Below are 57,671 nucleotides of genomic sequence, written 5' to 3' on the forward strand. Positions count from 1 at the left end.
CACGGCGGCGGCCAGGAGCGGCACGTCCGCTCCGGCACCCTCGACGTCCCCGCCGTCGCCGCCTTCGCCGTCGCCGCCCGGCTCGCCGCCGAACGGCGCGAGGAGTTCGCCCGCGAGGTCGGCGCCCTGCGCGACGAACTCGTCACCGCCGTCCGGCAGGCCGTCCCCGACGCGATCCTCGGCGGCGACCCGGTCGACCGGCTCCCCGCCAACGCCCACTTCACCTTCCCCGGCTGCGAGGGCGACTCGCTGCTCCTGCTGCTCGACGCGGCCGGCATCGCCTGCTCCACCGGCTCCGCCTGCACCGCCGGCATCGCCCAGCCCAGCCACGTCCTGCTCGCCACCGGCACCGACCCCGACCTCGCCCGGGGCACCCTGCGCTTCTCCCTCGGCCACACCTCCACCAAGGAGGACGTGACGGCGGTCGCCGAGGCGATCGGCCCGGCCGTGGAGCGCGCCCGCACGGCCGGCCTCACCTGAGGCCCGGCATCCCGCCTACGCCGGCTTCTTCGAAGCCTCCCGCACCAGCCGCAGATACCGGTCCCAGTCCCAGTGCGGACCGGGATCGGTGTGGTCGGTGCCCTCCACCTCGACGTGCCCGATGATGTGCTCCCGGTCCACGGGTATCCCGTACCGGGCGCAGATGCCGGCCGCGAGCCGCGCCGACCCCTCGTACATCGCCGCCGTGAAGTCCTTCGGCCGGTCCACGAAGCCCTCGTGCTCGATGCCGATGCTCCGCTCGTTCATGTCCCGGTTCCCGGCGTGGAAGCCCACGTCGAGCTCCCGGATCATCTGCGCCACGTGCCCGTCCTTGCGGACCACGTAGTGCGCGGCGGCCCCGTGTCCCGGGTTCTTGAAGACCCGCAGGGCGGTCGCGTAGCTGCCCTGCACGACGTGGATCACGATCCGGTCGATCGTGTAGTCGTCCGGCCGGTCCGCCCGCCGCCAGTTCGCCCGCGACGCCGACGTCCACTCGGCGCCCGCGTGGTCCAGCTCCCCCTCCACCCGCTTCCTCCGCGTCCCCGGCAGCCGCCACCAGGCGCGCGCCAGCTCCTCCCGGGCGAGCACGGCCGTGCCCACCACCGCGGCACCGCCGCCGAGCAGGACGGCACGCCGCCCCACCGCCTTCTTCCCCTTGCTCCCCATGCCATCGAGAACGCTCACCACCACGACGGTGGTTCCCGGCGCCCCGTACCCTGGTGGGGCTATGACTCAGACCCCGCCCCAGCGCCCCCACGCCCGTCCCCTCCGGGTCCTCGCCGCCATGTCGGGCGGAGTGGACTCCGCCGTCGCCGCCGCCCGTGCCGCCGAGGCGGGCCACGACGTCACCGGCGTCCACCTCGCCCTCTCCGCGAACCCGCAGTCGTTCCGCACCGGAGCGCGTGGCTGCTGCACGATCGAGGACTCCCGCGACGCGCGCCGGGCCGCCGACGTCATCGGCATCCCCTTCTACGTGTGGGACCTGGCCGAGCGGTTCCGCGAGGACGTCGTGGACGACTTCGTCGCGGAGTACGAGGCCGGCCGCACCCCCAACCCCTGCCTGCGCTGCAACGAGAAGATCAAGTTCGCGGCGCTCCTCGACAAGGCGCTCGCCCTCGGCTTCGACGCGGTCTGCACCGGCCACTACGCCACCGTCGTGCTGGGCGAGGACGGCACCCGCGAGCTGCACCGCGCCTCCGACACGGCCAAGGACCAGTCGTACGTCCTCGGCGTGCTCGACGAGAAGCAGCTCGCGCACGCGATGTTCCCGCTGGGCGACACCCTCACCACCAAGGACGAGATCCGGGCGGAGGCCGAGCGGCGCGGGCTCGCGGTCGCGAAGAAGCCCGACAGCCACGACATCTGCTTCATCGCCGACGGCGACACCCAGGGCTTCCTCGCCACCCGCCTCGGCAAGGCGGAGGGCGACATCGTGGACGAGGCGGGCACGAAGGTCGGCACCCACGAGGGCGCGTACGGCTTCACCATCGGCCAGCGCAAGGGCCTGCGGATCGGCCACCCGGCCCCGGACGGCAAGCCCCGCTACGTCCTCGACATCTCGCCCGTGAACAACACCGTCACGGTCGGCCCCGTCGAGGCCCTGGACGTCACCGCCCTCACCGCGATCAAGCCCCGCTGGTGCGGCACCGCCCCCGAGGGCCCCGGCCGCTACACCGCCCAGCTCCGCGCCCACGGCGGCGAGACGCCGGTGAGCGCGGTGCTGGAGGACGGCGAGCTGCGGGTCGCCTTCGACGAGCCGGTCCGGGGCGTCGCCCCCGGCCAGGCGATCGTCCTGTACGACGGCACGCGCGTGGTGGGCTCGGCGACGATCGCGACGACGGCACGCCGGACCACGGAGCCGGCCGACGCCTAGGGGCGTCCGCCGGATCGGGACCGGACGGCCCCTAGGACCACCCGGTCCCGGCCGCCCGGTCCTCCCGTAACTCCTCCGCCAGGAACTCCGCCAGGACCGGCGCCAGCACGTGCGGGGCGACCTCGTGGGTCTGGCCCGTCAGGGTGCGGTGCCGGGCGCGGGGGAGGGCCGCCGCCAGTTCGCGGGCCGCGCGCCGGGTCTCCGCCGGGCTGAAGCCCCCGTCGACCACGAGCACGCGCGCGGAGACCCGGTCCAGGGGCGCGTCGGTGCGCGGCGGCTCGTACACCGACACCGGGCCCACCGGCAGCCCGGCCGCCGCCGCGGCGAGCGCGAGGGCGCCGCCCGTCCCCGTGCCGTGCACGGCCGCCCCCGGACCCGCCGCCGCCAGGACGGCCGCCAGGTCCTCGACCTCCCGCTCGGCGCCCCCGTGCGCCCGGCGGCCGTACGCCACGACCGGGAAGCGCCGGGCGAGCAGCCCGGCCAGGGCCCGCCCGTCCGCCGTCCCCGGGGCCCCGCCCACCAGGACGAGCGGCGGCCCGTCCCCGTCCCCGTCCCGCTCGTACGCGACCGTCGTCCCGTCCCGCGACGTGACGCGCCCGCCGAACCCGCTCAGCTCGTTCATGGCAGGGCAGACCGGGGCCGCCCCCGGAACTCATCGCCGCCCGCCGGACTTCTTCCACGACCGCCTACGGTGGGGTCCATGAACATCTGCGTCTTCCTCTCCGCCGCCCGGCTGGACGAGCGGTACACGACCCCGGCCCGCGAGTTCGCGACCCTGCTCGGCAAGGCGGGGCACACCCTCGTCTGGGGCGGCTCCGACACCGGCCTGATGAAGGTCGTCGCGGACGGCGTGCAGGAGGCGGGCGGCCGGCTCGTCGGCGTCTCCGTCGACTTCCTCGCCCACAAGGCCCGCCCGGACGCCGACGAGATGGTCGTCGCCGAGGACCTCGCGCAGCGCAAGGCCCTGCTCCTCGCCAAGTCCGACGCGATCGTCGTCATGGTCGGCGGCACCGGCACCCTCGACGAGGCCACCGAGATCCTGGAACTGAAGAAGCACGGCAAGCACCGCAAGCCGGTCGTCCTCCTCAACACGGCGGGCTTCTACGACGGCCTGAAGGACCAGTTCCGGCGCATGGAGGAGGAAGGTTTCCTCCCGGTTCCCCTCCCCGACCTCGTCTTCTTCGCGGACGACGGGGCGGCGGCCCTCGCGCACCTGGAGGCGGAGATCGCCGCCTCCTCGGCCCCCCGCTGATGCGAGCATGGGAGCCATGGCTACTCATGTGATCACCGGAGCCGGCTCCGGCATCGGCGCGGCCGTCGCGCGCCGCCTCCACGCGCGCGGGGACGAGCTCGTGCTCCACGCGCGCGACGCGGGGCGGGCCAAGGAACTCGCCGCCGAGTTCCCCGGCGCCCGGACCCTCGTCGGGGACCTCGCCGACCCGGACCGGCTCTCCTGGGCGTTCTCGCACCAGAGCCTGCCCGAGCGGGTCGACGGCCTGCTGCACGTCGCGGGCGTCGTGGACCTCGGGCCGGTCGGCGAGCTGACCCCCAAGACCTGGCACCACCAGCTGAACGTCAACCTGGTCGCCCCCGCCGAGCTCACCCGGCACTTCCTGCCCCAACTGCGCGTCTCGCAGGGCCACGTCGTCTTCGTGAACTCCGGCGCCGGGCTCAACGCGCACGCCGAGTGGGGCGCGTACGCCGCCTCCAAGCACGGCCTGAAGGCCCTCGCGGACTCCCTGCGCCACGAGGAGCACGGCAACGGCGTCCGGGTCACCTCGGTCTACCCGGGCCGCACCGCCAGCCCCATGCAGGCGAAGGTGCACCAGCAGGAGGGCAAGGAGTACGACCCGTCGAGGTGGATCGACCCCGAGTCGGTCGCGACGGCGGTCCTCACCGCGCTCGACCTGCCGCGCGACGCCGAGATCAACGACCTCACCGTCCGCCCGGGACGCTGACGGAGAGGGCCGGGGCGGCCCGGGACACGGTCACCGGCGCCGCCCGGCGCTCGGCGCGGTCCCGCCGCGTACGCTTCCCGGGTGAGCGACACGACCGAGAAGAACGACTTCCCCCGGGGCCCCGCGACCGGCGTCGGGTCCCTGCCCGGCGGCGACGCCCGCGAGGCCGCCAAGACCGTCACCGGCTCCTTCGAGGACTTCCCGTTCCTCGCGGAGCTGCCCGCCCGCGGGCCCGGCGCCGACATGATCGGCCGGACGATCGGGATGCTCGTCGACCTGTACGCGCACGTGGAGCCGAGCGGCTGGCGGATCAGCGACCGGCCCGGCCGCGACACCCGGCGGGCCCGCTCCTGGCTCGGCGAGGACCTCGACGCCCTGGAGGAGTTCACCCAGGGGTACGAGGGCGCGCTCAAGGTGCAGGCGGTGGGCCCCTGGACGCTCGCCGCCGCCCTGGAGCTGCGCGGCGGCGAGGCCGCCCTCGGCGACGCGGGCGCCTGCCGGGACCTGGCCGGGTCGCTCGCCGAAGGACTCCACCAGCACCTGGCAGAGGTACGCAGGCGCGTGCCCGGCGCCCGGGTGGTCCTCCAGCTCGACGAGCCCTCGCTCACCGCCGTACTGCGCGGGCAGATCCGCACCGCCAGCGGCTACCGCACCCACCGGGCCGTGGACCGGCAGGTCGTGGAGAGCGCCCTGCGGGACGTGGCCGCGGCCCACGACGGGCCGGTGGTCGTCCACTCCTGCGCCCCCGACGTCCCCTTCGCGCTGCTGCGGCGGGCCGGAGTCGCCGGGATCTCCTTCGACTTCGGGCTGCTCACCGAGCGTGACGAGGAGGCGATCGGGGAGGCCGTGGAGGGCGGCACGAAGCTCTTCGCCGGTGTGGTGCCGTCCACCGACGGCCCGTTGTCGGACCCGGGCGGTAGCGTCATGGGTGTCAGGACGCTGTGGCGCAGGCTGGGGCTGAATCCGGGGACCCTCGCGGAGTCCGTGGTGATCACCCCCACGTGCGGGCTCGCGGGCGCGTCGCCCGCCCACGCCCGCGCGGCCCTCGCCCACTGCGTCCGGGCTGCGAAGTCGCTCGCGGACAACCCGGAGTGACCGGGGACCGAGGTACGGGAGGACCGACGAAGGTGGCAGTCGACGAGGGGGCCCTGCCCGCCGAGGCACGGGAGAAGCACGCCGATCTGGCCGAGCGGATCGAGGAGCACCGCTTCCGGTACTACGTGAAGGACCAGCCGGTCATCAGCGACGGCGAGTTCGACAGGCTCCTGCGCTCCCTGGAGGCGCTGGAGGAGGAGTACCCGGAGCTGCGGACCCCCGACTCGCCCACCCAGAAGGTCGCCGGGCAGTACGAGACCGACTTCACGGCCGTCGAGCACCGCGAGCGCATGCTCTCCCTCGACAACGCCTTCGACGACGAGGAACTGGCCGCCTGGGCCGAGCGGGTCGCCCGGGACGTCGGCACGCCCGACCACCACTTCCTGTGCGAGCTGAAGGTCGACGGCCTGGCCGTGAACCTGACGTACGAGCACGGACGCCTCACCCGGGCCGCGACCCGCGGCGACGGGCGCACCGGCGAGGACATCACGCCCAACGTGCGCACGATCGCCGACGTCCCCGAGCGGCTGAGCGGCGACCGGATCCCGGACCTCGTGGAGGTCCGCGGCGAGGTCTACTTCCCGATGGAGGCCTTCCTCGGGCTCAACGCCCGCCTGGTCGAGGCCGGCGAGAAGCCCTTCGCCAACCCGAGGAACGCCGCCGCCGGTTCGCTCCGCCAGAAGGACCCGAAGGTCACCGCCACCCGCCCGCTCCACCTGGTGGTGCACGGCATCGGCGCCCGCGAGGGCTTCGACACCGCCCGCCTCTCGGAGGCGTACGAGCTGCTCCACGAGTGGGGCCTGCCCACCGCCCGGCACAACAAGGTGGTGGACACCCTCGACGAGGTGCGGGAGTTCATCGCGTACTTCGGGGAGAACCGGCACTCCGTCGAGCACGAGATCGACGGCGTCGTCGTCAAGCTGGACGAGATCCCCCTCCAGGGCCGGCTGGGCTCCACGGCCCGCGCCCCGCGCTGGGCCATCGCCTGGAAGTACGCGCCGGAGGAGGTCAACACCAAGCTGGTCGACATCAAGGTCGGCGTCGGCCGCACCGGACGCGTCACCCCGTACGCGCAGGTGGAGCCGGTGACCGTGGCCGGCTCCGAGGTCGAGTTCGCCACCCTCCACAACCAGGAGGTGGTCAAGGCCAAGGGCGTCCTGATCGGCGACACCGTCGTGCTGCGCAAGGCCGGCGACGTCATTCCGGAGATCCTCGGGCCGGTCGCGGACCTGCGGGACGGCAGCGAGCGGGAGTTCGTGATGCCGGCCGAGTGCCCCGAGTGCGGGACGCCGCTGAAGCCGATGAAGGAGGGCGACATCGACCTCCGCTGCCCGAACGCCCGGACCTGCCCGGCCCAGCTGCGCGAGCGCGTCGAGTTCCTCGCCGGCCGCGAGTGCCTGGACATCGAGAAGTTCGGCGCCGTGGCCGCCGCCGCCCTCACCCAGCCCCTGGAGCCCGCCGAGCCGCCGCTCCGGGACGAGGGCGACCTCTTCGACCTCACCATCGAGCAGCTCCTGCCGATCCGGGCGTACGTCCTCGACCCGGACAGCGGACTGCCCAAGCGGGACCCGAAGACCGGCGAGGAGAAGATCGCCACCGTCTTCGCCAACCAGAAGGGCGAGCCGAAGAAGAACGCCCTCGCCATGCTGGAGCACATCGCGGCGGCGAAGACGCGCCCGCTGGCCCGCTTCATCAACGGACTCTCGATCCGGCACGTGGGCCCGGTCGCGGCCGCGGCCCTCGCCCGCGAGTTCCGCTCCCTGGAGCGGATCGAGCAGGCCACCGAGGAGGAGCTGGCGGCCGTCGACGGGGTCGGCGGAATCATCGCGGCGGCGGTGAAGCAGTGGTTCGCCGAGGAGTGGCACCGCGAGATCGTGCGCAAGTGGCGGGCCGCCGGGGTCGCCCTGGAGGACGAGGGCGCCGGCGAGGACGAGGGGCCGCGCCCCCTGGAGGGGCTCACGGTCGTGGTGACCGGCACCCTGGAGAAGTTCACCAGGGATGGCGCAAAAGAGTCGCTCCAGGGGCTCGGAGCCAAGGTGACCGGTTCCGTTTCGAAGAAGACCTCCTTCGTCGTGGTGGGGGAAAACCCTGGTTCGAAGTACGACAAGGCGATGCAGCTGAAGGTTCCGGTTCTGGACGAGCAGGGCTTTTCGATCCTGCTCGAACAGGGGCCCGACGCCGCCCGGGAGGCCGCGGTGCCCATCCCCGAGAGTGCCGAGTAGTCCCTTTCCGTCCCGGGAGGCGTCACCCGTTCGGTGCATACCAGACGGTGAGGGATGGGCGGGTCTCATTCGGGCAAGACACGGAGAGCGCTGCCCGTCGGAGCCCTCGGCGGCCTAGTGTGGTGACCGTGCGTCTCGTCCTGCACGGCCGCGCGAGGGCTCTGCCGGTCGTGGCGTCAGGACAACGGCCCCGTGCACGAGGAGCGGCCGCCCGCCGACGGGCCCCGCACCGGACGGCGGCGGCCGGACGACGGACGGCCGCCTGCCCGCGGCCCATCGCACACCGACGGCACCGCCGCCTGTGAGAGGGACGGAAATGGAACCGACCGAGAGCGCCGCCCCGGTCCCCCGGCCGCACGGCCGCGCGGTCCCCGGGAGCACCCCCTCCCGGCTGCCCGCAGCCGTGGTGGGCATCGCCGCCGTCGTGCTCGCCACCGGGCTCCAGCAAGCCCTGACCACCGGGCACGGACTCTTCCCCGGCGGAGTCACCGGCTGGTCCCTGGCCCTCCTCACCGGCCTCATCGTCGGCCACCTGGTCGCCCTCGGCCGCGACCGCTGGTGGGGCGGCACCGGCTCCGGCGCCGCCCTCACCCTCGCCGTCCTCCTGCTGTACGGCTGGGTGCCCGCCGGACTCGTCTCCCTGACCGTCGTCACCCTCGTCGGCGCCGCCCGCCACCACCGCTGGCGACAGGGCCTGCTGCACGGCGCCGCCGACGTCCTCGGCGTCGGCGCCGCCGCCCTCGTCCTCGCCCTCTTCGGCGACGTCCCGACCGTCGAGCAGCCCTGGCAGCCCCTCGACTGGACGATCGGGGACCTCCCGGAAATCGCGCTCGCCGCGACCACCTACCTCGTGGTGACCCGGCTCCTCCTGTGGTACACGCTCGCCCCCCAGGGCCGCGGACTGCCCACCGTCGCCCGTACCGCCCTCCTCCGGCAGGGACTCGTCGCCGTCGCCCTCCTCGGCATCGCCCCCCTCATCTGCGCCGTCGCCGTCAGCCGCCCGGTCCTCCTGCCGCTCTTCGCCGTCCCCCTCATCGCCCTCGACTCCACCCTCTGGATCGCCCGCGCCCGCGCCGAGGAGCAGCTCCGCGACCCGCTCACCGGCCTCCCCAACCGCCAGTGGCTCCTGGAACGGGCCTGGACCGCCCTGGAGGACGCCGAGGGCCAGGGGGCCCGCGCCGCCCTCGTCCTCATCGACCTCGACCGCTTCCGTTCGGTCAACGACACCCTCGGGCACCTCGCCGGCGACCGGCTCCTCCTCCAGATCGCCGACCGGCTCCGCCTCGCCCTGCCCCGCGGCGCCGAGGCCGCCCGGCTCGGCGGCGACGAGTTCGCCGTCCTGCTGCCCACCGCCGACTCCACCACCAGCGCCCAGCGCGTCGCCCGCCACCTCGTCGCCGAGCTGTCCTCCCCGCTCGACCTCGACGGCCTCACCCTCGTCCTGGAGGCCAGCGCCGGCGTCGCCGTCTTCCCCGACCACGCCCTCGACGCCGAGGGCCTGCTGCGCCGCGCCGACGTCGCCATGTACCAGGCCAAGCGCGACCGCACCGGCGTCGAGGTCTACGAGTCCAAGCGCGACTCCAACACCCCCGACCGGCTCGGCCTCCTCGGTGACCTGCGCCGCGCCCTCGACGCCCACGAGGTCGAACTCCACTACCAGCCCAAGGTCCGCTTCGACGGCCAGGTCGCCGGCCTGGAGGCCCTCGTCCGCTGGGTCCACCCCGAGCGCGGAAAGGTTCCACCGGACGAGTTCATCGCCATCGCCGAGTCCTCCGGCCTGATGCCCCACCTCACCGAGTACGTCCTGGAGACCGCCCTCGCCCAGGTCGCCCACTGGCGCGCCCAGGGCCTCGACGTCCCGGTCGCCGTCAACGTCTCCCCGCGCGACGTCCACACCCCCGGCTTCGCGGGCGCCGTCGCCGCCCGGCTCGCCCGCCACGGCGTCCCGGCCGGCTCCCTCCAGCTGGAGATAACGGAACACGTGCTCCTGGAGGACCCCCAGCGGGCCGCCGACACGCTCAACGGGCTCACCGGCCACGGCGTCAAGATGTCCCTCGACGACTTCGGCACCGGCTACTCCTCCCTCGTCCACCTGCGCCGGCTCCCGGTCAGCGAACTGAAGATCGACCGCTCCTTCGTCGCCCGGCTCGCCGTCGACACCGAGGACGCCGAGATCGTCCGCTGCACCGTCGACCTCGCCCACTCCCTCGGCCTCCTCGTCGTCGCCGAGGGCGTCGAGGACGACGAGACCTGGGAGCGGCTGCGCGACCTGGGCTGCGACGCCGTCCAGGGCTGGCTGGTCGCCGCCGCCATGCCGCCCGACGAGGCGACCGCCTGGCTCCTGGCCCGCGGCGAGCACGGCTGGCGCCGCCCCGCCGACCTCGCACCCCCGACCGACCTGGACCACCCGTCGGGGCAGGTCGTCCCCCGGGGGTGACCCGGCCCGGGCGGCGGGAGGTTACTGCACGGGCAGCGGTGCGGGCCCCATAGGATGGACCCACACCATCAAGCTCACCCCGTGAGGAACCGCATGCCTGGCATCACGCGCGAGGAGGTCGCCCACCTCGCCCGGCTGGCGCGTCTGGAGCTGAAGGGCGAAGAACTCGATCACTTCGCCGGCCAGCTCGACGACATCATCGGCGCGGTCGCCCGCGTCTCCGAGGTCGCCGACCAAGACGTACCCCCGACCTCCCACCCGCTGCCGCTGACCAATGTCATGCGCGCGGACGAGGTCCGTCCGTCGCTCACCCCCGAGCAGGCGCTCTCCGGCGCCCCGGCCCAGGAGCAGCAGCGTTTCAAGGTGCCGCAGATCCTGGGGGAGGACTAAGAAGTCATGACGGACAACATCATCAAGCTCACCGCGGCCGAGATCGCCGGGAAGATCGCCGCCGGCGAGCTGACCGCCGTCGAGGTCACCGAGGCCCACCTCGCCCGCATCGAGGCCGTCGACGAGAAGGTCCACGCCTTCCTGCACGTCGACCGCGACGGCGCCCTCGCCCAGGCCCGCGCCGTGGACGAGAAGCGCGCCCGGGGCGAGAAGCTCGGCCCGCTCGCCGGTGTGCCGCTCGCCCTCAAGGACATCTTCACCACCGTCGGCATCCCGACGACCGTGGGCTCGAAGATGCTGGAGGGCTGGATCCCGCCGTACGACGCGACCCTGGTCAAGAACCTGAAGGCCGCCGACGTCGTCATCCTCGGCAAGACCAACATGGACGAGTTCGCGATGGGCTCCTCCACCGAGAACAGCGCCTACGGCCCGACCGGCAACCCCTGGGACCTCACCCGGATCCCCGGCGGCTCCGGCGGCGGCTCGTCGGCCGCCCTCGCCGCGTACGAGGCCCCCCTCGCCATCGGCACGGACACCGGCGGCTCCATCCGCCAGCCCGCCGCCGTCACCGGCACCGTCGGCGTCAAGCCGACCTACGGCGCGGTCTCCCGCTACGGCATGGTGGCCTTCTCCTCCTCCCTCGACCAGGGCGGCCCCTGCGCCCGCACGGTCCTGGACGCGGCCCTGCTGCACGAGGCGATCGCCGGGCACGACCCGCTCGACTCCACCTCCATCGACGCCCCGGTCCCGCCGGTCGTCGAGGCCGCCCGCAACGGCTCCGTCGCCGGCATGCGCGTCGGCGTCGTCAAGCAGTTCCGCGGCGAGGGCTACCAGGCCGGCGTCGTGCAGCGCTTCGACGAGTCCGTCGAGCTGCTGAAGTCGCTGGGCGCCGAGATCGTGGAACTGGACTGCCCCAGCTTCGACCTGGCCCTCTCGGCGTACTACCTGATCGCGCCGTCCGAGTGCTCCTCGAACCTGGCCCGCTTCGACGCCATGCGCTACGGCCTGCGCGTCGGCGACGACGGCACCCGCTCCGCCGAGGACGTCACCGCCCTCACCCGCGAGGCCGGCTTCGGCGACGAGGTCAAGCGCCGCATCATCCTCGGCACGTACGCGCTCAGCTCCGGCTACTACGACGCGTACTACGGCTCGGCCCAGAAGGTCCGCACCCTCATCACCCGCGAGTTCGAGAAGGCCTTCGAGGAGGTGGACGTGATCGTCTCCCCGACGACCCCCACCACCGCCTTCCCGATCGGCGAGCGCGCCGACGACCCGATGGCCATGTACCTCGCGGACCTGTGCACCATCCCGACCAACCTGGCCGGCAACGCCGCCATGTCGCTGCCCTGCGGCCTCGCGCCCGAGGACGGCCTGCCGGTCGGTCTGCAGATCATCGCCCCCGCCCTGAAGGACGACCGGCTCTACAGGGTCGGAGCCGCCGTCGAGGCCGCCTTCGTGGAAAAGTGGGGACACCCGCTGCTCGAGGAGGCTCCGTCGCTGTGAGTGCCATGGCAAAGAAGGCCAAGAACTTCAAGAAGTCGAAGACCGGTCTGTACGTCTCGCTGGCCACCACCGCCTTCGGCGCGGTCAGCGTCGCCAAGCAGGCGAAGCTGGCCCGCAACGACAACGACGTCCTGCGGCTGATCGACGCCGCGGTGTCCGCCGCCGCGATCGCGACCGGCCTGGCGATCCTCTACCGGGAGCTGAAGCGCCTGGGCGACGACGACGTCCTGCTGGGCTGAGAGGGAAAGTCTCACCGTGACTGTCACTGAACTGCTGTCGTACGAAGCGGCGCTCGCCGAGTACGACCCCGTCATGGGCCTGGAGGTCCATGTCGAGCTCGGCACCCGGACCAAGATGTTCTGCGGCTGCTCCACCGAGCTGGGCGCGGACGCCAACTCGCAGACCTGTCCGACCTGCCTCGGCCTGCCCGGCTCGCTCCCGGTCGTCAACGCGATCGGCGTCGAGTCCGCCATCAAGATCGGCCTCGCGCTGAACTGCGAGATCGCCGAGTGGTGCCGCTTCGCCCGGAAGAACTACTTCTATCCGGACATGCCGAAGAACTTCCAGACCTCCCAGTACGACGAGCCGATCGCCTTCGACGGCTACCTGGACGTCCAGCTGGAGGACGGCGAGGTCTTCCGCGTGGAGATCGAGCGCGCCCACATGGAGGAGGACACCGGCAAGTCCACCCACATCGGCGGCGCGACCGGCCGCATCCACGGCGCCTCGCACTCGCTGCTCGACTACAACCGGGCCGGCATCCCGCTCATCGAGATCGTCACCAAGCCGATCGAGGGCGCGGGCGACCGGGCCCCCGAGGTCGCCAAGGCGTACGTCGCCGAGCTGCGCGAGCTGATCCGCGCCCTGGGCGTCTCCGAGGCGCGCATGGACAAGGGCCAGATGCGCTGCGACGTGAACCTGTCGCTGCGCCCGCACGGCACCGAGACCTTCGGCACCCGCTCGGAGACGAAGAACGTCAACTCGCTCCGTTCGGTGGAGCGCGCGGCGCGCTTCGAGATCCAGCGGCACGCGGCCGTCCTGTCCTCCGGCGGGACGATCGTGCAGGAGACCCGTCACTTCCACGAGGACGACGGCACCACCACCTCCGGCCGCATCAAGGACAACGCCGAGGACTACCGCTACTTCCCCGAGCCGGACCTGGTGCCGGTGGCCCCCTCCCGCGAGTGGGTCGAGGAGCTGCGGAAGGGCCTGCCCGAGCTGCCGCGCGTGCGCCGCAACCGGCTGCGCGAGGAGTGGGGCGTGTCCGAGCTGGACATGCAGTCCATCCTCAACGCGGGCGCGGTCGACCCGATCGTCGCCACGATCGAGGCGGGCGCGGACGCGGCCTCGGCCCGCAAGTGGTGGCTGGGCGAGCTCGCCCGCAACGCCAACGAGCAGGGCGTCTCCCTGGAGGAGCTGCCGATCACCCCGGCGGACGTGGCCCGGGTCTCGGCCCTGGTCGCCTCCGGCGACCTCAACGACAAGCTGGCCCGCCAGGTCATCGAGGGCGTCCTCGCCGGCGAGGGCACCCCGGACGAGGTGGTCGAGAAGCGCGGCCTGAAGGTCGTCTCCGACGACGGCGCGCTCGGCGCGGCGGTCGACGAGGCCATCGCGGGCAACGCGGCGATCGCGGACAAGATCCGCGGCGGCAAGGTCGCGGCGGTCGGCGCCCTGGTCGGCGCGGTCATGAAGGCCACCCGCGGCCAGGCGGACGCGGCGAAGGTCAAGGACCTGATCCTGGAGCGGCTGGGCGTCTCCGAGGGCTGATCCCCGCCTCGTACGCGTATCCGTACGGGAAAGCGAGCGGCCCCGCACCGGAACTCCGGTGCGGGGCCGCTTCCGTGTGGTTCCGTCACCGCTTGAGGAGCGGGGCGGCGATGACCACGTGCGCCTTCTGCGAGAAGGTGCAGGTGTCCTCCACCCGGATCCGCAGCCGCAGCGCGCCCTTGACCGAGAGGCTCGCCGCGACGGGCTTGCCGAGCTTCACGGCTTCGGAGAAGAGGGCGGGCTGGTCGTCCACGGAGATGCTGATGCGGGCCTGCTCGGTCGGGGAGTCGTCGGCGATGCCGGCGGTGAACTGCAGGGTCTCCCACTTCCGGCTCAGGTTGAACTCGATGGTCGACTCGGACGAGCAGCCGGTCACGAAGGCCGAGCCGTAGTCCCGGGCGTTGAGCGTCGCGGACTCCACGGTGAACCTGTCGAGGCCGTCGATGGGGGAGAAGCCGGTCAGGTCCACCTCGTCGCTGCCGTCCACGGCGCCCGGGTCGCCGTTCGTCGGGCTCCCCGACGGGGCCGGATCGGCGGAGGCCGTGTCGGTCGGATCCGCCGACGCGGGCTCCGCCGTGGGCTCCTCGGACGTGACGTCGGGGGTGGGCTCGGTCGTCTCCGGAGCCGGGGTCGTGGTGGTCACCGGGGCCGGACCGGCCTTGTCGTTCCCGCCGTCGTCCTTCTTGTCGCCGAGGAGCTGGATCCCGGCCACCGCGAGGACGGCCACCAGGACGACACCGGCGACGGCGCCGATCAGCGGGCCCTTGCGACGGCGGCGCGGTGCGGGGGCCGGGGTGGGCGCGGTGGCCGGGCCCGGTGCCGGGAAGGGTGTCGGCGGACCGAAGCCGGGTGCCCCGAAGCCCGGGGCCCCGAATCCGGGCCTTTCGGCGCCGGGCGTGGCGACGGTGGGCGGCTCGGCGGACGGCTGGTGCGCGGCGTGCTGCGGACCGGCGACGGGCGAGGGGCCGGCGAAGGGGGACGGAGCGACGACCGGGGGCGGCGACACGACGGGACCCGGGGGTGCCGTGGGCGGCCGGTCCTCCGGCACGGCCGCGCCGGCCGCGGTGTCGGCCGGTGGCGGGGACGCGGGCCGCGGCGGCGCGGCGGTGGGCAGGACGGTCGGGACCGGCGGGGCGGCGGGGGCCGGCGGGACCGCGTCCGCGACCGTCGCCGGGCGCGAGGTCGTCGTGGTGGACACCACCCCGTGCCGTACGTCCTTCACCCAGGACGACAGGGAGATCGGGCGCCGCCCGGCGTCGGCCGAGGCGATGCTCAGGACCCGGTCGCGCTGCTCCTCCGGCAGTCCGGCGATCTGCGGCAGCTCGCGGAACGCGGAGACCAGCTGCTCGGGCGCGGTCGGCGGGGACTGCCCGCTGAGCAGGAAGTACGCGATGGCGCCGAAGGCGTACCGGTCGGTGGCCGGGGTGCGCTTGCCCTCGAAGACCTCGGGGGCCGCGTAGCCGGGGGTGAACCACACCTCGGCGGTCTGGTGGTCGGCGGTCAGCTTGCTGAGGCCGAAGTCGACGAGGGTCGCCTGCCCGTACTCGTCCACCATCACGTTGCCGGGCGAGAGGTCGCCGTGGACGACCGTGCGCCCGGACGGGGTGGCCTTTCCGGAGTGCAGCCAGTCGAGGACGTCCGCGAGCTGTTCCAGGGTCCGCATCACCTCGCGCCGCTCGGCGGGGGACGTGAGGGTGCGCTCGGCCCGCCAGTCGCGCAGGTCGAGGCCGTCGACGTGGTTCATGACGAGCACCAGGGCACGGCCGGTGATGGTCCCGGACTCGCCGGGCCGGTGGATCGGCGGCCCCTGGAAGTGCTCCCGCACGCCGACGACGCCGGGACGGTGCACGAAGCGGAGCAGTTCGGCCTGCTCGTTCCACTTCTGGCTGATCCGCTCGAAGATCTCGGGCGTGATCGTCGTCTTCGAGTCGAGGACCTTGACGACGACCGGCTCCACGCCTCCCGCCAGCTCGATCTCGGCGAGGTAGAGCACGGCCTCGCCGCCCCGCCCGATGGACCGGAGGAGCCGGTACCGGTCGGGTGCGGAGTCGGGGCCGATGTGGTGTGCCGTCTTGCTCAAGTTTCCCCCAGGGCACAGTGATTGGCAGGCGCTCAGCTTGCCGCTCCGGCGGCCCCGTGGTCAACCGGAGAAGCCCTGCCCGAGAGGGGTGAAAACCGCGCCCGCGATGACGCCCCCGACTGTTCGCAGATGCGTGGCCGAAACGCTTCCCGGACTGTCCCGGCCGCCCGGCAGGACGGGCACGGGGCCCGCCTGGAAGGGGTGCGAGCGATGCGGTCGTGGCCGAAACCGGGCGGTGGGCGGCAGGGGGTTGGCCGTCGCTTCTGTAAACCGCCCGACGTGCGCCGAATAGGATGTCGACCCGGCCGAAAGAGGGGGAGCCATGTCCTGGGGCGAATGGGAAAAGCTCAAGAGCGACGCCGTGGAGCGGCACTCGTCGCAGATGCGGCTGAACGGACTTGACGGAAACGGCGGCACGGGCACGGGTTCCGGCGACCTCGTCGTGAACCGGGACGACCTCGGCGCGATCGGCCACGAGGCGTACCTCCTGTACAGCCGGCTCTCCCGGGACGGCGACCACGCCCGGCCGTCGACCTTCGACGCGTCGCTCGCCCTCACGAACGGCAACTTCACCAGCGGGTCGGAGCTGCTGAAGGTGCACGACCGCTGGAACAGCCAGCTGCGGACGCTCCTGAACGCCTGCGCCCGGATCTCCAACCACCTCGACTACAGCAAGTCCACCCACGCCAAGGACGACGCGGACATCGAGGGCCGGCTGCTCTCCACGTCCAAGATCGACGAGTACTTCAAGTAGAGGATCCGGGGGGAAAGAAGCACCGTGCTGACATTCGAGGACGTCGTCAACGCGCCCGTCGTCAAGCTGAAGCAGGCCGCGGACGACTGGTCGGAGATGGCCGCGAAGCTGAAGAAGCTCGCCACCGAAGCCCGCGACGGCATGAAGGCCAAGACCGACAAGGCACAGTGGCAGGGCGTCAACTCCGACGTCACCCGGCCCTTCATCGCCAAGACGGCCAAGGAGTTCGAGGACGCCGAGGCACAGGCGAAGGGCATCCACCTGCTGCTCGCCGACGCGCACACCTCGTTCACGGCGGCCCGGGACTCGCTCGTCAGGATCAGGGACGAGGAGGGCCCGGCGGCCGGCGTGCACGTCGACGCGAACGGCAGGGTCAGGCCCAAGCACGACCTGACGAAGGACGTGGCGGCGCGCCGCGACCCGGACTACCCGGACTACGCCGCCGACGTGCGGAAGCAGCAGGAGGCCGTGGCCTCCTGGCAGGCGAGGATCGACCGGATCGTCGAGGACTGCGCCGACGCCGACGACTCGCTGAGGCGCGCGCTCGCGGCGAACGTGAAGGACGCCCACGACTTCACCGCGCCCACCTACAAGAGCCTCGACGAGGAGCAGGTCGCCCGGGCCGCGGAGCTGCTGAAGAAGGTCACCGGCGAAGGCGGCACGGCGCGGAACGTCGCCGAGCTGAAGGAGCTCGAAGAACTCCTGGACGACAACAGGAACGATCCCGAGTTCGCGACCGGCTTCTACCGCTGGGTGGGCCCCGCGGCCACGCTCGACGCCTTCGCGGAGATGTCGCTGAACTCCACGTCCCTCGGCCCGGCCGGCCAGGACCGCGTCGACATGGTCCGCAACATCCAGTCCGACATGGGCGCCATGCTCGGCCTCGCCACCCAGCGGTCGACCCCGAACCACCTCGACGCCGTGTGGACCGACGGGCTCCTGAGGGCCGGCCGCAAGCCGCTCGACGTCCAGGGCGTCGGCTTCTCGGAGATCTACGGCTACCAGGCCCTGAGCGGCCTCCTCCGGGAGGGCGCGTACGACAAGGACTTCCTGGTCTCCGTCGGCCGGGACATGGTCGCCATGGACCGGGAGGACCCGGGCCGCTGGTCCCACGCCCTGCCCATGAACATGGACCAGCGCATCAACCTCGACGAGACCGGCGGCAAGGGCTTCAACCCCCTCACCGGTCTCATGGAGGCGATGGCCAACAACCCGGCGGCCTCGACGGCCTTCTTCGACGAGAACCTCCGCTCGGACACGAACAAGGACGGCATCGTCACCCTCGCCGACGAGGAGCTCACGGGCAAGGACGCGAAGAGCGTCGTCGACCACGTGCTCGACAAGAAGCCCACGGACGACTACTACGACACGGTCGTCGGCGGCGAGCCAACCCCCGGTCAGTCGGCCATGGGCAACGCCCTGGAGGCGGCGGTCACCGGCCGCGTCCCGGGCGGCGACGACGCGAAGCCCGTGGAGCACACCAAGGCCATGGCGAGCGTCATGGAGAAGGTGGTCGAGAAGATCGGCACGTCACCGGGGCTCGCCGTCGACGACGGCCCACTCGTCGGCCTCGCTCCGAACCTCGGCAACATGGCGGCGGAGTACATGCCCGATCTCCAGGCCGCCGCGGAGAACGGCGCGGACCAGGCCATGCCCTTCGGTGAGATGGCGAACTTCAAGAAGAACGACATGGCTTTCTTCCTGGGTGCGGTCGGCCAGGACCCCGACGCCTACGGTGCGATCACCAACGCCCAGCAGGCGTACACGACCATGCTGGTGGCCGATGTCTTCCAGCATCCCGAGAGGCACGGCGACCCCAGTGACGCACTGGAGAACGCCGTCCATCCCGGAGGCGAGATCGCGGGCATCATGACGGAGGCGAGGGCCCAGGCCGTCCACGAGGCCAAGGCCCACGAGGCGGAGGAATACAACAAGAGCACGGAAGAGAACGCGAAATGGACCAACCGCATCATCGACATGGTCGGCGGTAAATACATCGATATGGTTCCCGTGGGAGGTGACATCTTCAACTGGATCAAGGAGGACGTCACCGAATCCGCGGTGGAAAGCGCCAAGCAGGACAAGTCCGAAGAGGCGCGCCATGAGACGGCTCGGGACTACACGTTCTCCGAGGAGGCGGCGAAGAACTCGGCCATTTCCGCAGTCAAGGCGGCCGCACGGGGAACCAGCCTCACGCCCGAGCAGATCGAGGAATACCAGGGTGTTGCGTCGGTCAGTGCCGGGACGGCTCATTCCGTCGGGCGTGACCTGATTTCCAGTACGAAGGGGTGAGGGCGATGCGCGCGCTTCGACTCAGGAATGCGGCCCGGGCCGCGGTGCTCGGTGCGGTGGCGCCGGTACTTCTGGCAGGTTGTGCGGAGGGCGAACCGAAGGCGGTTCCGGAACTGCCCGCACGCGTCTGCTGGGGTGCCTTCTCCGGCAGTGAGGTGGCTCCCTTTCTGCCTGCCGGGGAAAAGGTTACCGTCAGTGACGGGGATTTCGAGCTGAATGAAGGCATGGACTCGGAGACCTGCAGCGTCGATGTTGACGGGGTCACCCGGTTCATGGTGAACGCCAGGTTCCGGGAATTCGAGCGCTCGATCGAGTGGTCCTCCTGGGACCAGCTTGATCCCCGCCCTCTCGATGTGGGCAAGAAGGGCATCATCTGGGATGTCGGCGCCGCCACGTACTTCGCCTGCGAGCCGTCCAAGTCCCCGTCCGACCCGGGGAAGTACATAACCCTGTACATCGCAGCCCTGGGGAAGGTCGACTCGGAGGAGACGAAGAACGCGGTGCCGGGGCTCCTGAAGAAGTTCATGGCCTATGCCCAGCGCGAGCTGAAGTGCCCCGAAGGGTGACGCGCGTGTCCTGTACTAGGAGCGAGGCGGCCGCCGGGCCGGACCGGGCGGTGGTGAGCAGGAGGGCGGGGCTGGACGAGGAACTGCTCCTGGTCGACCCCGCGACCGGGGCGTTCACGCCGCTGCTCGCGAACTCGGCGACCGTGACCTGCCACGACGGCAGGAAGGCGACCGTGGTATGCGCGCCCCGGGAGGGCGGTGCCGGATCCGGCCGGAGGTGACGACGGCGTGGCACGGTCGCGTCTACGGGCGCATGCCGGAGGGGTCGGTGGTCCTGGACGCCCGCACCGGTGAGGACGTCTAGGTCGAACCCGGCATCGCGCCGGTACTCGTCAACGAGTACGCGTGGCTGGCGATGCGGGACGGAGGTCTCTCCAAGAACAGCGGGCGGACTCCTGCAGTGCCCCGGCGTATGTCCCTGCACCACGCGGTCGGCTGAGGGGGCCCTTCGTGCTCGGCCGGCGGGGCCCGTGAGCGGTTACAAAGCCCATGGACGGCCGGCAGGATCCGCGGTCGCGGTCGACGGTGCGGTGCCGCAGCCCGTGGTCACCGGTGACTGCCGGTCGTGGTGGTCGGCCGCCTCTCCCCGGGACCGACCGCCTTTCACCAGGGCCCGTACGGGACCGGCCCGTGAGCGTCCCGGTACCCAGGGCGCCCCCGTACCCCCGGCCCACACGCCCACCAACCAACGCGCCGCAGGACCGCCCCCGACTTGGACTCCCGTGGCCGGGTGTTGGACGTTCACCACCCGGTCCGCCCCGGGACTTCCGCCCGTCACCCCGTCTCACTACCGTCCCCGACGAACCATCCAATGGCTCGAAGGAGAACCATTGGCCGTCGACTGGAGGTCGGTCTTGTCGTCCGAGATGTCCCGCAGAAGGCTCCTCGCCCTGGGCGGAGGCGCCCTCGGCGCCGCCGCGGCCGGATCGCTGCTGCCGCCGTCGCTGCAGGCCGCGATGGCCGCGGAGCCCCATTCCGGAGGTCTTTCGGCGGTCCGGCACGTGGTGATCCTGATGCAGGAGAACCGTTCCTTCGACCACTACTTCGGCACCCTCCGCGGCGTCCGCGGATTCGGCGACCGCAATGCCGTCGAGCTGCCCTCCGGCCGCCCCGTCTTCGAACAGCCCGCCGGCGCCGACCGGACCGTCCTCCCCTTCCCGATCCGGGACGCCGCCGAGGCGCAGCGGAAGGACCTCCAGTACATCGGCGACCTCGACCACTCCTGGGGCGGCGGCGCCAAGGCCTGGCGCGGCGGCTGGATGGACGGCTGGGTCTCCGCGAAGACCGCCGCCACCATGGCGTACTACGACCGGCGCGACATCCCCCTGCACTACGAGCTGGCCGACACCTTCACCGTCTGCGACGCCTACCACTCGTCGATCCACACCTCGACGAGCCCCAACCGCAACCACCTCTGGTCCGGCTGGACCGGCCACGAGGCCGACGGCGGCCGGGCCGTCACCAACGCCGCGTACGCCGAGGCCACCCACCCCGGCTACGGCTGGTCCACCTACGCCGAGCGGCTCGAAGCCGCCGGGCGGAGCTGGAAGACGTACACCGAGTGGGAGAACTTCACCGACAACAACATCGAGTTCTTCACCACCTTCAAGAAGATCGCCCGCAAGGCGCTCGCCCGCACCGGCGGCCACACCTTCATGGAGTCCTTCTACGCCGCCGTGCGCGGCACGAAGGACCCCGCCGAGCGGACCCGGCTCCTCGGCCTCCTCGAAGAGGGCGTCGCGGACCTCACGACGGCCGAGCGCTCCCTCTTCGAGCGCGGGCTGCGCCGCGTCGAGAGCGGCACCCTCGCCGACGCCTTCCGCGCCGACGTCGCCGCCGGGACCCTCCCCGAGGTCTCGTACCTCGTGCCCTCCGCGATCGACTCCGAGCACCCCGGCTCCTCCTCCCCGATCGCCTCCGCCACCCTCGTCTACAAGGTGCTCGACGCCCTCGGCTCCCACCCGGACGTCTGGCGCCACACCGTCGTCCTGATCAACTACGACGAGAACGACGGCTTCTTCGACCACGTCCCGCCGCCCGTCCCGCCCGCCGGGAACACGGACGAGCGCTGGCAGGGGCAGCCCACCGGCCTCGGCATCCGCGTCCCGCTGCTCGTCGTCTCCCCCTGGTCGGTCGGCGGCTACGTCTGCTCCGAGACCTTCGACCACACCTCCGTGATCCGCTTCCTGGAGAAGCTCACCGGCGTCCGCGAGCCCAACATCACCCCCTGGCGCCGCACCGTCACCGGCGACCTCACCTCCGCCTTCGACTTCCACCGGGGCCGCCGGCAGCCCGAGGTCGAGCGGCCGGGGCCGGTCCCGCCGTTCACCGGCCGCTGGCGCCCCCAGCCCCCGGCCGTGCAGCGGATGCCCGTCCAGGAGCCCGGCGTCCGCCCCGCCCGCCCCCTGCCGTACCAGCCGGACGCCGCCGCCACCGTCCGCGCCGGTGCCGTCACGGTCGCGCTGAGCAACCGGGGGAAGGCGAGCGCGCACTTCGCCCTCTACCCGTACGCGGGCGAGTTCGACGTCCCGCAGCACCGGGACGTCAGGGGTACGGGGGAGTGGACCGTCCCCGTCCCGGGCGACCGCTACCGCTTCACGATCACCGGCCCCAACGGCTTCCGGCGCGAGTTCGAGGGCCCCGCGACGGGCGGCGCCGAGCTGGCCACCCGGATCGACCACCACGACCGCGACCTGCACCTCACCGTACGGAACACCGGCCGCGCCCCCGTCTCCTTCACCGTCCGGCCGCTGGGCTACGTGGACGAGGACGACCTCGGGGACTGGACCCGCACCGTCACCGTGAAGCCGGGGAGGACCCGTACCGTCGTCCACTCCGCCGCCGACGCGCACGGCTGGTACGACGTCGAGGTGACCGCCCCCGGAGGCTTCCGCCGCCGGCTCATGGGACACATCGAGAACGGGCGCGCCAGCGTCTCCGGCTGAGCGCGGAGGGTGAGCCGGGGCGCGGGGGCCGACCCCCTCGCGCCCCGGCGAACCACACCCATGTGACCATCGACACGAAACGGGCAAACGATCACGTTTGGCTGCGAGAGTGGGCGCACGTAGGTCATGCGTTCTTTATCGGGCCGTTCCCGGGAAAGATCCACGAACCACCCAGGGAGCACGTCCTTTGGCAGCCATCGCCCGGTGGTGCATCAGGCACCGCCTCGTCGCCGTCCTCCTCTGGCTCCTCGCCCTCGGCGGGGTCGGCACCGGGGCGGTCCTCGCGGGGAACGCGTACTCCAACGACTACGAGGTCCCCGGCACCGAGTCCGGCCGCGCCACCGCCCTCCTCGAACGGGGCTTCCACGGCCTCGGCGGCGACGGCGACACCATCGTCTGGCACACCGAGCGGGGCAGCGTCCGCGCCGACGCCGTCCAGGAGCGCATGAGCGGCGTCCTCCGCGAGGTCGCCGAACTGCCCGGCGTCGCCGCCGTGACCTCCCCCTACGGGGACACGGCGGGCCGGATCAGCGAGGACGGACGCACCGCCTACGCCACCGTCACCTTCGCCGAACAGGCCGACGACGTCCCCGAGGGGCAGGCGAAGGCCGTCGTCGACACCGCCAGGGCCGCCGCGACCGACGACCTCCGGGTCGAGCTGGGCGGCACCGTCGTCGCCCTCACCGAGGCCCCCGGCGGGCACGTCGCCGAGGCCGTCGGCGTGGCCGTCGCCGCCGTCGTCCTCTTCCTCGCCTTCGGCTCCCTCGCCGCCTCCGCGCTCCCCATCGCCACCGCCCTCGTCAGCGTCGGCATCGCCTACTCCGGGATCGTGCTCCTCGGGCACGTGATGACGGTCGCGGACTTCGCCCCCATGCTCGGCATGCTCGTGGGCCTCGGCGTCGGCATCGACTACGCGCTCTTCATCGTGACCCGGCACCGCAGGGGCCTCAAACGCGGCCTGTCCGTCGCCGAGGCCGCCGAGACGGCCGTCGCCACCACCGGCCGCGCCGTCGTCTTCGCCGGGGCCACCGTCTGCATCGCCCTGCTCGGCATGCTGATCCTGCGGCTGAGCTTCCTCAACGGCGTCGCCGTCGCCGCCTCCCTCACCGTCGTCCTCACGGTCGCCGCCTCCGTCACCCTCCTGCCCGCGCTGCTCTCCCTGATCGGCATGCGCGCCCTGTCCCGGCGCGAGCGCCGCACCCTCGCCGAGCACGGGCCGCAGCCCGAGCTGCCCACCGGCTTCGCCGCCCGCTGGTCCGCCTTCGTCGAGCGCCACCCCAAGCTCCTCGGGGCCGTCGCCGCCGTCGTCATGACGGTCCTCGCGCTGCCCACCCTCTCGCTCCACCTCGGCACCTCCGACCAGGGCAACGGCCCGGCCGCCGCGACCACGCGCAAGGCCTACGACCTGCTCGCCGACGGCTTCGGGCCCGGCGTCAACGGCCCCCTCACCCTCGTCGCCGGACTCGACGGCGCCGACGACCGGGTCGCCCTCGACCAGCTCCCGGCCGCGCTCTCCGCGACCAAGGGCGTCGCCGCCGTCTCCCCGGTCACGTACAACGGCTCCGGCGACACCGCCGTCCTCACCGTCGTCCCCGACTCCTCGCCGCAGTCGAAGGCCACCAGCGAACTGGTCGACCGCCTGCGCCAGGACGTGCTGCCGAGGGCCGAGGCGGGCACCTCCCTCGACGTGAACGTGGGCGGCGTCACCGCCTCGTACGACGACTTCGCCGAGATCATCGTCGGCAAGCTGCCGCTCTTCGTCGGCGTCGTCATCGCCCTCGGCTGCCTGCTGCTCCTGGTCGCCTTCCGCTCGATCGGCATCCCGCTCAAGGCCGCCGCCATGAACGTCATGGCCGTCGCCGGCGCCTTCGGCGTCGTCGTGGCGGTCTTCCAGTGGGGCTGGGGCAGCGAACTCCTCGGCCTCGGCAGCGCCGGGCCGATCGAACCCTTCCTCCCCGTGATCATGGTCTCCGTCCTCTTCGGACTCTCCATGGACTACCAGGTCTTCCTGGTCAGCCGGATGTACGAGGAGTGGCTGGAGACCGGCGACAACCGGCGGGCGGTCCGGGTCGGCCTCGCCGAGACCAGCCGCGTGATCAACTCGGCCGCCGTCATCATGATCTCCGTCTTCCTGGCGTTCGTGCTCTCCGGCGACCGGGTCGTCGCGATGTTCGGCATCGCGCTCGCGGCCGCCGTCGCCCTCGACGCCTTCGTCCTGCGCACCCTCCTGGTCCCCGCGCTCATGCACCTGCTCGGCGGCGCGAACTGGTGGCTGCCGAAGCGGCTCGACCGCCTGCTGCCCCGCATCAGCATCGAACCCCCGGAGTGCCGGGCCACCGCCGACGCGCGTGCGAAGATCCCCGCACAGCGCGTGACGGTCCCGACCACGGAGGAGAACGAGGATGTTCGCGATATCGCTGGGTGACGACGGCGCCGAGCTGCGACCCCTGGAGCCCTGGCGGGCCGAGGAGTTCCTGGCCCACATGGACCGGGGGCGGGAGTACGTCGGACGGCACATCGGCCTCCCGGACGTCGTCGAGGACCTGGACTCCGCCCGCTCCTTCCTCCGCGCGTACGCGGAGAAGGCCGCGCACGACACGGGCCGGATCTTCGGCATCTGGACCGGGGGCACCCTCGTCGGCGGCGTCATGTTCCGGACCATGGACGTGGACCACGGCACCGCCGAGGCGGGCTGCTGGCTGGAGCCGTCCGCCGCGGGGAAGGGCCTGGTCACCCGGGCCTGCCGGGTCATCATCGACTGGGCGGTCGAGGAGCGCGGCATCCACCGCGTCGAGTGGTACGCCTCCACGAAGAACGGGGCCAGCGTCGCCGTCGCCCGCCGCCTCGGGATGACGAGGGAGGGCGTCCTGCGCGAGAACTACCCCCACCGGGGCGTGCGCACGGACACGGAACTCTGGTCGGTCCTGGCCCCGGAGTGGCGCGCGGCGAAGAAGGAGCGGACGGGGGAGTAGCCCGGGGCCGGGCGCGTTAAGGCCGCTCTCATACGGGCCCCCTAGCGTGCGCGGCATGGACATCAAGACGACCGGGAAGACCGGGCCCGCCGAGCGGGACGAGAAGGACGGCGGGGCGGCGGGGACCGCGACCACCGGGGACCTCGACGGGGCTCCTGACGGGGACCTCGCCGACGACCCCGACACGGATCCCGCCGACGACCCCGAAGACGATCTCGAAGACGAGGCGGCGGCCCCCGCCGGCAAGGAGACCGGCGTCGGCGCCGGTGCCGCCGCCGTCGTCTCCGCCGCCCTCGCCGCCGTCGCGCTCACCGGCACCTGGACCGGCAAGGTCGTCTCCGAGCGCGAGACGCTCGTCGGGCAGATCAAGACCTCCGGCTCCGGCACCCCCGCCCAGCAGATCAGCGAGATCTACGGCGACGCCTGGCACAGCACCGCCCTGGTGAACGGCGCCTTCGCCCTGGTCGCCCTGATCGTCGCCGTCGCCGTGCTCGTCCTCCCCCGGCACCCCTCCTGGGTCCGCGCGGTCGCCACCGCCGGCGCCGTCCTGGCCGGCCTCGGCCTGCTCCTGTCGATCGGCACCTACTTCGACCTGTTCCTGTCCCTCCCGACCGCCGGTTCCTGACCCCGCCCGAGGAAGTCGAGCCCGCCTGAGTTCCCTCCGGGCCCGTCCAAGGGCCCCGGGCCGGCCTAAGGCCTCCCGAGGAGCGCCTAAGGACCCCCGCGCCCCGAACATGCGGCACTCGCCCGATGTGGCCGCACCCCCTGGGAGACGACCGTGGAGGCGTCGCGAGAAGCGACGCCGACACCGGATCACCCAGGGAGTACGCGATGTTCGAGTACGAGATCGACCGCATGAACCACGCCCAGCTCGTCCGCGAGGCCGCCGCCCGGCGCCTGTCCCGCGAGGCCGCCGCGTCCGCCGACCGGGAGGCGCGCCGCTCCGGCCGCCGGGACGGCCTCCGGGACGCGGAGGGGCCGGTGGACGACGGCGGTCCGGGCCGCTTCGCCCGGGCCGCGTGACCCCGTCCGATGCCCGTCCCCCGTACCGCGGACGCCTGTGCGATGCTCGGCCCCGTGGAGAACAGGTCCGTCAGCCCCGTCTTCGTCGGTCGGGCCGGTGAGCTCGCCGCCCTCACCGAGGCGCTCTCCCGCGCGGCCGCGGGAGAGCCCCAGGCCCTGCTCATCGGCGGTGAGGCGGGCGTCGGGAAGACCCGGCTCATCGAGGAGTTCACCGGCACGGCCCGCGACCGGGGCGCCGTCGTCGCCGTCGGCGGCTGCGTCGAACTCGGCGCCGACGGACTGCCCTTCGCCCCCTTCTCCGCCGCGCTGCGCACGCTCCGCCGCCTGCTCCCCGACGAGCTGACCGCCGCCGCCGACGGCCACCACGGCGAACTCGCCCGGCTGCTGCCCGAACTGGGCGCCCCCGGCGGCCACGACCCGGCCGACGAGGACTCCACCGCCCGCCTCTTCGAGCTGACCGTACGGCTCCTGGAGCGGCTGGCCGCCGACCGCACGGTCGTGCTCGTCCTGGAGGACCTGCACTGGGCCGACACCTCCACCCGCCACCTGCTCACCTACCTGCTGCGCACCCTCCGGCGCGGCCGGCTCGTGGTCGTCGCCAGCTACCGCGCCGACGACATCCACCGCCGCCACCCGCTGCGCCCCCTCCTCGCCGAACTCGACCGGCTCCGCACCCTCCGCCGCATCGAACTGCCCCGCTTCACCCGCACCGAGGTGCACCGCCAGCTCACCGGCATCCTCGCCGCCGAACCCGACCCCGGCCTCGTCGCGGAGGTCTTCGAACGCTCCGACGGCAACGCCTTCTTCGTCGAGGAGCTGGTCGTCTGCCACGAGTCCGGCTGCGCCCCCGGGCGGCTCGGCGACTCCCTGCGCGACCTCCTCCTCGTCCGGGTCGAGGCCCTTCCCGAGAACGCCCAACGAGTCGTCGGGATCGTCGCCGAGGGCGGCTCCACCGTCGAGTACGGACTCCTCGCCGCCGTCGCCCGGCTCGCCGAGGACGACCTCATCGAGGCGCTGCGGGCCGCCGTCGGCGCCAACATCCTGCTCGCCGCCCCCGACGACGACGGCTACCGCTTCCGGCACTCCCTGGTCCGCGAGGCCGTCAGCGACGACCTGCTGCCCGGCGAGCGCTCCCGCCTCAACCGCCGCTACGCCGAGGCCCTGGAGGCCGACCCGACCCTCGTACGGGCCGACGAGCGCGCCACCCGGCTCGCCACGTACTGGTACCACGCCCACGACCCGGCCAAGGCCCTGCCCGCCGTCCTGCGCGCCTCCGTCGCCACCCGCGAGCGCCACGCCTACGCCGAACAGCTCCGGCTCCTCGAACGGGCCATGGAACTCTGGGACGAGGCCCCCGCCGAGGTCAGGGTCTCGCTGCGGCCCATCGACTACGCCGAGTCCTATCCGCCCTGCGGCTGCGACCCCGACACCCCCCTGCGCCACCTCGACCTGCTCGCCGAGGCCGCCGTCGCCGCCCGGCTCAGCGGCGCGCGCGAACGCGCCCTCAAGATCGGCAAGAGGGCGCTGCGGATCCTCGCCGCCGAGGAGGAGCACGACCCCCTGCGCGCCGCCTGGTTCTGGACCGAGAAGGCCCGCCTCCAGTCCAACCTCGGCCGGGGCGACGGACGCGAGGAGATCGCCCGCGCCCAGGAGCTCGTCAAGGGCCTGCCGCCCTCCGCCGTGCACGCCGTCGTCCTCGTCGGCGCCGCCGGCTGGGGCATGCTCCGCGACCCCGGCCCCGACGCCCTCACCGCCGCCGAACGCGCCGTCGAGTACGCCCGCCTCGTCAAGGCCGAGTCGATCGAGCTCAACGCCCGCCTCACCCTCGGCACCATCATGGTCGCGGCCGGCGACGTGGACGCCGGCCTCGCCGAGATGCACGCGGTACGCGAACGGACCCGCGCGCTCGGCCAGTTCACCGAGACGGCGCGCGCCCACATCAACATCTCCTCCGCCCTGGAGTTCCTCGGCCGCTCCACCGAGGCCGTCGAGGTCGCCGAGGCCGGCATCCGCCTCGCCCGCAGGTACGGACTGGTCGACAGCGTCGGCTGGGCCGAGGCCAACCGCGCCGAGTCCCTCTTCTCCCTGGGCCGCTGGGACGAGGTGCGGGAGGCCGCCGAACGGCTGCTGCGCTCGGCGACCAGCACCAAGCCCCGGGGCTCCGCCTCCCTCCGCCTCGCCCAGCTCGCCGCCGCCCGGGGCGAACCGGAGGCCGCCGCCCGCCACCTCGCCGACGCCCGCGCCGTCTACGGCACCCGCGACCCGATCCCGCAGTACACCCTGCCCATGGCCCAGGTCGCGGTCGCCGTGGCCGCCGCCGAGGGCCGCATCGGCGACGTACGGACCGAACTCGCCGCCGCCGAACGGGGCGGCTTCCCGCCCGGCACCCACCGCTACGGCTGGCCGCTCGTCCTCACCGCCGTCACCGCCGAGGCCGACAGCCGGGGGCTGCCCGCCGCCGACGAGGGGCGCGCCGAGGCCCTCGCCCTGGTCCGCCGCTGCCTGCGCTCCCTGGCCGCCCCGGTCCCCGTCTGGGCCGCGCATTCCCTGTACGTCTCCGGGGAGCTGGCCCGCGCCGAGGGCCGCGAGAGCACCGACCGCTGGGCCGAGGTCGTCGCCGCCCACGAGCCGCTGGACCGCCCGGCACAGTTGGCCCGCGCCCGCCATCGCCTCGCCGACGCCCTGCTCACCGAGGGCGGCCGGCGCGAGGAGGCCGCGGCCCTGCTGCGCGAGGCCCGCGCCACCGCCGACCTGCTCGGCGCCCGCCCGCTCCGCGAGGACGTGGACCTGCTCGCCGCCCGCGCCCGGCTCTCCCTCGCCCCCGAGGAGACGCACCCGGCACCGGCCGGGCCCGGGGACGACGCCTTCGGCCTGACCCCGCGCGAGCAGGACGTGCTCCGCCTGGTCGCGGCCGGCCACACCAACCGGCGGATCGCCGAGGAGCTGTTCATCTCACCCAAGACGGCCAGCGTCCACGTCTCCCACATCCTCGCCAAGCTCGGAGTCGCCGGCCGCGGCGAGGCCGCCGCCCTCGCCCACCGCCTGCGCCTCGTCGACGCGCCCCGCTGATCCTCCGGACCCTCTGGTCCCACCGGCCTCGTTGGACCCACCGGCCCCACCAGCCCCACCGGCCCTGCCTGACCCGTCCGGCCCGCCCGCCCCGGGCTGCCCGTCCGACCGGCCTGCCCCGGGCTGCCCGTCCGCCCCGGACAACCCGCCTGACCCGGGCGACCTGTCCGACCCGTCCGACCCATCAGCCCTGTCGCCGGTTCCCTCCGCCCGGGGGACCCGTATCGTCACCCGCCCCGACCGCAGGTCTATCGGCCCGCGCCCAGGGTCCGCGTCCCCCTGGTCCTCCCGGGTCAGGGCGAGCCTCTGCCGCTCCTCCTCGGTGTGCCTGCGCCCCGGCGCGAAGAGCTCCGCCATCGGATCGAACACGGTCCCGCCTCCTCACTCCACCCGGAGGCGGAGGATCCTGTCGTCGCCGGGCCCGGGCGTCCCCCGGGTGTCGGTCTCGCTGGTCACCAGCCAGAGCCGGTCGCCGCCCGTCGCGAGCACGGTCCGCAGCCGCCCGTGGTCGCCCTCGAGGAACGCCTCGGGCTCCCCGGAACGTTCCGCGCCGGAGAGCGGGACCCGCCACAACCGCTCGCCCCGGAGCCCGGCCATCCAGATCGCGCCCCGCGCGTACGCGATGCCGCTGGGGGAGGCCTCGGAGGTCGGCCACTGGGCCACCGGGTCCACGAAGCCCTTCTTCCCCGCCCGCCCCTCGGCCTCCGGCCAGCCGTAGTTCCGCCCGGCCTCGACCAGGTTCAGCTCGTCCCAGGTGTTCTGCCCGAACTCGGCCGCCCACAGGCGCCCGTCCGCGTCCCAGGCGAGCCCCTGCACGTTCCGGTGGCCGTACGAGTACACCACCGAGTCCGGGAAGGGGTTGCCCGGCGCCGGACGGCCCTCCGGGGTCATGCGCAGGACCTTCCCGCCCAGCGACTCCCGGTCCTGCGCCAGACCGGTCTCGCCGGTCTCGCCCGTGCCCGCGTACAGCATGCCGTCGGGACCGAACGCGATCCGGCCGCCGTTGTGCGTGAACCCCTTGGGGATGCCGGTCAGGACCGGCTCCGGCGGGCCGAGCCGGTCGCCGGCCCCGCCCCCGTACCGCATGCGCACGATCCGGTTGTCCGAGGAGGCCGTCAGGTACGCGTACACCCAGCCGTCCCGGACCGCGAGGCCGAGCAGTCCGCCCTCGCCGGCCGGCACGACCCCCGGCACCTCGCCGAGCGGCGTCTTCGCCCCGGTCCGCCCGTCGACCCGGGTGACCGTCCGCTCGTCCCGCGAGGAGACGAGCAGGTCGCCGCCGGGCAGCTCCGCGAGCCCCCAGGGCGACGCCAGGCCCTCGGTCAGCGTCCCCGCCACCGCCACCCCGGTGGCGGCCGGAGGAGCGGCGGTCCCGGAGGCCGACGCCGACGGGGGCGTACGGGAGCGCTCCTCCGTGCTCCCCGAGGAGGCGTCCCCCGACCCCGAGGAGCAGCCGGCCGCCAGGACCAGCGCGACGGCGCCCCCCAGGGCCTTCACGACGACAGGACGTTTCATGGCGCGCTCCCCTTCGGAGGATCCGGCGGGCTCGACGGGTCGAACGGCGTTCCTACCCCTGAGAACACCTCCCGGCCCGGAGGGGTTCCCGGCGGGCGCGCCGAGAGGCCCGGCTCAGTCCCAGGACTCCCGGGGCGCCGGGAGCGTCGCGATCTCCGTCAGGTCCTCCGGGGTCAGCCGCAGCGAGGCCGCCGCCGCGTTCTCCACCGCCCACTGCTCCCGCTTCGTCCCCGGCACCGGCACCACGTGCCGCCCCCGGCCGAGCACCCACGCCAGGGCCACCTGCGCCGGGGTGACGTCCGCCCCGTGCCGCGCGGCCACCCGTCGCAGGCCCGCCACGAGCGGCTGGTTCGCGGCCATCATCTCCGCCGTGAACCGGGGGTGCCGCGCCCGCGGGTCGTCCGGCTCGAAACCGCCGCCCGGCGTCAGCGTCCCGGTCAGGAAGCCGCTGCCCAGCGGCATCGCCGCCAGGAAGCCCACGCCCCGGGCCGTGCACCAGGGCAGCAGCCGCGCCAGCGCCTCCTGCGACCACACCGACAGTTCGGCCTCCACCGCCGCCACCGGGAACACCTGCTGGATCCGCTCCAGCTGCCGGATCGTTCCCTCGTAGCCGTCGCGGCCCGCGCTCCGCCGCCCCGACCGGGCGCCGACGGCGCAGAGCCCGAGCGCCCGCACCTTGCCCGCCGACACCAGCTCGGCCATCGCGCCCCAGGTCTCCTCCACCGGCACCTCGGGATCGGCCCGGTGCAGCTGGTACAGGTCGATGACGTCGGTCTGGAGCCGCCGCAGCGAGGCGTCGCAGGCCCGACGCACGTACCCCGGGCGTCCGTTGGCGACCACGTGCTGGTCGCCGACGAGCAGCCCGCACTTCGTCGAGACGAACGCCTCGGCCCGACGCTCCTTCAACACCCGCCCCACCAGCAGCTCGTTGGTGAACGGGCCGTACATGTCGGCGGTGTCGAGCAGGCTCACCCCGGCGTCGAGGGCCGCGTGCACGGCCCGCAGCGAGCGGTCCCCGCGCTGTTGCGAACGGCTGTACGCCCAGCTCATCGGCATGCACCCCAGGCCGATCGCACCCACGTCGAGCGCCGTCGCCCCGATAGTCCTGCGCTCCACCTGCCGGTACCCCTCCCTGTGCCGCCCCCCAAAGTAACCAATGGGGCACGGGATTCTTCGCATAGCCTCCCGGACATGAGATGCGAAGACACGACCGCTGACGTGTGGCTTCCGATTCCGGCGGACGAGATCGAAGATCTTCCCGAGCCGGGCGGGTCGGGCCTGAACTACCGTTTCTGGGACGGCGGACCGGAGTTCCCGGCCGACCCCGCGCGCTGCGCCTTCTACGTCGTCCCGTACATGAAGGGCTCGGAGATCGCCGTCCGGCCGCTCGCCGGGATGACCTCGGTACGGGTCGTGCAGACCCTCTCCGCGGGCATCGACCACGTCACCCCCGGCATCGGCTCGCTGCCGCCGGGCGTCGCCCTGTGCAACGCCAAGGGCGTGCACGAGGCCAGCACCGCCGAGCTCACGCTCGCCCTGATCCTGGCCTCGCTGCGCGGCATCCCCGGCTTCGTGCGCGGCCAGGACGCCGAGGAGTGGCGGGCCGGCTTCTACCCGGCGCTCGCCGACAAGTCCGTCCTGATCGTCGGGTACGGCTCGATCGGCGCCGCCATCGAGGACCGGCTCGCGCCCTTCGAGTGCGCGCGGGTGGCGCGCGTCGCACGCTCCGCGCGCACCACAGGGCGCGGTCCGGTCCACGCCCTGTCCGACCTGCCGGCCCTCCTGCCGGAGGCGGACGTCGTCGTCCTCTCCACCCCGCTCACGCCCGCGACCAGGCATCTCGCCGACGCCGGGTTCCTCGCGCGGATGAAGGACGGGGCGCTCCTGGTGAACGTCGCCCGGGGCCCCGTCGTGGACACGAACGCGCTGCTCAAGGAGGTCGAGAGCGGCAGGATCACGGCGGCGCTCGACGTCACGGACCCGGAACCGCTGCCGGCCGGGCACCCTTTGTGGCACGCTCCCGGTGTCCTGATCAGCCCCCACGTGGGCGGCTCCACCTCCGCCTTCATGCCGAGGGCGAAGCGGCTGATCGCGGCACAGGTGCGGCGGTTCGCGGCGGGCGAGGACCTGGTCAACATCCTCCTCACCACCGACTGAGCCGCGACCGGAAGCCGCCGGGCGGCTCCGCCGGACGCCCTCCGGCGGCGCGCGCCCGGCGCACACCGGACCCGAACTCCCCGCCGGTCACGGAGAGTACTGCAACCCTGTCCCTGAGTGACCAACCTGGTGTATCGTCCCGGAGCGGGGGACTGCGTCGAGTACGGGCTGACGCCGGGGAGCGAAGTGACGGGACATCAGATTCCGAGGGGGGCGACGGGTGGAGCACGGCCTGAGGACCGACGATCCGACGCGACGGCACCACCGTCCGCCGGCCTTCCGCGCCTCGCCGCCGGCCTCGTGTGCTCGGTGCCGGACCAGGCCGCGCCGCACCGGTCGCCCGGCCCCGCGGGGCCGCCGGACACCGGCCGGCGCACGGCGACCGGGGGCGTCGCGCCCCCGGGCCGCGGCACCGCCCCCGGCCCCCACGACTGCGGCGGGCACGCCCCCGGGGGTGCCGACGAGCCGCCCGCCCGGCCGCACGACGCGGCCGCGTGCGGGAGCCCGGCGCCGGAGGGCCCGGTGAGCGCGCCCGGCACCGTCCTCGCGCGCCGCCCCGCCGGCGAGGGGGACCCCGGGCCCCCGGCCCCCGGACGCCCCGGCGCCGGGGCGATCCTCGCCCAGATCGGCCTGGCGCTCCTCTGCGCGGGCTACACGACCGGCGCCTCCCTCGGCTGGGGCTCGCCGGAAGCGGCGCTCTTCATGGGCGACTTCGGACTGAGCGCCGCCGCCCTCACCGCCGCCGTCTCCTGCTACCTCTACGCCCGGCGCCACCGCGACAGCGCCCGCCCCGCCTGGCTGCTCTTCGCCTTCTCCTCGTTCATGGCCGCCGCCGGGAACGCCGTGTGGGGCTGGTACGAGGTCGTCCTGCGCACCGAGGTGCCGGACTTCTCCGTCGCCAACCTCTTCTTCCTGCTCTTCGCGCCGCCCGCCATCGTCGGCCTCCTCGTCCTGGCCAAGAGACCCGCCAACCGGGCCGGCTGGGTCTGCCTGGCGCTCGACACCTGGCTCATCGGCGGCTCCCTGCTCACCCTCTCCTGGAGCCTGGCGCTCGCCCGCACCGCCCACGTCGAGGGCGAGTCCGTCGCCCGCGCCGCGCTCTCCCTCGCGTACCCCCTGCTCGACATCGTCCTCGTCAGCATGGTGCTCGTCCTGCACTTCCGGCGCTCGCACGCCAACCGCTCCGCGACCAACACCGCGATCGCCGCCCTCGCCCTCACCGTCCTGTGCGACGCCCTGTTCACCTCGCCACTGCTCCGCGAGAACTACGCCTCCGGGCAGCTCCTCGACGCCGGCTGGTTCGCCGGCTCCCTGCTGCTCGCCTACGCGCCCTGGGGGGTGCGCCGACTCCCGGCCGCCGCGGCCGCCGCGCGCGACCCCGGGCTCGACAGCCGCCCGGTCGCCGGCTCGCTGGCCGCCCTCACCCCGTACCTCGCCGCCGCCGTCTGCACCCTCGGCATCCTGTACAACGTGGTCGAGGGGCGCCGGGTGGACCGCGTCGTCGTCCTCACCGGTTGCGCGGTGGTCCTCGCCCTCGTCGTACGGCAGGGCATCATGCTCCTCGACAACATCGCCCTCACCCACGAACTGGCCCACAAGGAGAACCACTTCCGGTCGCTCGTGCAGGGTTCCAGCGACGTCATCATGATCGCCGCGCCCAACGGCAGGCTGCACTACGTCAGCCCGGCCGCCTCCGGGGTGTACGGGCGGGACGCCGACGAGCTCATCGGCACCGAACTCGCCGCCCTCATCCACCCCGAGGACCTCGGCGCCGTCGTCCACGAGGTGCGGCGGTTCCTGGCCGCCTCGCCCGCCGAGGAGCCCACCACCCGGATCGAGTGCCGCTTCCGCTCGGGCCGCGGCAACTGGCTCAACGTCGAGTCGACCGTCAACCGGCACCAGGGCGGCCTGATCTTCAACAGCCGGGACGTCACCGAACGGGTCCGCCTCCAGGCCCAGCTCCAGCACAACGCCGAGCACGACCCGCTCACCGACCTGCCCAACCGCGCGCTCTTCACCCGGCGGGTCCGGCAGGCCCTCGGCGGCCGCCGCGCCTCCGACTCCGGCACCGCCGTGCTCTTCATCGACCTCGACGGCTTCAAGGGGGTCAACGACCGCCTCGGCCACCAGGCCGGCGACGACCTCCTCGTCCAGGCCGCCCGCCGCCTCCACGACTCCGTACGGGCCGGGGACACGGCCGCCCGGCTCGGCGGCGACGAGTTCGCCGCCCTCATCCTCGGCGACGGCGGCCGCGACCGCGCGGCCCGCCGCGACCAGGTCCAGGAGATCGCCGACCGGCTCCGGCTCACGCTCTCCCGGCCCTACCGCCTGGACGGCGGCCAGGAGGTGCGGGTCGCCGCCTCCATCGGCGTCGCCTTCGCCGAGCCCGGCGTCGACGCCGGGGACCTGCTGCGCAACGCCGACCTGGCCATGTACCGCGCCAAGGCCGCCGGCAAGGACCGCGTCGAGCTCTACGCCCCCCAGATGCAGGCCGAGGTCGTCCGGCGCACGGAGCTGGCCGCCCGGCTGCGCACCGCCCTCCACGACGGCGAGTTCGCCCTGCTCCACCAGCCGGTCGTGGACCTCGCCACCGGCCGGATCGCCGCCGTCAGCGCCCAGGCCCGCTGGCGCTCCACCCAGGGCATCCTCTTCACCCCCGCCGAGTACCTCCGCGTCACCGACGACGGCGAGCGCACCGCCGAGCTCGGCCGCTGGCTCCTGGAGGAGGCCGTGGAGCAGGCCGCCGAACGGGCGGGAATCGGCCATCGCACCCCCGTCTCCATCCGCGTCTCCGCCCGGCGCCTCCTGGACCGCTCGCTGCCGCTCGGCTCCGTCGAGTCCCTGCTCACCCGGCACGGCCTGCCGTCCGGGTCGCTGATCGTGGAGCTGGCCGACAGCGACCCCCGCATCCCGCTGGACGAGCTGGAGCAGCGCCTGGCCGTCCTGCGCAGGCTCGGGGTGCGGATCGCGCTCGACGGCTTCGGCGGCGGGCACGTGGCGGTCGACGCCCTGCGGCGGCTCCCCGTGGACGTACTGAAGCTGGACCGGGGCCTGGTCGAGGGCGTGGTCGAGTCCCCCCGGCTCCGGAAGATCACCCGGGGCGTGCTCCACATCGCCGGAGAGCTCGGCATGCGGACGGTCGCCGACGGCGTGGACGTGCCGGAGCAGGTCGTCGCCCTGCGCGCCATGGGCTGCACCCACGCCCAGGGCATGGCCTTCTCGGGCCCGCTGGACGAGTACCGGCTGCGCAGGGCCCTGGTCAGGGACGAGTACCCGCTGCCCGGAGCGGTCCCCGTGCCTGTCGGAAACCGGACCCCGATCCGCTCGAATAGTGAGACGCCCGTCCCACCCACTTGACAGTGGAGCGGGCTGAGGGGGAGGGTCAGTGCCATGCGCACCCGAATTCTCGTACTTGGACAGCGCGTCGGCTGAAGCAGGGCCACCGTAGGCCCGGCTTAGAACGCACCCGACGCGCTCCCCTCGCTTGCCTCACGGCACGAGGGGTTTTTTGTTGCACCGGATCTCCTTGAAATCGCCGCAAACCCCCGTAAGACACCTCGCAAAAACCCTCGCAAAGACCCTCTGCTTCGAGAAGAGATGCTGATGACCGAGCAGGCCACCGGGCACCATCCGCAGCCGCGGCCCCGTAACGGCGCGACGACCTCCCCCGTCGAGCACGTCACGGGCGCGCAGTCCCTCATCCGTTCTCTCGAAGAGGTGGGCGCGGACACCATCTTCGGTCTCCCCGGCGGCTGCATCCTCCCGGCCTACGACCCGCTGATGGACTCGCAGAAGGTGCGCCACATCCTGGTCCGTCACGAGCAGGGCGCGGGCCACGCCGCCACCGGCTACGCCCAGGCGACCGGCAAGGTCGGCGTCTGCATGGTCACCAGCGGCCCCGGCGCGACCAACCTGGTCACCCCCATCGCCGACGCGCACATGGACTCCGTCCCGCTCGTCGCGATCACCGGCCAGGTCTCCTCCAAGGCCATCGGCACGGACGCCTTCCAGGAGGCGGACATCTGCGGCATCACGATGCCGATCACCAAGCACAACTTCCTGGTCACCAAGGCCGAGGACATCCCGCGGACGATCGCCGAGGCCTTCCACATCGCCTCCACCGGCCGCCCCGGCCCGGTCCTGGTCGACATCGCCAAGGACGCCCTCCAGGCCAAGACCACCTTCAGCTGGCCGCCGCAGACCGACCTGCCCGGCTACCGCCCGGTCACCAAGCCGCACGCCAAGCAGATCCGCGAGGCCGCCAAGCTGATCAGCGCCGCCAAGCGGCCCGTCCTGTACGTCGGCGGCGGCGTCATCAAGTCCGGCGCCACCGCCGAGCTGAAGATCCTCGCCGAGCTCACCGGCGCCCCGGTCACCACCACCCTGATGGCCCTGGGCGCCTTCCCCGACAGCCACCCGCTGCACGTGGGAATGCCGGGCATGCACGGTGCGGTCACCGCCGTCACCGCGCTGCAGAAGGCCGACCTGATCGTCGCCCTCGGCGCCCGCTTCGACGACCGCGTCACCGGCAAGCTCGACAGCTTCGCCCCGTACGCCAAGGTCGTCCACGCGGACATCGACCCGGCCGAGATCGGCAAGAACCGCGCCGCCGACGTCCCGATCGTCGGTGACGCCCGCGAGGTCATCGCCGACCTGGTCCAGGCCGTCCAGGCCGAGCACAGCGAGGGGAACAAGGGCGACTACACCGCCTGGTGGAGCGACCTGAACCGCTGGCGCGAGACCTACCCGCTCGGCTACGACCTGCCGGAGGACGGCAGCCTCTCGCCGCAGCAGGTCATCCAGCGCATCGGCCGGCTCGCCCCCGAGGGCACGATCTTCACCGCGGGCGTCGGCCAGCACCAGATGTGGGCCGCCCACTTCATCGACTACGAGCAGCCGGCCACCTGGCTGAACTCCGGCGGCGCCGGGACCATGGGCTACGCGGTCCCCGCCGCGATGGGTGCCAAGGCCGGCCTGCCCGACCGCCCCGTCTGGGCGATCGACGGCGACGGCTGCTTCCAGATGACCAACCAGGAACTCACCACCTGCGCCCTGAACAACATCCCGATCAAGGTCGCCATCATCAACAACGGCGCCCTCGGGATGGTCCGCCAGTGGCAGACCCTCTTCTACAACCAGCGCTACTCCAACACCGTCCTGCACTCCGGCCCGGACGACGTCCAGGCGAACAAGGGCACCCGCGTCCCCGACTTCGTCAAGCTCTCCGAGGCCATGGGCTGCGTCGCCCTGCGCTGCGAGGACCCGGCCGACCTGGACAAGGTCATCGCCGAGGCCAACGCCATCAACGACCGCCCGGTCGTCGTCGACTTCATCGTCCACGAGGACGCCCAGGTCTGGCCGATGGTCGCCGCCGGCACCTCCAACGACGAGGTCATGGCCGCCCGGGGCGTCCGCCCCGACTTCGGCGACGGCGAAGACGACTGAAGCACGAAGAGCGACAGCGAAAAGGAAGAGACCCCGACATGTCCACCAAGCACACGCTCTCCGTCCTGGTCGAGAACACGCCCGGCATCCTCGCCCGGATCGCCGCCCTGTTCTCCCGGCGCGGCTTCAACATCGACTCGCTCGCCGTCGGCGTCACCGAGCACCCCGACATCTCCCGCATCACCATCGTGGTCAACGTCGAGGGCCTCCCCCTGGAGCAGGTGACCAAGCAGCTCAACAAGCTGGTCAACGTCCTGAAGATCGTCGAGCTCGAGCCCAGCGCCGCGATCCAGCGCGAGCTCGTCCTGGTGAAGGTCCGCGCCGACAACGAGACCCGCTCCCAGATCGTCGAGATCGTCCAGCTGTTCCGCGCCAAGACCGTGGACGTCTCGCCCGAGGCCGTCACCATCGAGGCCACCGGTTCGAGTGACAAGCTGGACGCCATGCTCAAGATGCTGGAGCAGTTCGGCGTCAAGGAGCTCGTCCAGTCCGGCACGATCGCCATAGGGCGTGGCTCCCGGTCCATCACGGACCGGTCCCTGCGGTCCCTCGACCGCTCCGCCTGAGCACCGACCGTTCCGCCCGACCCCCGCCCGGTCCGTCTGACGAGACCGCACGACCTTCCTTCCCCCGCCCGCCGTACGGTGGGACGCAACACCAGCACACCAAGGAGAATCCCAGTGGCCGAGCTGTTCTACGACGCCGACGCCGACCTGTCCATCATCCAGGGCCGCAAGGTCGCGGTGATCGGTTACGGCAGCCAGGGGCACGCCCACGCGCTGTCGCTCCGTGACTCGGGTGTCGACGTCCGCGTCGGTCTGCACGAGGGCTCCAAGTCCAAGGCCAAGGCCGAGGAGCAGGGCCTGCGCGTGGTCACGCCCGCCGAGGCCGCCGCCGAGGCCGACGTCATCATGATCCTCATCCCGGACCCGATCCAGGCCCAGGTCTACGAGGAGTCCATCGCCCCGAACCTGAACGACGGCGACGCCCTCTTCTTCGCGCACGGCTTCAACGTCCGCTTCGGCTTCATCAAGCCCCCGGCCGGCGTCGACGTCGCCCTGGTCGCCCCGAAGGGCCCGGGCCACCTGGTCCGCCGCCAGTACGAGGAGGGCCGCGGCGTCCCCGCGATCGCCGCCGTCGAGCAGGACGCGACCGGCAACGCCTTCGCCCTGGCGCTCTCGTACGCCAAGGCCATCGGCGGCACCCGCGCCGGGGTCATCAAGACCACCTTCACCGAGGAGACCGAGACCGACCTCTTCGGCGAGCAGGCCGTCCTCTGCGGCGGTGCCTCGGCGCTGGTCAAGGCCGGTTTCGAGACCCTGGTCGAGGCCGGCTACCAGCCGGAGATCGCCTACTTCGAGTGCCTGCACGAGCTGAAGCTCATCGTCGACCTCATGTACGAGGGCGGCCTGGAGAAGATGCGCTGGTCGGTCTCCGAGACCGCCGAGTGGGGCGACTACGTCACCGGCCCCCGCATCATCACCGACGCCACCAAGGCCGAGATGAAGAAGGTCCTCACCGACATCCAGGACGGCACCTTCGCCAAGAACTGGATGGACGAGTACCACGGCGGCCTGAAGAAGTACAACGAGTACAAGACCCAGGACGAGCAGCACCTCCTGGAGACCACCGGCAAGGAGCTGCGCAAGCTCATGAGCTGGGTGAACGACGAGGAGGCGTAAGCCCTCCGGGGCGGGGCCGGACACGCTGTCCGGCCCCGTTCCACACCGTTGGACACGCCGTCCAACCACGGAAGGGTGATCCTTCCAACGAGGCGCATGAACCGTGCCCGCGCACCACTACACTGCTCAACAACATACGCGTCAGGCCCACAGCGTCGTGCGCTTTCACGCGGCAAGCCCCCTCCACCGCCTGCGGCCGTCGGGACGGCCGTCCGCACTGGACCTGTGAGGACTCACGTGAGCTCGAAACCTGTCGTACTCATCGCTGAAGAGCTGTCGCCCGCCACCGTCGACGCGCTGGGCCCGGACTTCGAGATCCGGCACTGCAACGGCGCCGACCGCGCCGAGCTGATCCCCGCCATCGCGGACGTGGACGCGATCCTGGTCCGCTCCGCCACCAAGGTCGACGCCGAGGCCATCGCCGCCGCCCAGAAGCTCCGTGTGGTCGCCCGCGCCGGCGTCGGCCTGGACAACGTCGACGTCTCCGCCGCCACCAAGGCCGGCGTGATGGTCGTCAACGCCCCGACGTCCAACATCGTCACCGCCGCCGAGCTCGCCTGCGGCCTGCTCGTCGCCACCGCCCGCAACATCCCGCAGGCCAACACGGCGCTGAAGAACGGCGAGTGGAAGCGCTCCAAGTACACCGGCGTCGAGCTGAGCGAGAAGACCCTCGGCGTCGTCGGCCTCGGCCGCATCGGCGTCCTGGTCGCCCAGCGCATGTCCGCCTTCGGCATGAAGATCGTCGCGTACGACCCCTACGTGCAGCCGGCCCGCGCCGCCCAGATGGGGGTGAAGCTGCTGACCCTGGACGAGCTCCTGGAGGTCGCGGACTTCATCACCGTCCACCTGCCGAAGACCCCCGAGACCCTCGGTCTCATCGGCGACGAGGCGCTGCACAAGGTCAAGCCCTCCGTCCGCATCGTCAACGCCGCGCGCGGCGGGATCGTGGACGAGGAGGCGCTGTACTCGGCGCTCAAGGAGGGCCGGGTCGCCGGCGCCGGCCTCGACGTGTACGCCAAGGAGCCCTGCACGGACTCCCCGCTCTTCGAGCTCGACCAGGTCGTCTGCACCCCGCACCTCGGCGCCTCCACGGACGAGGCCCAGGAGAAGGCCGGCATCGCCGTCGCCCGCTCGGTGCGCCTGGCGCTCGCCGGCGAGCTGGTCCCGGACGCGGTCAACGTCCAGGGCGGCGTCATCGCCGAGGACGTCAAGCCCGGTCTGCCGCTCGCCGAGAAGCTCGGCCGGATCTTCACCGCCCTCGCGGGCGAGGTCGCGGCCCGCCTCGACGTCGAGGTCTACGGCGAGATCACCCAGCACGACGTGAAGGTGCTCGAACTCTCCGCGCTCAAGGGCGTGTTCGAGGACGTGGTCGACGAGACCGTGTCGTACGTCAACGCCCCGCTGTTCGCGCAGGAGCGCGGCGTCGAGGTGCGCCTGACCACCAGCTCCGAGTCGCCCGACCACCGCAACGTGGTCACCGTGCGCGGCACCCTCGGCAGCGGCGAGGAGGTCGCGGTCTCCGGCACCCTGGCCGGCCCCAAGCACCTCCAGAAGATCGTCGCCGTCGGCGAGTACGACGTGGACCTGGCGCTCGCCGACCACATGGTCGTCCTGCGCTACGAGGACCGTCCCGGTGTCGTCGGCACGGTCGGCCGGATCCTCGGCGAGGCCGGTCTGAACATCGCCGGCATGCAGGTCTCCCGAGCGGAGGAGGGCGGCGAGGCGCTCGTCGTGCTCACCGTGGACGACACCGTCCCGCCGGCGGTGCTCTCGGAGATCTCGGCGGAGATCGGCGCCACCTCGGCCCGCTCGGTCAACCTGATCTGACGCACGACCCGGTGCCCCGCGCCCGGTCGTCGGCCGCTCGTTCCGCACGAGCGCCCGGCGGCCGGGCGCCGCGCTTTTCGGGCCACCCCGTGGGGGCAGGGCCCAAGGCGCCGACGGGAGAGCATTACTGATGGGTCGTCAGCAGATTCCGGCATGTGGTCCGCCGTGTCCCAGGATGCGGGCCGTCGATTGACCGTCTCGCGGCACCCCGGCTATGTTGCGCGCCATGCACCGTTCCGCGCTCCTGACGACACGAGGTCACGTGGACCTGAAGCGCGTGTGCTCCGCCGCGTGTCGGTAGGCCCCTGAGCGCCCGGCGGAGGCCGCGCGGAGACCGGATCGCGCCCGGGGACGACCGGGAGCGGCGGGACCGCGCCACGCCGGCGCTCGGCCGAGAGCAGCACTCCCCTCCGGGAGCTCCGAGCGTACGCCCGCCTCCGGAACCGGCCCCCACCCCCGGCCCTCCGGTGCGCCGTTCCCCTCCGCCGCACCCGCACGGCCGGGACGGGGAGGACGCGACGGCGGTACGCGTACCACCGCAACGGACCCGAAGAAGGCCCCCGTGCACAGAACGCGCATGTCCCCCTCCCGCACCGCCCCCCTGCGCCGCTCGGACATACCGTCCGCGGCCGTCCCGCCGCGGCGCACCTCCAGCACCGGCGCCGTCCTGGGGGCGATCCTCGACCACGGCCCGGTCGCCCGCAGCACCATCGCCCGGCTCACCGGCCTCTCGCCCGCCTCGGTCACCGGCCACTGCGGCGTCCTGATCGGCAGGGGACTCGTCAGGGAGGGCCCGGAGACCGCCGGGCCGCGCGGACTCGGCCGCCCCCACATCCCCGTCGAGATCGACACCGCGCGCTACCTCCTCGCCGGCGCGCACGTCGCCGTCACCCACACCACGCTCGCCCTCATGGACCTGCGGGGCCGCCCGGTCGCCGAGGAACGCCTCCCGCACACGAGCACCGAGCCCGCCGAGGTCCTGGGCCGGGTGGCCGAGGAGCTGCCCCGGATGCTCGCCGCCCACGGCGGGGGCCGGACCGCGCTCGCCCTCGGCTTCGCCACCGGGCACTGGGTCGACCCGGCCGCCGGGGTCGTGGTCCACCACCCGCAGCTCGGCTGGCGGGACGTCCCCGTGCGGGAGGTACTGGCCGGGGCCACCGGGCTGCCCGTCCACGTGGACAGCCACGCCCGCGCCCTCGCCCGCGCCGAGCAGCTCATCGGCGTCGCGTCGACCCGGACCAGCGCCGTGGTGCTCTTCGTCGGCAACGTCGTGGACGCGGCCTTCGTCTCCTCGGGCTCGGTCCACCAGGGGCCACGGTTCGGCGCGGGCAACGTCGCCCACCTGCCGGTGGGCACGGGCGGCGACGGCACGACGTGCGTCTGCGGCGTCCCCGGCTGCCTCCAGTCCGAGGTGTCGGAGTCCGCGACGCTGCTCCGGGCCGCCCGGCGGGGCCTGCGCGTCGACACCTTCCCCGAGCTGCTGGAGCGGGCGGTGGACGGGGAGCCGACCGCGGTCTCGGTGTTCCGCCGGCGGGCCAGGATCGTCGGCAGGGCGGCCGCCGTCCTCCTCGACATGTTCGACCCGGAGGTCCTGGTCGTCGTCGAACCCGGCTCCGGCCGCCTCGACCCCTGCCTGGCCGAGCTGCGGGCCGCCGCGGCCGAGCGGTCCCTGGTCTGCGACGACCCCGAGCGGGCCGTCGTGCCGAGCAGCTTCACCGGCCGGGTCCTGGCCACCGCCGGGCCGGCCGTGGCCCTCGGCGCCCTGCACGACGACCCGCTCGCCCCCTGGCCCGCGCTGCCCGCCGTGTCCTGACGGACGCGCGGGCGCACGCCCGGCGCGGCGATGACGCGGGCGTGCGCCCGCCTCGGCGGTGACTCGGGGGTACGCCCGGCGAATGCCGACTTAATTCAGGGAGTTGCATTGTTGACCGGCTCCGCGCGGGGCCGGGAAGATGGATTCATGAGCAGCCCGCAGAGGACCCGACGCCACGTGCCGCATTCGGCGCGCACCCGGCGTTCCTGTCGTCCCTGCCGGGGCTGTTGATCCGAGCGCCTTTCCCGGATCCCGTTCCCGTCATTTCCTCTCTTCCCGCGCGCCTTTCCGTGTGATTTTCCGCGCGTGACGTTCCGGCCGTTCCGCCGCCGTGCCCCCGCACCGCACCGCCCCGCCCGGCTCCGGCATGCCGTGATCCGCCCTGCCCGCCCCTCTCGTCGCCCGGGGGAAACATGACCGTCTCCTTGTCCTCGCAGCCCGCCGCCGGCCTCGAACCCGGCCTGTTCAAGCGGGCGTTCCGCGCCTACCCGGCCGGTGTCGTGGTCGTCACCGCGGACGCCGGCGCCGGCCCCGTCGGCTTCACCGCCACCTCGCTCACCTCCCTCTCCCTCGAACCGCCGCTCCTCTCCTTCGGCATCGCCACCCGCTCCTCCTCCTGGCCGCACCTGCGGCGCGCCACCTCGGCGGTCGTCAACTTCCTCGGCGCCGAACAGGAGGACCTGGCCAGGCGCTTCGCCACCAGCGGCATCGACAGGTTCGCCCGCCCCACCGGCTGGCGGCGCCTCGCCCAGGGCGACCCGGTCCTCGACGGCGTCACCGGCTGGCTGCGCGTCGAGATCGAGCAGCTGGTCCCCGCCGGCGACCACCGGATCGTCATCGGCCGCGTCGTGGACGCCTGGCAGGACGAGGACCGGCGCCCGCTGCTCTTCCACGACGGCGCGTACCACTCGCTCTGAGCCCCGAGCCCCTCACGGGCCCCGCGCTCCCGCCCACGGCCTCCCGTACCGCCCCGAGCCCCGCGCTCCTCGCGAGCCCCCGCCTCCGCCCCGAGCCCCGCACACCCCGACAGGACTCCCTCATGCCCTCCTTCCCGCACCCGCCCCCGCCGCCCCCGGCCCTCGCCCGCAGAGGATTCCTCGCCCTCGCGTCCGGCGCCGTCCTCGCCGCCGCCGGATGCGCGCCCCCGACCAGCAACGCCGCCCATTCCACACCGCTGAAGGAGCTGCCCACCGGGCCGCCGCCCGCCGGAACCTCGCTGACCGTCGCCGTCCGCAGTTCGCGCATTCAATTCGCCGAATCCGGCATCGGAGAGAAACTCCCCTTCACCGTCTCCGAGTGGCCCAATCTGAGCGCCGGACCCGACATCATCCAGGGATTCCGGGCGCGCTCCATCGACCTGGCGAGCAACGCCGGAATTCCGCCGATCCAGGCCGAGGCCATCGGCGTGGAGTCCCGGATCGTCGCCGTACAGGTCCGCAGGCAGCCTTCGTACGTGTTCGCCACCGCACCCGGCTCCGCGATCCGGGGCGTCGCGGACTTCCGGGGCAAGAAGATCGCCTTCTCCCAGGGGCAGGCGCAGGGCGTGGTCGTCCTGCGGGCCCTGAAGCAGGCCGGAATGGGCAACGGCGACGTGGACCTGGTCGAGCTGCCGAGCACCCAGTTCCTCACCGCGCTCCAGTCCAGGCAGGTCGACGTCGCGCCGCTCGGCGAGCCGACCCTCACCAAGTACCTCTCCCGGTACGCCGGGGACGGCGCCCGCCGGGTGCCCACCGACGTCGTGGACCTGCTGACCGTCCTCTGGGCCCCCGTCGAGGTCCTGAACGACCCGGCGAAGGCCGCGGCCGTCCGCAGCTTCGTCCCCCTGTGGGCGCAGGGTCTGGTGTGGGCGTGGGAGAACACCGACCGCTGGATCGACGCCTACTACGTCAAGGACCAGGGCGTGAAGGAGGCCGACGGGCGCCGGATCGTCGCCTCCCTCGCCAAGCCGCGGTTCCCCGTCTCCTGGGACAAGGCCATCGCCTGGGAGCAGGAGACCGCCGACCTGCTCGCCGAGGGCGGGTTCGTGCCGAAGGTGGACGCCGCCTCGCTGTTCGACCGGCGCTTCGAGGGCCTCGCGTCCGGCGCCGTGGCCGCCCAGTACCGGGAGGGATCATGACCGACGCGCTGACCGACGTCCGTACCCCCGCGGCGACGGGGACCCTGGCCCCGCCGGAGGAGAAGGCCCCCGCCGCCCGGAAGGTCCCCGTCCCGGGTCCCGCCGCCCCGCCCCGCTCCGGCGCCCGCCGGCGGCGGCGCCTCGGCCCCGGCAAGGGCGTCCCCTTCGGCCGGCTCCTCGGACCCGTGCTCCTCGTCGCCGTCTGGTGGGCCGCCTCCGCGGCCGGTTACCTCGACCCCCGCATCCTCTCCGGTCCCGGGGCGGTCGTCTCCACGGCCGTCGAGCTGATCTCCGACGGACGCCTCCAGGGCAACGTGCTCGTCTCGCTCCGGCGGGCCGGCTCCGGACTGCTCCTCGGCGTCGGCGCGGGCGTGCTGCTCGCCGTGACCGCCGGACTCAGCCGCACCGGCGAGTACCTGGTCGACGGCCCGCTCCAGATCAAGCGCGCCATCCCGTCCCTCGCGATGCTGCCGCTGCTCATCCTCTGGCTCGGCATCGGCGAGCAGATGAAGGTCACCGTCATCGCCCTCGGCGTCGCCGTGATCGTCTACATCAACACCTACGCCTCGCTGACCGGCATCGACAGCCGTCACGTGGAGCTCGCGGAGGTCCTGGAGCTGAGCCGCTGGACGTTCCTGCGCAAGGTCGTCCTGCCCGGCTCGCTGCCCGGCTTCTTCGTGGGGCTGCGGCTCGGCGTCACCTCGTCCTGGCTGGGCCTGATCGTCGTCGAGCAGGTCAACGCCACCAGCGGCATCGGATACATGATGTTCCAGGCCCAGCAGTACGCCCAGTCCGACGTGATCATCGTCGGCCTGGTGGCCTACGGAACCTTCGGCTTCGCCTCCGACGCCCTCGTCCGCGCCGTCGAGAGGAGGGCCCTGTCATGGCGACGCACGCTGGCGGGCTGACGAAGGACCCGCGCCCCGCCGTCCCGGGGACGCGCGACCCCCGCCCCGCCGCCCCGGGAACGGCCGCCCCCGCCGTACGGGCCGGGCGCCTGGTCCGCCGCTTCGGCGACCGGACCGTCCTCAAGGAGATCGACCTCGCCCTGGGCGCCGGGGAGTTCACCGCCCTCCTCGGCCGCAGCGGCTCCGGCAAGTCCACCCTGCTGCGGGCCGTCGCCGGCCTCGACCACGACGTCGAGGGCTCGGGGGAGCTGCTGGTCCCCGAGCGGGTCTCGCTCTCCTTCCAGGACTCCCGGCTGCTGCCCTGGCTGCGGGTCCTGGACAACGTGACCCTCGGACTGCGCGGGCCCGGCGCCCGCGACCGGGGCCTGACCGCGCTCGCCGAGGTCGGCCTCGCCGGCCGCGAACGGTCCTGGCCGCACGAGCTGTCCGGCGGCGAGCAGCAGCGGGCCGCGCTCGCCCGCGCGCTCGTACGCGACCCCGAACTGCTGCTGGCCGACGAGCCGTTCGGCGCGCTCGACGCGCTGACCCGGATCAAGATGCACGACCTGCTCCGCGAGCTGTACGAGCGCCACCGGCCGGCCGTCCTGCTCGTCACCCACGACGTGGACGAGGCCGTCGAGCTCGCGGACCGCGTCCTGGTCCTGGACGAGGGGGCCATCTCGGTCGACCTCGCCATCGACCTCCCCACCCCGCGCGACCGGCGCGACCCGCGCTTCCAGGAGCACCGCGACGCCCTGCTCGCCGCGCTCGGCGTGCACTCCGACCCGCACGCTTCCGTCCCGCCCCAGCCCGCCCCCCGCCAGGAGGACCGCCCCCATGTCTCCCACGCCTGACCGCCCCGCCCGCAAGCCGCTCCACCTCAACGCCTTCCTGATGTCGGTCGGCCACCACGAGGCCGCCTGGCGGCTCCCCGAGAGCCCCGCCACCACCGGCACCGGCACCGCGCACTACCAGAACCTCGCCCGCATCGCCGAACGCGGCAAGCTCGACTCGGTCTTCCTCGCGGACAGCCCGGTCCAGCACGGGGACCCCGGGCGCCGGCCCGTCAGCAAGCTGGAGCCGACCGTCCTCCTCACCGCCCTGGCCGCCGTCACCTCGCACATCGGGCTCATCGCCACCGCCTCCACCAGCTACAACGAGCCCTTCAACCTGGCCCGCCGCTTCAACTCCCTGGACCACGTGTCGAACGGGCGGGCCGGCTGGAACATCGTCACCACCGCCGGGGCCGACGCCGCCCGCAACTTCGGCCTCGACGACACCCCGCTGCACCGCGAGCGCTACCGGCGCGCCGCCGAGTTCGTCGACGTGGCCACCAAGCTCTGGGACAGCTGGGCCGACGACGCGGTGGTGGCCGACAAGGAGGCCGGGGTCCACGCCCGCGCCGACCGGGTCCGGCCCATCGGGCACCGGGGCGAGTTCTTCCGCGTGGACGGCCCGCTGAACGTCGAGCGCTCCCCGCAGGGCTACCCCCTCCTCGTCCAGGCCGGGTCGAGCGAGGACGGCAAGGACTTCGCCGCCCGCTACGCCGAGGCCGTCTTCACCGCCCAGCAGACCCTGGAGGAGGGCACCGCCTTCTACAAGGACGTCAAGCGGCGGGCGCTCGCCTTCGGCCGGGATCCCGACGGCATCAAGATCCTCCCCGGCATCGTCCCCGTCATCGGCGACACCGAGGCGGAGGCCCGCGAGCTGGACGCCGAGCTCGACCGCCTCATCGTGCCCGAGTACGCCAAGCGCCAGCTCGCCCAGCGGCTGCGGATCGCGCCCGACGACCTCGACCTGGACGCCGAGCTGCCCGAGGACATCCCGACCGAGGACGAGATCGAGGGCGCCAAGAGCCGCTACACGCTGATCGTGGAGCTGGCCCGGCGCGAGCGGCTGACCGTACGGCAGCTCATCGGGCGCCTGGGCGGCGGCCGGGGCCACCGTACGTTCGCGGGCACCGCCGAGCAGATCGCCGACACCATCGAGCACTGGTACGTCAGCGGCGCGGCCGACGGCTTCAACATCATGCCGGCCGTCCTGCCGTCGGGCCTGGAGGCCTTCGTGGACCGGGTGGTGCCGATCCTCCAGGAGCGCGGCCTGTTCCGCACCGAGTACACCGGCACCACCCTGCGCGAGCACTACGGCCTGCCCCGGCCCGCCAACCGCCTGTTCGACACCGCCGGACAGGACACCGCCGGACAGGACACCGCCGGGCAGGGCGCTGCCGGGCACGAGGCCGCCGGGCTGGTCGAGGCCCGGTGAGCGACTGTCCCACCCGCGAGGACGTCGAGGCGGCGCGGCCCGGCTGGGCCCGCCGCCTCGGCGGGTACGCGCTCCGCCGCCGCACCGACCTCCTGCTCGCCTTCGGCTCCGCCGCCGTGGCCGCCGTCGCCACCGCCACGCTGCCGCTCCTCCTCCGGCACGTCGTGGACGGCGTCACCGGCTCCGCGACCGCCTCCCTCACCCCCTGGATCCTGCTGCTCACCGGCATCGGCGCCGTCCGCTTCGCCGGGAGCTTCGTCCGCCGCTACTGCTCCGGGCGGCTCTCCCTCGGCGTCCAGTACGACCTGCGCAACGACGCCTTCGCGGCCCTGCTGCGCCTGGACGGCGCCCAGCAGGACGACCTGCGCACCGGCCAGGTGGTGAGCCGGTCCATCTCCGACATCACCCTCATCCAGACGCTGCTGCAGTTCCTGCCCAACATGACCGGAAACGCCCTGATGTTCTGCGTCTCGCTGGTCTTCATGGCGTGGCTCTCGCCGCTGCTCACCGTCGTCGCCCTGGTCGTCGGCCCGCTCCTGTGGCTGATCGCCCTGCGCGGCCGGCGCACCCTCTTCCCCGCGAACTGGCACGCCCAGCAGGAGGCGGCCGAGGTCGCCTCCGCCGTCGAGGCCACGGTCACCGGGGTACGGATCGTCAAGGGCTTCGGCCAGGAGGAACGCGAACTGAAGGGCCTGGAGCGGCGCGTACGCGGCCTGTTCGCGTCCCGGCTGCGGGTCGTCGCCTTCACCAGCCGTTACAACCCGGCCCTCCAGGCCGTCCCCGCCCTCGGCCAGGTCGCGGTCCTCGCGCTCGGCGGCTGGCTGGCGCTCGACGGCCGGGTCTCGCTCGGCACCTTCCTCGCCTTCACCGCCTACCTCGGCTCCTTCGTCACCCCGGTCCGCCAGGTGGCGACCCTGCTCACCGTCTGGCAGCAGGCCAGGGCGGGCGCGGAGCGGGTCTTCGAGGTGATCGACGAGAAGCCGGGGATCACGGACCCGCCGGACACCGTTCCTTCCGGCACCACCGCACCGCCCCCCGGCCCCCCGACCCTCGTCTGGGACGGCGTGACCTTCGCCCACGGGAACGGCGAACCCCTCCTCGAAGGCTTCAGCCTGGACGTGCGCCCGGGCGAGACGCTCGCGCTCATCGGCCCGGCGGGCTGCGGCAAGTCCACCGCCGTCGCACTCCTGCCCCGCTTCTACGACACGGCGGCGGGCGCGGTCCGGATCGGCGGCCGCGACGTCCGCGACCTTCCGCTGTCCGCCCTGCGCTCCCGCATCGGCTTCGTCTTCGAGGAGAGCCTGCTGCTCTCCGACACCGTGCGGGCCAACATCGCGTACGGACGTCCGGACGCCACCGACGAGGAGATCCGGGCCGCCGCCCGCCTCGCCCGCGCCGACGCGTTCGTCGACCGGCTCCCCGAGGGGTACGACACCGTCGTCGGCGAGCAGGGCCTGACGCTCTCCGGCGGCCAGCGCCAGCGGATCGCGCTCGCCCGCGCCCTGCTCACCGACCCCGAGGTCCTGGTCCTGGACGACGCCACCTCCGCGATCGACGCCCGCACCGAGGCCGAGATCCACGCCTCCCTGACCGGGGCCGGGCGCCGCTCCACCACCGTCCTCGTCGCCCACCGGGAATCCACCCTGGAGCTGGCGGACCGGATCGCGGTCATGGACGGCGGCCGGATCGTGGACACCGGCACCCTGGAGGAACTGCGCTCCCGCTCGGCGCTCTTCCGCTCGCTCCTGGCCGCCGACGACGACACCGAGGACCGGGCGGAGGCACCGGAGGCCCCGGTCGCCGGCGTCACCGAGGAGCTGTGGCGCCGCCCGGCGGACGGTGCCGCCCCCGCCCACGACGAGAACACGGCCGTACGGGCCGCCAACGCGCTCGCCGAGGCCGCCGCCACCTCCGGACCCGGCCGCGGCGGACCCGGCGGCGGGGTCCTCGGCTCCGCCCCGCCCGCCCCCGAACTCCTCGCCGCCCTGGAACGGCTCCCGCTGCCCGCCGACGACCCGAAGGTCCCCCTGGACCAGGCGGTCTCGGCCGACCCCTCGTTCCACCTCGGCACCCTTCTGCGGCCCTTCCGGCTCCCGCTGCTCGCCGGTCTGCTCCTGGTCGCCGCGGACGCCCTCGCACAGATCGCCGTCCCCGTCCTCGTACGCCACGGCGTGGACGGCGGCGTCGCGCACCAGGCCCGGGGCGTCCTCCTCGCCGCGTCCCTGGCCGCCGCCGTGGTCGTCGCCCTGAACTGGCTCGTCGGCGTCGCCCAGGTCCGCACCACCGGGCGCACCGGCGAACGGCTCCTCTACACCCTGCGGATCAAGACCTACGCCCAGTTGCAGCGGCTCGGCCTCGACTACTACGAGGGGGAGCTCGGCGGCCGGATCATGACCCGGATGACCACCGACGTGGACGCCCTGTCGAACTTCCTCCAGACCGGGCTCATCACCGCCGTCGTCAGCCTCCTCACCGTCCTCGGCGTCCTGGCCGCCCTCCTGGTGATCGACGCCGGCCTCGCCCTGGTCCTGCTGGCCGCGCTGCCGCTGCTGATCGCCGCGACCGCCGTCTTCCGCCACTACTCGGTGCCCGCCTACCTGGAGGCCCGGGAGCGGATCAGTACGGTCAACGCCTGCCTCCAGGAGAACGTCGGGATGCTGCGCGTCACCCAGGCGTTCCGGCGCGAGCGGCACAACGCCGCCCACTTCGCCGCGCTCGCCTGGTCCTTCCGCGACTCGCGGCTGCGCGCCCAGCGCTACATGGGCACCTTCTTCCCGTTCGTGGAGTTCCTCGGCACGCTCTCCACCGCCGCCGTCCTGGCCGTCGGCGTCGGGCAGGTGCGCTCCGGGGAGCTGACCGCCGGGACCCTGATCGCCTTCCTGCTCTACGTCGAGCTGTTCTTCTCGCCGATCCAGCAGCTCTCCCAGGTCTTCGACGGCTACCAGCAGGCGGTCGTCGGGATGAGCAGGCTGCGGTCCCTGATGCGCACGCCCGTCGCCACGCCCCGGGCGGCGGAGCCCCGCCCGGTGACCTCGCTGCGCGGCGAGGTCGAGTTCGACGACGTGTCGTTCCACTACGCGGGCGGCCGGGAGCGGGACGTCCTCCACGGCGTCCGGCTGCGCGTCGCCCCCGGCGAGACGGTCGCGCTCGTCGGCACCACCGGCGCGGGCAAGTCCACGATCGTCAAGCTCCTGGCCCGCTTCTACGACCCGGTGGCCGGGACGGTACGGGTCGACGGGCACGACCTGCGCGACCTGGACCCGACCGGCTACCGGCGCAGGCTCGGGATCGTCCCGCAGGAGCCGCACCTGTTCGGCACCACCGTCCGCGACGCCATCGCCTACGGGCGCCCGGACGCCACCGACGCCGAGGTGGAGGCCGCCGCCCGCGCGGTCGGCGCCCACGACGCGGTGGCCGCCCTGCCCGCCGGCTACCTGACCCCGGTGGGGGAGCGGGGGCACGGCCTGTCGGCCGGGCAGCGCCAGCTCCTCGCCCTCGCCCGCGCCGAGCTGATCGACCCGGACGTGCTGCTCCTGGACGAGGCGACCGCCTCGCTCGACCTCGCCACCGAGCGGCGCGTGGCCGCCGCCGTGGACGCCCTCAGCCGCCGCCGTACGACCCTCGTCGTCGCGCACCGGCTCACCACCGCCGCCCGCGCGGACCGGGTGGTCGTCCTGGAGGCGGGCACCGTCGTCGAGAGCGGTACCCACGCCCAGCTGCTCGGCGCGCAGGGGCCGTACCGGCGCCTCTGGGACGCCTACCGGCAGGGCGGCACCACGACCACGACCCGTACCACCCCGTCCGCCCCTCCGGCGGCGGAGCACCACGACCGACTCGTTCAAGGGAGTGCGCGATGACCACCGAACACCGCCTGCTGGGCCGCACCGGCGTCCGGGTGAGCCCGCTGTGCCTGGGCACCATGATGTTCGGCGCCCGCGGCAACACCGACCACGCCGACGGCGTCCGGATCATCCACAGGGCCCTGGACTCCGGCATCAACTTCGTGGACACCGCCGACGTCTACTCGGCCGGGGAGTCGGAGACGATCGTCGGCAAGGCGCTCGCCGGGGGCCGCCGGGAGAACGTCGTCCTGGCCACCAAGTTCCACGGCAGCCTCGGCGACGACCCCAACGAGCGCGGCAACAGCCGCCGCTGGATCGTCCGCGAGGTCGAGAACAGCCTGCGCCGCCTCGGCACCGAGTGGATCGACCTCTACCAGGTGCACCGGCCCGAGCCGGAGACCGACTTCGACGAGACCCTCGGCGCCCTGACCGACCTCGTGCGCCAGGGCAAGATCCGCTACATCGGCACCTCCACCTTCGAGCCCTCCGCGATCGTGGAGGGCCAGTGGACCGCCGAGCGCCGGGGCCGCGAGCGGGTCGTCGCCGAACAGCCGCCGTACTCCCTGCTCGCCCGGGGGATCGAGCGCGAGGTGCTGCCCGTCGCCCAGCGGTACGGGCTCGGGGTCCTCACCTGGAGCCCGCTGGCCGGCGGCTGGCTGTCGGGCCGCTACCGCAGGGGCGCGGAGCAGCCGCGGTCCAGCCGGAGCGACCGCCAGGCCGGCCGCTTCGACATCGGATCGCCCGAGAACGCGGCCAAGCTCGACGCCGCCGAGGCGCTGGCCCAGCTCGCCGGGGAGGCCGGGCTCACCCTCGTCCAGCTCGCCCTCGCCTTCGTCCTGGAGCACCCCGCCGTCACCTCGGCGATCATCGGGCCCCGGACCTTCGAGCAGCTGGAGGCCCAGCTCGGCGCGGACCGGATCCGGCTGAGCCGGGACGTCCTCGACCGGATCGACAAGATCGTGCCGCCGGGCACGAACCTGTCCGCCCGGGACGCCGGCTACGTGCCGCCGGCCCTCGCCGACGCGGAACTGCGCCGCCGCCCCCGGCCCTGATCCTTCGAAGAAGGCTCAGAGCCGGGCCGACTTGAGGGACATGTGGAGCAGCAGCCGGTCCTCGCCGTCGTCCAGGTCGAGCCCGGTGAGCTGCTCCACCCGGGACAGCCGGTAGTAGAGGGTCTGCCGGTGGATGCCCAGGGCCGCCGCCGTGCGCCCCGCCTGGCCCGCGTGGTCGAGGTACGCCTCGGCCGTGCGGGCCAGTTCCGCGTGGGCGGGGGCGAGCAGCGGCGCGACGACCGGATCGACCTCGGGGTGGTAGAGCGCCGCCAGGAGCCGGTACGGGCCGATCCCCGCCCACTCCGCGACCGGCCCCAGCCTCGGCTGCGCCGTCGCGGCGCGGGCCGCCGTGCTCGCCTCCCGCCAGGCCGCCGGAAGCTCCGCGAGGCCCCGGCGCGGGGTCGCGATCCCGGCCGGGGCCTCCCCGCGCAGCCGCTCGGCGGCCGAGCGGGCGGGGGAGGGGTCCTCGGCCGTGCGCAGCCGTACGAGGAGGGCGAGGGAGGCGGCGTCCGGGAGCGCGGCGACCGCCGCCGCGCCGGGGACGGCCCGTACCGAGGGGGCGTCCCCCTGCCACGGGGTCACGCAGACGACGGTGTGCAGTCCGTCCGCGCCGGGCCCCAGGGCCGCCCGCAGCGCCGCGACGGCCATGTCGCTCTGCCAGCCGCGCCCGGCGGTCAGGGCCGCGGCGAACTCGCGCGAGAGGTCCGCGCCCGCCCGCTCCTCGTCGGCGAGGAGCCCGCCGATCCGGGCGGCCACCTCCATGGCGGCCGCCAGCCGCTCGGGCGTGGGCCCCGGCTCGGCGTCGAGCAGCCACACGTACCCGAGGACGACCCCCCGGTGGCGTACGGGGAGGCAGATCCGGTCCCGGAAGACGCCCGCGTCCGGGGAGGCGGGGATGCGGACCGGGCCCTCCGCCCGGGTGATGCCGAAGCCCTCGAACCAGGCGCGGACCGCCGGGGTGGACCGCCGGGTCAGGATCGACCGCGTCCGGACCGGGTCCATCGCCGTGTCGTCGTCGCTGTCGTGGGCGCCGAAGGCGATCAGCCCGAAGTCGCGGTTCTCCAGCGTCGCCGGGGCCCCGAGGAGTGCGGAGATCTCGTCCACCAGGTCTTGGTAATCGCCCTTCACCGCGCCATTCTCGCACCCTCTCAGACAGATGTATGAGAGACGGGCCACGGATGCGTGACAGCTGTAGATGGCGGACGATCGGACCGATCCATAGGTTTCACGGTGGTTATCCGTGCTGTTCCCGGTTCGTTCTCTTCATCCGGGTACGGCCCCGTTCTACCCTTGCCCTCTGGAGGTGCCCCGTGCTGGGTCCCGTGATCCTCGCCGCGTCGCGCAGCGACAAGATGCGCCGTTTCGTGTCGGCCGCGCCCGGGACCAAGCAGGTCGTGGCACGCTTCATCGCCGGCGAGACCGTGGACGACGTCGTCCCGATCGTGCGGGAGCTGAGCGAGCGCGGCCTGGAGGTCACCCTCGACGTCGTCGGCGAGGACATCACCACCGTCGAGCAGTCGCACGCCGCCCGGGACGCCTACCTGGAGCTGATCGGCCGCCTCGAGGAGCTGGGCCTCGGCGAGCGCGCCGAGATGTCCGTGAAGCTCTCCATGTTCGGCCAGTCGCTCGACGACGGCCACGAGCTGGCCCTCGCCAACGTCCGGCCGGTCGTCGAGGCCGCCGCCGGGATCGGCACCACCGTCACCCTGGACGCCGAGGACCACACCACCCTCGACTCGATGTTCGCCATCCACGAGGAGCTGCGGAAGGACTTCCCGCAGACCGGCTGCGTCATCCAGGCGTACCTCTTCCGCACCGAGGACGACGCCCGCCGCCTCGCCGCGAACGGCTCCCGCGTCCGGATCGTGAAGGGCGCCTACAAGGAGCCCGCCTCCGTCGCCATCCAGGACAAGCCCGAGATCGACAAGGCGTACGTCCGGATCACGAAGATCCTGATGGAGGGCTCCGGCTACCCGATGATCGGGTCCCACGACCCGCGCCTGATCTCCGTCGGCCAGGAGCTGGCCCGCCGCGCCGGGCGCAAGCCGGACGAGTACGAGTTCCAGATGCTGTACGGCATCCGGAGCGAGGAGCAGAACCGCCTCGCCGCCGAGGGCCACCGCATGCGCGTCTACACCGCGTACGGCACCGACTGGTACGGCTACTTCATGCGCCGCCTGGCGGAGAAGCCGGCCAACCTCCTCTTCTTCGTCCGCTCCATCCTCACCAAGGGCTGAGCCCCACCACCCCTCCGAAGGAGTACAGAGACTCATGGACGCTGTGACCCAGGTCCCCACTCCCGTCAACGAGCCGGTGCACGGCTACGCCCCCGGCTCCCCCGAGCGCGCCCGTCTGGAGCTCAAGCTCAAGGAGCTGGCCGAGAACCCGCGCGAGCTGCCGATGACCATCGGCGGCGTGAAGCGCCTGGGCGGCGGCGAGGAGTTCGAGGTCGTCCAGCCGCACAACCACCGGGCCGTCATCGGCACCTTCCGCGGCGCCACCACGCAGGACGCCCAGGACGCGATCGACGCCGCCCTGGCCGCCGCCCCCGCCTGGCGCGCGATGTCCTTCGACGACCGCGCCGCGATCATCCTGCGCGCCGCCGAGCTGCTCGCCGGTCCGTGGCGCGAGACGCTGGCCGCGTCCACCATGCTCGGCCAGTCCAAGACCGCCCAGCAGGCCGAGATCGACACCCCGTGCGAGCTCGTCGACTTCTGGCGCTTCAACGTGGCGTACGCCCGCCAGATCCTGGCCGAGCAGCCCCCGGCCAACTCGCCGGGCGTCTGGAACCGCCTGGACCACCGCCCGCTCGAAGGCTTCGTCTACGCGATCACGCCGTTCAACTTCACGGCCATCGCGGGCAACCTGCCCACCGCCCCCGCCCTCATGGGCAACGTGGTGGTCTGGAAGCCGTCCCCGACGCAGACCCACGCCGCCGTGCTCCTCATGGAGCTCCTGGAGGAGGCCGGCCTGCCCAAGGGCGTCATCAACCTGGTGACCGGCGACGGCATCGCCGTCTCCGAGGTGGCCCTGAACCACCGCGACCTGGCCGGCATCCACTTCACCGGCTCGACCAAGACCTTCCAGCACCTGTGGAAGACGGTCGGCAACAACATCGAGAACTACCGCTCGTACCCGCGGATCGTCGGCGAGACCGGCGGCAAGGACTTCGTCGTCGCCCACCCCAGCGCCGACCGCGCCGTCCTGAAGACCGCGCTGACCCGCGGCTCCTTCGAGTACCAGGGCCAGAAGTGTTCGGCGTCCTCGCGCGCGTACGTCCCGGCCTCGATCTGGAACGACGGCTTCAAGGAGGAGTTCGCGGCCGAGGTCGACGGCATCACCATGGGTGACGTCACCGACCTGTCGAACTTCATCGGCGCCGTCATCGACGACCGCTCGTTCGCCAAGAACAAGGCGGCGATCGACCGTGCCAAGTCCGACCCGAGCTGCACGATCGTCGCCGGCGGCACCTACGACGACTCGGTGGGCTGGTTCGTCCGCCCGACCGTCATCGAGTGCACCGACCCGGAGAACGAGGTCTTCACGACCGAGTACTTCGGCCCGATCCTCGCCGTGCACGTCTACGAGGACGACAAGTACGACGAGATGCTGACCCAGATGGAGTCGGTCTCGGACTACGCGCT

At 73.2% G+C, this 57,671-nt stretch carries 44 protein-coding genes (2 of these 44 cut by a window edge); 37 read left to right on the forward strand and 7 right to left on the reverse strand.

Translation table 11 applies throughout. The features are described from left to right. Positions 1 to 480, forward strand: partial view of a cysteine desulfurase family protein gene (locus CP977_RS24195; RefSeq protein ID WP_062752105.1) — the 3' portion only. The gene continues 684 nt to the left of window position 1, outside the view; the window shows 480 of its 1,164 coding nt (coding positions 685–1,164); its start codon lies beyond the left edge, outside the window; it ends in the stop codon at positions 478 to 480. A gap of 15 nt (positions 481 to 495) precedes the next feature. Here the strand turns inward: CP977_RS24195 and CP977_RS24200 are convergent, their stop codons facing one another. Further along, positions 496 to 1,146, reverse strand: a complete 651-nt coding sequence (locus CP977_RS24200) for an N-acetylmuramoyl-L-alanine amidase (RefSeq protein ID WP_079131021.1) — start codon at positions 1,144 to 1,146, stop codon at positions 496 to 498. A gap of 61 nt (positions 1,147 to 1,207) precedes the next feature. Here CP977_RS24200 and mnmA point away from each other — a divergent pair, with 61 nt between their 5' ends. Further along, entirely contained in the window at positions 1,208 to 2,353 is a 1,146-nt protein-coding gene (gene mnmA / locus CP977_RS24205; RefSeq protein WP_062752103.1) for a tRNA 2-thiouridine(34) synthase MnmA, read from the forward strand. Between the two features lie 31 nt (positions 2,354 to 2,384). On the opposite strand, the gene CP977_RS24210 is transcribed toward mnmA, so the two are convergent. Next, entirely contained in the window at positions 2,385 to 2,975 is a 591-nt protein-coding gene (locus tag CP977_RS24210) for an alpha/beta fold hydrolase (RefSeq protein WP_152370797.1), read from the reverse strand. A gap of 78 nt (positions 2,976 to 3,053) precedes the next feature. Here CP977_RS24210 and CP977_RS24215 point away from each other — a divergent pair, with 78 nt between their 5' ends. The 9 genes from CP977_RS24215 (at position 3,054) to gatB (ending at position 13,725) form a co-directional block, all read left to right on the forward strand. Then, entirely contained in the window at positions 3,054 to 3,605 is a 552-nt protein-coding gene (locus CP977_RS24215) for an LOG family protein (RefSeq protein WP_109185432.1), read from the forward strand. A gap of 7 nt (positions 3,606 to 3,612) precedes the next feature. Continuing rightward, complete coding sequence (locus CP977_RS24220; protein WP_109185433.1) at positions 3,613 to 4,311, forward strand: SDR family oxidoreductase; 699 nt, start codon at positions 3,613 to 3,615, stop codon at positions 4,309 to 4,311. Between the two features lie 81 nt (positions 4,312 to 4,392). Further along, positions 4,393 to 5,406 (forward strand): methionine synthase, encoded by a 1,014-nt coding sequence (locus CP977_RS24225; protein WP_062752099.1) that lies wholly within the window; start codon positions 4,393 to 4,395, stop codon positions 5,404 to 5,406. Positions 5,407 to 5,438: 32 nt separating this feature from the next. Continuing rightward, the gene (gene ligA / locus CP977_RS24230; protein ID WP_062752098.1) at positions 5,439 to 7,628 is read left to right on the forward strand and encodes an NAD-dependent DNA ligase LigA; all 2,190 of its coding nucleotides are present in this window, start codon (positions 5,439 to 5,441) and stop codon (positions 7,626 to 7,628) included. Positions 7,629 to 7,944: 316 nt separating this feature from the next. After that, positions 7,945 to 10,065, forward strand: coding sequence for a putative bifunctional diguanylate cyclase/phosphodiesterase (locus CP977_RS24235; protein ID WP_062752097.1), 2,121 nt, complete (start codon positions 7,945 to 7,947; stop codon positions 10,063 to 10,065). Positions 10,066 to 10,158: 93 nt separating this feature from the next. Then, a complete protein-coding gene (gatC, locus tag CP977_RS24240; protein ID WP_015036350.1) occupies positions 10,159 to 10,455 on the forward strand; it encodes an Asp-tRNA(Asn)/Glu-tRNA(Gln) amidotransferase subunit GatC in 297 nt (98 codons plus the stop codon). Positions 10,456 to 10,461: 6 nt separating this feature from the next. Beyond that, complete coding sequence (gene gatA / locus CP977_RS24245) at positions 10,462 to 11,958, forward strand: Asp-tRNA(Asn)/Glu-tRNA(Gln) amidotransferase subunit GatA (protein ID WP_062752096.1); 1,497 nt, start codon at positions 10,462 to 10,464, stop codon at positions 11,956 to 11,958. 5 nt (positions 11,959 to 11,963) lie between these two features. Then, complete coding sequence (locus CP977_RS24250; protein WP_030218534.1) at positions 11,964 to 12,197, forward strand: hypothetical protein; 234 nt, start codon at positions 11,964 to 11,966, stop codon at positions 12,195 to 12,197. Positions 12,198 to 12,213: 16 nt separating this feature from the next. Further along, entirely contained in the window at positions 12,214 to 13,725 is a 1,512-nt protein-coding gene (gene gatB, locus CP977_RS24255) for an Asp-tRNA(Asn)/Glu-tRNA(Gln) amidotransferase subunit GatB (protein WP_109185434.1), read from the forward strand. A gap of 85 nt (positions 13,726 to 13,810) precedes the next feature. Here gatB and CP977_RS24260 read toward each other — a convergent pair whose 3' ends face one another. Next, a complete protein-coding gene (locus CP977_RS24260; RefSeq protein WP_152370798.1) occupies positions 13,811 to 15,805 on the reverse strand; it encodes a protein kinase domain-containing protein in 1,995 nt (664 codons plus the stop codon). A 322-nt stretch (positions 15,806 to 16,127) separates the two neighbouring features. On the opposite strand from CP977_RS24260, the gene CP977_RS24265 reads away from it, so the two are divergent. From CP977_RS24265 to CP977_RS24310, 10 genes are all read left to right on the forward strand, one after another. Further along, entirely contained in the window at positions 16,128 to 16,559 is a 432-nt protein-coding gene (locus CP977_RS24265; RefSeq protein WP_152370799.1) for a hypothetical protein, read from the forward strand. 24 nt (positions 16,560 to 16,583) lie between these two features. After that, positions 16,584 to 18,851: a DUF6571 family protein gene (locus tag CP977_RS24270; RefSeq protein WP_152370800.1), complete on the forward strand. Its 2,268-nt coding sequence runs from the start codon at positions 16,584 to 16,586 to the stop codon at positions 18,849 to 18,851. A gap of 5 nt (positions 18,852 to 18,856) precedes the next feature. Further along, on the forward strand, positions 18,857 to 19,417 hold the full coding sequence (locus tag CP977_RS24275) for a hypothetical protein (RefSeq protein ID WP_152370801.1): 561 nt from the start codon (positions 18,857 to 18,859) through the stop codon (positions 19,415 to 19,417). A gap of 5 nt (positions 19,418 to 19,422) precedes the next feature. Next, positions 19,423 to 19,638, forward strand: a complete 216-nt coding sequence (locus CP977_RS24280) for a hypothetical protein (protein ID WP_152370802.1) — start codon at positions 19,423 to 19,425, stop codon at positions 19,636 to 19,638. A 633-nt stretch (positions 19,639 to 20,271) separates the two neighbouring features. Continuing rightward, entirely contained in the window at positions 20,272 to 22,362 is a 2,091-nt protein-coding gene (locus CP977_RS24285) for a phosphocholine-specific phospholipase C (protein ID WP_062756849.1), read from the forward strand. A gap of 187 nt (positions 22,363 to 22,549) precedes the next feature. Then, positions 22,550 to 24,787, forward strand: coding sequence for an MMPL family transporter (locus CP977_RS24290; RefSeq protein ID WP_062752093.1), 2,238 nt, complete (start codon positions 22,550 to 22,552; stop codon positions 24,785 to 24,787). Continuing rightward, positions 24,765 to 25,334: a GNAT family N-acetyltransferase gene (locus CP977_RS24295; RefSeq protein WP_109185437.1), complete on the forward strand. Its 570-nt coding sequence runs from the start codon at positions 24,765 to 24,767 to the stop codon at positions 25,332 to 25,334. Before CP977_RS24290 ends, CP977_RS24295 begins: the two co-directional genes overlap by 23 nt. A gap of 55 nt (positions 25,335 to 25,389) precedes the next feature. Further along, a complete protein-coding gene (locus CP977_RS24300; protein ID WP_109185438.1) occupies positions 25,390 to 25,959 on the forward strand; it encodes a hypothetical protein in 570 nt (189 codons plus the stop codon). Positions 25,960 to 26,165: 206 nt separating this feature from the next. Next, complete coding sequence (locus tag CP977_RS24305) at positions 26,166 to 26,357, forward strand: hypothetical protein (RefSeq protein ID WP_062752090.1); 192 nt, start codon at positions 26,166 to 26,168, stop codon at positions 26,355 to 26,357. A gap of 42 nt (positions 26,358 to 26,399) precedes the next feature. After that, positions 26,400 to 29,426, forward strand: coding sequence for a helix-turn-helix transcriptional regulator (locus tag CP977_RS24310; RefSeq protein ID WP_152371630.1), 3,027 nt, complete (start codon positions 26,400 to 26,402; stop codon positions 29,424 to 29,426). Here CP977_RS24310 and CP977_RS34920 read toward each other — a convergent pair. The 3 genes from CP977_RS34920 to CP977_RS24325 all read right to left on the reverse strand — a co-directional run bounded on the left by CP977_RS34920 (position 29,310) and on the right by CP977_RS24325 (position 32,057). After that, the gene (locus CP977_RS34920; protein ID WP_221331366.1) at positions 29,310 to 29,783 is read right to left on the reverse strand and encodes a DUF6191 domain-containing protein; all 474 of its coding nucleotides are present in this window, start codon (positions 29,781 to 29,783) and stop codon (positions 29,310 to 29,312) included. The genes CP977_RS24310 and CP977_RS34920 overlap by 117 nt on opposite strands. A gap of 24 nt (positions 29,784 to 29,807) precedes the next feature. Continuing rightward, a complete protein-coding gene (locus CP977_RS24320; RefSeq protein WP_183953271.1) occupies positions 29,808 to 30,941 on the reverse strand; it encodes a PQQ-dependent sugar dehydrogenase in 1,134 nt (377 codons plus the stop codon). Positions 30,942 to 31,055: 114 nt separating this feature from the next. After that, the gene (locus tag CP977_RS24325) at positions 31,056 to 32,057 is read right to left on the reverse strand and encodes an aldo/keto reductase (RefSeq protein WP_062752087.1); all 1,002 of its coding nucleotides are present in this window, start codon (positions 32,055 to 32,057) and stop codon (positions 31,056 to 31,058) included. A gap of 75 nt (positions 32,058 to 32,132) precedes the next feature. Here CP977_RS24325 and CP977_RS24330 point away from each other — a divergent pair, with 75 nt between their 5' ends. From CP977_RS24330 to CP977_RS24395, 14 genes are all read left to right on the forward strand, one after another. Beyond that, complete coding sequence (locus CP977_RS24330; protein ID WP_183953270.1) at positions 32,133 to 33,098, forward strand: 2-hydroxyacid dehydrogenase; 966 nt, start codon at positions 32,133 to 32,135, stop codon at positions 33,096 to 33,098. Between the two features lie 522 nt (positions 33,099 to 33,620). Then, entirely contained in the window at positions 33,621 to 36,455 is a 2,835-nt protein-coding gene (locus tag CP977_RS24335; protein WP_372460598.1) for a putative bifunctional diguanylate cyclase/phosphodiesterase, read from the forward strand. Positions 36,456 to 36,695: 240 nt separating this feature from the next. Continuing rightward, entirely contained in the window at positions 36,696 to 38,543 is a 1,848-nt protein-coding gene (locus tag CP977_RS24340) for an acetolactate synthase large subunit (protein ID WP_062752085.1), read from the forward strand. Positions 38,544 to 38,581: 38 nt separating this feature from the next. Beyond that, on the forward strand, positions 38,582 to 39,109 hold the full coding sequence (gene ilvN / locus CP977_RS24345) for an acetolactate synthase small subunit (protein WP_053641800.1): 528 nt from the start codon (positions 38,582 to 38,584) through the stop codon (positions 39,107 to 39,109). 114 nt (positions 39,110 to 39,223) lie between these two features. After that, positions 39,224 to 40,225 (forward strand): ketol-acid reductoisomerase, encoded by a 1,002-nt coding sequence (gene ilvC, locus CP977_RS24350; RefSeq protein WP_030222543.1) that lies wholly within the window; start codon positions 39,224 to 39,226, stop codon positions 40,223 to 40,225. Positions 40,226 to 40,462: 237 nt separating this feature from the next. Then, positions 40,463 to 42,052, forward strand: coding sequence for a phosphoglycerate dehydrogenase (serA, locus tag CP977_RS24355; protein WP_062752084.1), 1,590 nt, complete (start codon positions 40,463 to 40,465; stop codon positions 42,050 to 42,052). Positions 42,053 to 42,629: 577 nt separating this feature from the next. Next, a complete protein-coding gene (locus CP977_RS24360; RefSeq protein WP_152371633.1) occupies positions 42,630 to 43,865 on the forward strand; it encodes an ROK family transcriptional regulator in 1,236 nt (411 codons plus the stop codon). Positions 43,866 to 44,278: 413 nt separating this feature from the next. Then, positions 44,279 to 44,782 carry a flavin reductase family protein gene (locus CP977_RS24365; RefSeq protein ID WP_062752082.1) on the forward strand — a complete coding sequence of 168 codons (504 nt, stop codon included), beginning with the start codon at positions 44,279 to 44,281 and terminating at the stop codon, positions 44,780 to 44,782. Positions 44,783 to 44,904: 122 nt separating this feature from the next. Continuing rightward, on the forward strand, positions 44,905 to 45,981 hold the full coding sequence (locus tag CP977_RS24370) for an ABC transporter substrate-binding protein (RefSeq protein ID WP_062752081.1): 1,077 nt from the start codon (positions 44,905 to 44,907) through the stop codon (positions 45,979 to 45,981). After that, positions 45,978 to 46,889 carry an ABC transporter permease gene (locus CP977_RS24375; RefSeq protein WP_062752080.1) on the forward strand — a complete coding sequence of 304 codons (912 nt, stop codon included), beginning with the start codon at positions 45,978 to 45,980 and terminating at the stop codon, positions 46,887 to 46,889. Before CP977_RS24370 ends, CP977_RS24375 begins: the two co-directional genes overlap by 4 nt. Continuing rightward, on the forward strand, positions 46,865 to 47,722 hold the full coding sequence (locus CP977_RS24380) for an ABC transporter ATP-binding protein (RefSeq protein ID WP_152370804.1): 858 nt from the start codon (positions 46,865 to 46,867) through the stop codon (positions 47,720 to 47,722). The genes CP977_RS24375 and CP977_RS24380 overlap by 25 nt, the downstream gene beginning before the upstream one ends. Then, complete coding sequence (locus tag CP977_RS24385) at positions 47,706 to 49,133, forward strand: LLM class flavin-dependent oxidoreductase (RefSeq protein ID WP_229991374.1); 1,428 nt, start codon at positions 47,706 to 47,708, stop codon at positions 49,131 to 49,133. Before CP977_RS24380 ends, CP977_RS24385 begins: the two co-directional genes overlap by 17 nt. Further along, on the forward strand, positions 49,130 to 52,990 hold the full coding sequence (locus CP977_RS24390) for an ABC transporter ATP-binding protein (protein ID WP_152370805.1): 3,861 nt from the start codon (positions 49,130 to 49,132) through the stop codon (positions 52,988 to 52,990). Before CP977_RS24385 ends, CP977_RS24390 begins: the two co-directional genes overlap by 4 nt. Then, positions 52,987 to 54,027: an aldo/keto reductase gene (locus tag CP977_RS24395; RefSeq protein ID WP_062752079.1), complete on the forward strand. Its 1,041-nt coding sequence runs from the start codon at positions 52,987 to 52,989 to the stop codon at positions 54,025 to 54,027. Before CP977_RS24390 ends, CP977_RS24395 begins: the two co-directional genes overlap by 4 nt. A 15-nt stretch (positions 54,028 to 54,042) precedes the next feature. On the opposite strand, the gene CP977_RS24400 is transcribed toward CP977_RS24395, so the two are convergent. Beyond that, positions 54,043 to 55,155, reverse strand: coding sequence for a PucR family transcriptional regulator (locus CP977_RS24400; protein ID WP_152370806.1), 1,113 nt, complete (start codon positions 55,153 to 55,155; stop codon positions 54,043 to 54,045). Between the two features lie 182 nt (positions 55,156 to 55,337). On the opposite strand from CP977_RS24400, the gene CP977_RS24405 reads away from it, so the two are divergent. Further along, positions 55,338 to 56,264, forward strand: a complete 927-nt coding sequence (locus CP977_RS24405; protein WP_062752077.1) for a proline dehydrogenase family protein — start codon at positions 55,338 to 55,340, stop codon at positions 56,262 to 56,264. Positions 56,265 to 56,298: 34 nt separating this feature from the next. Continuing rightward, a protein-coding gene (gene pruA / locus CP977_RS24410) for an L-glutamate gamma-semialdehyde dehydrogenase (RefSeq protein WP_062752076.1) crosses the window boundary here: on the forward strand, positions 56,299 to 57,671 show its 5' portion. 259 nt of this gene lie beyond the right edge of the window; only the first 1,373 of its 1,632 coding nucleotides appear in the window; its start codon is at positions 56,299 to 56,301; its stop codon lies off the right edge, out of view.

The sequence above is a fragment of the Streptomyces cinereoruber genome, from assembly GCF_009299385.1.
Lineage (GTDB): Bacteria > Actinomycetota > Actinomycetes > Streptomycetales > Streptomycetaceae > Streptomyces > Streptomyces bikiniensis.

Bases quoted from the DNA above. Each gene is read 5' to 3' on its own strand.
- CP977_RS24200 (WP_079131021.1), bottom strand. From the start codon at position 1,146: ATGGGGAGCAAGGGGAAGAAGGCGGTGGGGCGGCGTGCCGTCCTGCTC.
- mnmA (WP_062752103.1), top strand. From the start codon at position 1,208: ATGACTCAGACCCCGCCCCAGCGCCCCCACGCCCGTCCCCTCCGGGTC.
- CP977_RS24210 (WP_152370797.1), bottom strand. From the start codon at position 2,975: ATGAACGAGCTGAGCGGGTTCGGCGGGCGCGTCACGTCGCGGGACGGG.
- CP977_RS24215 (WP_109185432.1), top strand. From the start codon at position 3,054: ATGAACATCTGCGTCTTCCTCTCCGCCGCCCGGCTGGACGAGCGGTAC.
- CP977_RS24220 (WP_109185433.1), top strand. From the start codon at position 3,613: ATGGGAGCCATGGCTACTCATGTGATCACCGGAGCCGGCTCCGGCATC.
- CP977_RS24235 (WP_062752097.1), top strand. From the start codon at position 7,945: ATGGAACCGACCGAGAGCGCCGCCCCGGTCCCCCGGCCGCACGGCCGC.
- gatC (WP_015036350.1), top strand. From the start codon at position 10,159: ATGCCTGGCATCACGCGCGAGGAGGTCGCCCACCTCGCCCGGCTGGCG.
- gatA (WP_062752096.1), top strand. From the start codon at position 10,462: ATGACGGACAACATCATCAAGCTCACCGCGGCCGAGATCGCCGGGAAG.
- CP977_RS24250 (WP_030218534.1), top strand. From the start codon at position 11,964: ATGGCAAAGAAGGCCAAGAACTTCAAGAAGTCGAAGACCGGTCTGTAC.
- CP977_RS24265 (WP_152370799.1), top strand. From the start codon at position 16,128: ATGTCCTGGGGCGAATGGGAAAAGCTCAAGAGCGACGCCGTGGAGCGG.
- CP977_RS24275 (WP_152370801.1), top strand. From the start codon at position 18,857: ATGCGCGCGCTTCGACTCAGGAATGCGGCCCGGGCCGCGGTGCTCGGT.
- CP977_RS24295 (WP_109185437.1), top strand. From the start codon at position 24,765: ATGTTCGCGATATCGCTGGGTGACGACGGCGCCGAGCTGCGACCCCTG.
- CP977_RS24300 (WP_109185438.1), top strand. From the start codon at position 25,390: ATGGACATCAAGACGACCGGGAAGACCGGGCCCGCCGAGCGGGACGAG.
- CP977_RS24305 (WP_062752090.1), top strand. From the start codon at position 26,166: ATGTTCGAGTACGAGATCGACCGCATGAACCACGCCCAGCTCGTCCGC.
- CP977_RS24310 (WP_152371630.1), top strand. From the start codon at position 26,400: ATGCTCGGCCCCGTGGAGAACAGGTCCGTCAGCCCCGTCTTCGTCGGT.
- CP977_RS34920 (WP_221331366.1), bottom strand. From the start codon at position 29,783: ATGGCGGAGCTCTTCGCGCCGGGGCGCAGGCACACCGAGGAGGAGCGG.
- CP977_RS24320 (WP_183953271.1), bottom strand. From the start codon at position 30,941: ATGAAACGTCCTGTCGTCGTGAAGGCCCTGGGGGGCGCCGTCGCGCTG.
- CP977_RS24330 (WP_183953270.1), top strand. From the start codon at position 32,133: ATGAGATGCGAAGACACGACCGCTGACGTGTGGCTTCCGATTCCGGCG.
- CP977_RS24340 (WP_062752085.1), top strand. From the start codon at position 36,696: ATGCTGATGACCGAGCAGGCCACCGGGCACCATCCGCAGCCGCGGCCC.
- ilvN (WP_053641800.1), top strand. From the start codon at position 38,582: ATGTCCACCAAGCACACGCTCTCCGTCCTGGTCGAGAACACGCCCGGC.
- CP977_RS24360 (WP_152371633.1), top strand. From the start codon at position 42,630: ATGTCCCCCTCCCGCACCGCCCCCCTGCGCCGCTCGGACATACCGTCC.
- CP977_RS24365 (WP_062752082.1), top strand. From the start codon at position 44,279: ATGACCGTCTCCTTGTCCTCGCAGCCCGCCGCCGGCCTCGAACCCGGC.
- CP977_RS24370 (WP_062752081.1), top strand. From the start codon at position 44,905: ATGCCCTCCTTCCCGCACCCGCCCCCGCCGCCCCCGGCCCTCGCCCGC.
- CP977_RS24375 (WP_062752080.1), top strand. From the start codon at position 45,978: ATGACCGACGCGCTGACCGACGTCCGTACCCCCGCGGCGACGGGGACC.
- CP977_RS24380 (WP_152370804.1), top strand. From the start codon at position 46,865: ATGGCGACGCACGCTGGCGGGCTGACGAAGGACCCGCGCCCCGCCGTC.
- CP977_RS24385 (WP_229991374.1), top strand. From the start codon at position 47,706: ATGTCTCCCACGCCTGACCGCCCCGCCCGCAAGCCGCTCCACCTCAAC.
- CP977_RS24395 (WP_062752079.1), top strand. From the start codon at position 52,987: ATGACCACCGAACACCGCCTGCTGGGCCGCACCGGCGTCCGGGTGAGC.